General features: G+C 62.6%; 48 protein-coding genes and 1 pseudogene (1 of these 49 running past the window's edge). 30 read left to right on the forward strand and 19 right to left on the reverse strand.

The genetic code is table 11. From position 1 onward, the window contains the following. Positions 1–43 precede the first annotated feature (43 nt). From AB1451_02850 to AB1451_02860, 3 genes are all read left to right on the forward strand, one after another. Positions 44–6,181, forward strand: a complete 6,138-nt coding sequence (locus AB1451_02850; protein ID MEW6681846.1) for an HYR domain-containing protein — start codon at positions 44–46, stop codon at positions 6,179–6,181. Between the two features lie 118 nt (positions 6,182–6,299). Further along, on the forward strand, positions 6,300–13,034 hold the full coding sequence (locus AB1451_02855; protein MEW6681847.1) for an Ig-like domain-containing protein: 6,735 nt from the start codon (positions 6,300–6,302) through the stop codon (positions 13,032–13,034). A 323-nt stretch (positions 13,035–13,357) separates the two neighbouring features. Then, entirely contained in the window at positions 13,358–13,819 is a 462-nt protein-coding gene (locus AB1451_02860; protein ID MEW6681848.1) for a YbhB/YbcL family Raf kinase inhibitor-like protein, read from the forward strand. Positions 13,820–13,843: 24 nt separating this feature from the next. Here the strand turns inward: AB1451_02860 and AB1451_02865 are convergent, their stop codons facing one another. Genes AB1451_02865 through rnhC form a run of 3 tightly spaced genes read right to left on the reverse strand, consistent with a single transcriptional unit; the run spans position 13,844 to position 16,234 of the window. Then, positions 13,844–14,650 (reverse strand): OmpA family protein, encoded by an 807-nt coding sequence (locus AB1451_02865; protein ID MEW6681849.1) that lies wholly within the window; start codon positions 14,648–14,650, stop codon positions 13,844–13,846. Next, positions 14,647–15,555: a class I SAM-dependent methyltransferase gene (locus AB1451_02870; protein MEW6681850.1), complete on the reverse strand. Its 909-nt coding sequence runs from the start codon at positions 15,553–15,555 to the stop codon at positions 14,647–14,649. Before AB1451_02870 ends, AB1451_02865 begins: the two co-directional genes overlap by 4 nt. A 34-nt stretch (positions 15,556–15,589) precedes the next feature. After that, the gene (gene rnhC, locus AB1451_02875) at positions 15,590–16,234 is read right to left on the reverse strand and encodes a ribonuclease HIII (protein ID MEW6681851.1); all 645 of its coding nucleotides are present in this window, start codon (positions 16,232–16,234) and stop codon (positions 15,590–15,592) included. A 192-nt stretch (positions 16,235–16,426) separates the two neighbouring features. On the opposite strand from rnhC, the gene rpsF reads away from it, so the two are divergent. The 17 genes and pseudogenes from rpsF to AB1451_02960 all read left to right on the forward strand — a co-directional run bounded on the left by rpsF (position 16,427) and on the right by AB1451_02960 (position 29,024). Beyond that, positions 16,427–16,816 (forward strand): 30S ribosomal protein S6, encoded by a 390-nt coding sequence (rpsF, locus tag AB1451_02880; protein MEW6681852.1) that lies wholly within the window; start codon positions 16,427–16,429, stop codon positions 16,814–16,816. A gap of 25 nt (positions 16,817–16,841) precedes the next feature. After that, positions 16,842–17,273, forward strand: a complete 432-nt coding sequence (locus AB1451_02885) for a single-stranded DNA-binding protein (GenBank protein ID MEW6681853.1) — start codon at positions 16,842–16,844, stop codon at positions 17,271–17,273. Between the two features lie 157 nt (positions 17,274–17,430). Continuing rightward, positions 17,431–17,637: pseudogene (gene rpsR, locus AB1451_02890) on the forward strand (30S ribosomal protein S18). Positions 17,638–17,887: 250 nt separating this feature from the next. Beyond that, on the forward strand, positions 17,888–18,361 hold the full coding sequence (locus tag AB1451_02895) for a DUF192 domain-containing protein (GenBank protein ID MEW6681854.1): 474 nt from the start codon (positions 17,888–17,890) through the stop codon (positions 18,359–18,361). 58 nt (positions 18,362–18,419) lie between these two features. Further along, positions 18,420–18,953 carry a PilZ domain-containing protein gene (locus tag AB1451_02900; GenBank protein ID MEW6681855.1) on the forward strand — a complete coding sequence of 178 codons (534 nt, stop codon included), beginning with the start codon at positions 18,420–18,422 and terminating at the stop codon, positions 18,951–18,953. A gap of 29 nt (positions 18,954–18,982) precedes the next feature. Further along, positions 18,983–19,399: a prepilin-type N-terminal cleavage/methylation domain-containing protein gene (locus AB1451_02905; GenBank protein MEW6681856.1), complete on the forward strand. Its 417-nt coding sequence runs from the start codon at positions 18,983–18,985 to the stop codon at positions 19,397–19,399. Between the two features lie 62 nt (positions 19,400–19,461). Then, the gene (locus AB1451_02910; protein MEW6681857.1) at positions 19,462–19,932 is read left to right on the forward strand and encodes a type II secretion system protein; all 471 of its coding nucleotides are present in this window, start codon (positions 19,462–19,464) and stop codon (positions 19,930–19,932) included. Positions 19,933–19,935: 3 nt separating this feature from the next. Beyond that, positions 19,936–21,012 (forward strand): thioredoxin family protein, encoded by a 1,077-nt coding sequence (locus AB1451_02915; GenBank protein MEW6681858.1) that lies wholly within the window; start codon positions 19,936–19,938, stop codon positions 21,010–21,012. Positions 21,013–21,104: 92 nt separating this feature from the next. Then, positions 21,105–21,827: a DUF420 domain-containing protein gene (locus AB1451_02920; GenBank protein MEW6681859.1), complete on the forward strand. Its 723-nt coding sequence runs from the start codon at positions 21,105–21,107 to the stop codon at positions 21,825–21,827. Positions 21,828–21,971: 144 nt separating this feature from the next. Further along, positions 21,972–22,259, forward strand: a complete 288-nt coding sequence (locus tag AB1451_02925; protein ID MEW6681860.1) for an HU family DNA-binding protein — start codon at positions 21,972–21,974, stop codon at positions 22,257–22,259. A gap of 87 nt (positions 22,260–22,346) precedes the next feature. Beyond that, entirely contained in the window at positions 22,347–23,267 is a 921-nt protein-coding gene (locus AB1451_02930; protein MEW6681861.1) for an Mrp/NBP35 family ATP-binding protein, read from the forward strand. Positions 23,268–23,302: 35 nt separating this feature from the next. Beyond that, entirely contained in the window at positions 23,303–24,007 is a 705-nt protein-coding gene (locus AB1451_02935; protein ID MEW6681862.1) for a PCP reductase family protein, read from the forward strand. A 204-nt stretch (positions 24,008–24,211) separates the two neighbouring features. After that, positions 24,212–24,982 carry an iron-containing redox enzyme family protein gene (locus AB1451_02940; protein MEW6681863.1) on the forward strand — a complete coding sequence of 257 codons (771 nt, stop codon included), beginning with the start codon at positions 24,212–24,214 and terminating at the stop codon, positions 24,980–24,982. Beyond that, the gene (locus AB1451_02945) at positions 24,979–25,968 is read left to right on the forward strand and encodes a PCP reductase family protein (protein MEW6681864.1); all 990 of its coding nucleotides are present in this window, start codon (positions 24,979–24,981) and stop codon (positions 25,966–25,968) included. Before AB1451_02940 ends, AB1451_02945 begins: the two co-directional genes overlap by 4 nt. A gap of 169 nt (positions 25,969–26,137) precedes the next feature. Next, positions 26,138–26,572, forward strand: coding sequence for a nickel-responsive transcriptional regulator NikR (nikR, locus tag AB1451_02950; protein MEW6681865.1), 435 nt, complete (start codon positions 26,138–26,140; stop codon positions 26,570–26,572). A gap of 207 nt (positions 26,573–26,779) precedes the next feature. Next, positions 26,780–28,027, forward strand: a complete 1,248-nt coding sequence (locus AB1451_02955; GenBank protein MEW6681866.1) for a carbohydrate porin — start codon at positions 26,780–26,782, stop codon at positions 28,025–28,027. A 16-nt stretch (positions 28,028–28,043) separates the two neighbouring features. Continuing rightward, positions 28,044–29,024, forward strand: coding sequence for a metal ABC transporter substrate-binding protein (locus tag AB1451_02960; protein MEW6681867.1), 981 nt, complete (start codon positions 28,044–28,046; stop codon positions 29,022–29,024). Positions 29,025–29,028: 4 nt separating this feature from the next. Here the strand turns inward: AB1451_02960 and AB1451_02965 are convergent, their stop codons facing one another. Next, positions 29,029–30,234, reverse strand: a complete 1,206-nt coding sequence (locus AB1451_02965; protein MEW6681868.1) for a hypothetical protein — start codon at positions 30,232–30,234, stop codon at positions 29,029–29,031. A gap of 158 nt (positions 30,235–30,392) precedes the next feature. Between AB1451_02965 and AB1451_02970 the strand changes: the two genes are divergently transcribed. The 10 genes from AB1451_02970 (at position 30,393) to AB1451_03015 (ending at position 41,489) form a co-directional block, all read left to right on the forward strand. Beyond that, positions 30,393–30,815, forward strand: a complete 423-nt coding sequence (locus tag AB1451_02970; GenBank protein MEW6681869.1) for a hypothetical protein — start codon at positions 30,393–30,395, stop codon at positions 30,813–30,815. 111 nt (positions 30,816–30,926) lie between these two features. Further along, the gene (locus AB1451_02975; GenBank protein MEW6681870.1) at positions 30,927–32,225 is read left to right on the forward strand and encodes a TolC family protein; all 1,299 of its coding nucleotides are present in this window, start codon (positions 30,927–30,929) and stop codon (positions 32,223–32,225) included. A 47-nt stretch (positions 32,226–32,272) separates the two neighbouring features. Beyond that, complete coding sequence (locus AB1451_02980; protein ID MEW6681871.1) at positions 32,273–33,475, forward strand: efflux RND transporter periplasmic adaptor subunit; 1,203 nt, start codon at positions 32,273–32,275, stop codon at positions 33,473–33,475. A 1-nt stretch (position 33,476) separates the two neighbouring features. After that, positions 33,477–36,620, forward strand: a complete 3,144-nt coding sequence (locus AB1451_02985) for an efflux RND transporter permease subunit (GenBank protein ID MEW6681872.1) — start codon at positions 33,477–33,479, stop codon at positions 36,618–36,620. Then, entirely contained in the window at positions 36,617–36,973 is a 357-nt protein-coding gene (locus tag AB1451_02990; protein ID MEW6681873.1) for a P-II family nitrogen regulator, read from the forward strand. Before AB1451_02985 ends, AB1451_02990 begins: the two co-directional genes overlap by 4 nt. Positions 36,974–37,118: 145 nt before the next feature. Continuing rightward, entirely contained in the window at positions 37,119–37,727 is a 609-nt protein-coding gene (locus AB1451_02995) for a DUF4124 domain-containing protein (GenBank protein ID MEW6681874.1), read from the forward strand. A 333-nt stretch (positions 37,728–38,060) separates the two neighbouring features. After that, positions 38,061–38,342, forward strand: coding sequence for a hypothetical protein (locus AB1451_03000; protein MEW6681875.1), 282 nt, complete (start codon positions 38,061–38,063; stop codon positions 38,340–38,342). A gap of 144 nt (positions 38,343–38,486) precedes the next feature. Next, on the forward strand, positions 38,487–39,776 hold the full coding sequence (locus AB1451_03005; protein MEW6681876.1) for a hypothetical protein: 1,290 nt from the start codon (positions 38,487–38,489) through the stop codon (positions 39,774–39,776). A 23-nt stretch (positions 39,777–39,799) separates the two neighbouring features. Further along, complete coding sequence (locus tag AB1451_03010) at positions 39,800–40,723, forward strand: metal ABC transporter substrate-binding protein (protein MEW6681877.1); 924 nt, start codon at positions 39,800–39,802, stop codon at positions 40,721–40,723. A 4-nt stretch (positions 40,724–40,727) separates the two neighbouring features. Then, positions 40,728–41,489 carry a metal ABC transporter permease gene (locus tag AB1451_03015; GenBank protein MEW6681878.1) on the forward strand — a complete coding sequence of 254 codons (762 nt, stop codon included), beginning with the start codon at positions 40,728–40,730 and terminating at the stop codon, positions 41,487–41,489. Positions 41,490–41,521: 32 nt separating this feature from the next. On the opposite strand, the gene chrA is transcribed toward AB1451_03015, so the two are convergent. The 15 genes from chrA to sppA form a co-directional block, all read right to left on the reverse strand. Further along, positions 41,522–42,700, reverse strand: a complete 1,179-nt coding sequence (gene chrA, locus AB1451_03020) for a chromate efflux transporter (protein ID MEW6681879.1) — start codon at positions 42,698–42,700, stop codon at positions 41,522–41,524. Between the two features lie 25 nt (positions 42,701–42,725). Then, positions 42,726–43,196 (reverse strand): Dps family protein, encoded by a 471-nt coding sequence (locus tag AB1451_03025; protein ID MEW6681880.1) that lies wholly within the window; start codon positions 43,194–43,196, stop codon positions 42,726–42,728. 105 nt (positions 43,197–43,301) lie between these two features. Then, positions 43,302–44,267: a lyase gene (locus AB1451_03030; GenBank protein ID MEW6681881.1), complete on the reverse strand. Its 966-nt coding sequence runs from the start codon at positions 44,265–44,267 to the stop codon at positions 43,302–43,304. A gap of 134 nt (positions 44,268–44,401) precedes the next feature. Further along, a complete protein-coding gene (locus AB1451_03035; GenBank protein MEW6681882.1) occupies positions 44,402–44,908 on the reverse strand; it encodes a DNA-3-methyladenine glycosylase I in 507 nt (168 codons plus the stop codon). Positions 44,909–44,920: 12 nt separating this feature from the next. After that, complete coding sequence (locus tag AB1451_03040; GenBank protein MEW6681883.1) at positions 44,921–45,451, reverse strand: DUF6036 family nucleotidyltransferase; 531 nt, start codon at positions 45,449–45,451, stop codon at positions 44,921–44,923. A 402-nt stretch (positions 45,452–45,853) separates the two neighbouring features. Further along, entirely contained in the window at positions 45,854–48,961 is a 3,108-nt protein-coding gene (locus tag AB1451_03045) for an efflux RND transporter permease subunit (protein ID MEW6681884.1), read from the reverse strand. Between the two features lie 50 nt (positions 48,962–49,011). Further along, a complete protein-coding gene (locus tag AB1451_03050; GenBank protein ID MEW6681885.1) occupies positions 49,012–50,181 on the reverse strand; it encodes an efflux RND transporter periplasmic adaptor subunit in 1,170 nt (389 codons plus the stop codon). Between the two features lie 145 nt (positions 50,182–50,326). After that, complete coding sequence (locus AB1451_03055; GenBank protein MEW6681886.1) at positions 50,327–50,770, reverse strand: hypothetical protein; 444 nt, start codon at positions 50,768–50,770, stop codon at positions 50,327–50,329. Between the two features lies 1 nt (position 50,771). After that, a complete protein-coding gene (locus AB1451_03060) occupies positions 50,772–52,100 on the reverse strand; it encodes a radical SAM protein (GenBank protein ID MEW6681887.1) in 1,329 nt (442 codons plus the stop codon). Between the two features lie 151 nt (positions 52,101–52,251). Next, positions 52,252–54,291 (reverse strand): universal stress protein, encoded by a 2,040-nt coding sequence (locus tag AB1451_03065; protein ID MEW6681888.1) that lies wholly within the window; start codon positions 54,289–54,291, stop codon positions 52,252–52,254. A gap of 149 nt (positions 54,292–54,440) precedes the next feature. Then, the gene (locus tag AB1451_03070; GenBank protein MEW6681889.1) at positions 54,441–55,286 is read right to left on the reverse strand and encodes a metal ABC transporter permease; all 846 of its coding nucleotides are present in this window, start codon (positions 55,284–55,286) and stop codon (positions 54,441–54,443) included. Continuing rightward, a complete protein-coding gene (locus tag AB1451_03075) occupies positions 55,279–56,067 on the reverse strand; it encodes an ABC transporter ATP-binding protein (protein ID MEW6681890.1) in 789 nt (262 codons plus the stop codon). Before AB1451_03075 ends, AB1451_03070 begins: the two co-directional genes overlap by 8 nt. Further along, positions 56,064–56,990, reverse strand: a complete 927-nt coding sequence (locus tag AB1451_03080) for a metal ABC transporter substrate-binding protein (GenBank protein MEW6681891.1) — start codon at positions 56,988–56,990, stop codon at positions 56,064–56,066. The genes AB1451_03075 and AB1451_03080 overlap by 4 nt, the downstream gene beginning before the upstream one ends. Beyond that, entirely contained in the window at positions 56,987–57,451 is a 465-nt protein-coding gene (locus tag AB1451_03085) for a DUF5640 domain-containing protein (GenBank protein MEW6681892.1), read from the reverse strand. Before AB1451_03085 ends, AB1451_03080 begins: the two co-directional genes overlap by 4 nt. After that, a protein-coding gene (gene sppA, locus AB1451_03090; protein ID MEW6681893.1) for a signal peptide peptidase SppA crosses the window boundary here: on the reverse strand, positions 57,452–57,671 show its 3' portion. It continues 719 nt past the right edge of the window; only the last 220 of its 939 coding nucleotides appear in the window; its start codon lies beyond the right edge, outside the window — the gene reads right to left on this strand; the stop codon is at positions 57,452–57,454.

Here is a 57,671-nt window from a genome sequence, read left to right on the forward strand (position 1 = left end):
GGTGCTGCTGCCGGTCAACATCCCGGGGGCGGCGTGGACCGCCGTGCAGGGACTCAATGACGCCGGCACCCTAGTCGGCAGCTTTGCCAATCCCGGCGAGAGCGGCGGCCATGGCTTTGTGGTCACGGGAGTCATTCCCCCCTTATCCGACGCGGACGGCGACGGGTTGCCGGATGGGTGGGAGAGCGCCAATGGCTTGAGCCCCACCAGTGCGGCCTGCCCGGACGGAGCGGACTGTGACTTTGACGGGGACACCTACCCCAACGTGGCGGAGTACCTGGCGGGTACGGGGCCGACCGATGGGGGCAGCGTGCCGCAAAGCGCGATCACGGGCTTCAGCTACACGCTCTTTGACTATCCCGGGGCGAGTTACACCGAGGCCCTGGACATCAACAATGCCGGGCAGGTGGTGGGGGCGTACACCGATGCCAGCGGCGGCCATGGCTTTGTGCGGGACGGCACGGGCTACACCGCGCTCGACTGTGCAGGGGCGACTTCGACCTATGTGGCGGGGCTGAACAATGTCGGCCAGATTGTGGGCGGCTATCAGGACGCCGGCGGCGGGCAGCATGGCTTTGTGCGCAGTCTGAGCGGCGGGGGCTGCACGGCGATCGATGTGCCGGGGGCGCTGGGGACCGAGGCGCGGGGGATCACGGATACAGGCCAGATCGTCGGCAACTACTACACGGGGACGCAATCAGGCGGCTTTCTGCTGGCGGGCGGGGCGTTCACGCTCATCAATGTGCCGGGGGCGCAATACACGCAGCTCCAGGGCATCAACGAAGCGGGCCGGATCATCGGGCTGTACTCGGACGGCGTGCAGCAGTACGGGTTTGTATGGACCGGCGGGGTCATCACCCGGCTGCCGGCGATCCCGGGGGCGACCTACACCGGCGCCACCGCGCTCAACGATAGCAATCAGTACGCGGGGTACTACGGGGATGCGAGCGGGCAGCACGGCTATCTGCTCGATGGCGCGGTGCTGCTGCCGGTCAACATCCCGGGGGCGGCGTGGACCGCCGTGCAGGGACTCAATGACGCCGGCACCCTAGTCGGCAGCTTTGCCAATCCCGGCGAGAGCGGCGGCCATGGCTTTGTGGTCACGCCGGACGCGGACGGGGATGGAATGCCGGATAGCTGGGAAGTGCAGTATGGCTTGGACCCAAATGACCCGGCCGATGCCGCACAAGATCCGGACGGCGATCTGTTTTCGAACCTGCAGGAGTATCAGTGCGGGAGTAACCCTCTAGACCCGGCGAGTGTGTGCCCACCAGCCGACACCGACGGTGATGGCTTGCCGGATGGCTGGGAGGTTCAGTATGGGCTGAATCCACTCTCGCCTGACTCAGACGGAGATGGCACTCCGGATGGCCAGGAGGACCCCGATGGGGATGCCTTTACAAATCTAGAGGAGTATCAAGGCGGCAGCGACCCTCTGGATCCGTCGAGCACCCCGGTGGTCCTTCGCGCGGGTGGTCTTGATCCCACGTTTGGTACAGGCGGGAAGGTTGTCACCGACTTTGGCCTAGGGGATGATAGGGTCTATGCCCTTGCCATACAGAGCAACGGCAAAATCGTCGTCGCCGGATGTTCCAATTGCTCAGCAGCGCCTGACTTTGCCGTAGCCCGCTATAACCCAGACGGTAGCTTGGACAGCAGTTTTGGTGTCGGAGGAAAGGTAACAACTGATTTTGGTGCGACCAACGACTACGCCTATGCTATTAGCCCCCAGGCTGATGGCAAGCTGGTGGTTGCGGGATCCTCGGCTGATGTAATTGCCCTAGCCCGCTACAACCCTGATGGCAGCTTGGATACCAGCTTTGGCACCTCCGGAAAGGTGCTAACGAGTATAGGGCCGTACGGGATTGGTTATGCACGCGATCTTGCAATTCAGGCTGATGGAAAGATAGTGGCTGCAGGATCGACGAATATGGGGGGCGGTCCTGGCATGGAGAGTTATGCATTTGCGGCGGTACGTTACAACCCTGATGGAAGTGTGGATGCTGGGTTTGGAGCCTCCGGGAAGGTGATAACCTCCTTTGGTGGATTTGTTGCACAGGCATTTACCGTAGACCTTGAGACGGGCGGCAAGATCGTCCTGATGGGGACGGCCTGTCAAATGATCACTCTTCCAGGAGGTGTAGCCCTAGCCCGATATAACCCGGATGGAAGCCTAGACTCGACGTTCGGATCCAATGGCACAGTTACCGGTGTCGGTCCAGGCATCTGGTGCACCGGCGGCGATGGGACAATCCAGACCGACGGTAAGATTGTGGTAGCGGTTACAAGCTTCAACAATTATGACTTTGATTTTACGCTGGCCCGCTATACGTCTGACGGTAGCCTTGACGCCCCGTTCGGGACTGGCGGGATAGTAACAACTCAATTTAGCGCTAGTGGAGATGTTCCCTACGGAATAGCACTTCAACAAGATGGGAAGATCGTTGCAGCTGGGTACCAGAATAACGGGGCGACCTTTGCCCTTGCTCGGTATAGCTCCAATGGAACGTTAGACAACAGTTTTGGTTCTGGGGGAACGGTGACCACCGAGTTTGCCCTGGAGGCCATCGCCACTGATCTGGCAATTCAAGCCGATGGTAGGCTGGTCGCGGCTGGCTATTCCTGGGATGGGAGTAACTATTCATTCGCTTTGGCCCGGTATTTCGGTGCGGGAAGCAGTGGAGGTGATAGCGATGAAGATGGCCTGAGCGATGCGGATGAAACCAATCTTTATGGCACTGATCCGAACAACCCTGATACCGATAGTGGTGGTGTCTGGGATGGAGACGAGGTTCGGGCCGGAACCAACCCGCTGTATGCCGGCGATGACGATCGCGATCGGGATGGCCTGACCAATGATCAAGAAACAACTGCGGGAACAAATCCGGCTCTCGCCGATACCGACGGCGACGGCGCGGGGGACGGATTTGAGATTGCCCTCGTAACCGATCCGTTGAACCCCTTGAGCCTACCTCCCGGCTGGCGGACCCAGTCGTCCCTCCCCGGACCTAACTTTGACGACGGCTTTGGGTGGGTGGTACGGAGCATCGCGGATCTTGACGGCGACGGTGTGCGGGACATCGCGGTGGGCGCCCCTCAGACCGGGACCGCATTTCCAGGCTTCACCGGACCCGGTGCCGTGTATCTCTACTCCGGCCAGACCCGTGCGCTGATTCGGATGATCCCCAACCCGAATGGGACCGAGTCATCAATCTTTGGGTGGTATCTGGTCGAGGCCGGTGATGTCAACGGAGATGGGATCTCCGACCTGTTGGTTGGGGCCCCATTCACGGGGTCGACCTATGCCTTCGACGCCCCGGGACGGGCGTATCTCATTTCAGGGGCGGATGGTTCGGTGATCCGGTGGTTTGACGGAGAAGGGGCGTCGGACGTCTTCGGCTGGTGCTTGGCGAACGTGGGAGACATCAACGGGGACGGGATTCCCGACCAGTTGGTCGGCGGAAGAGGAACCTATACTCCCGGCGGCTACGCGGGCTACGTCAAGCTCTTCTCTGGAGCGGATGGCGCCTTGCTCGGGCGAGTGGAGGACCCGGACGGCCCCAGCTTTGGCGGCACGTTTGGCAACGGGCACATCTTCGGCAACGCGGTCTCTGAGGCCGGGGATATCAATCTGGACGGAATTCCCGATTTCATGGTTGGGGCTGCCTTTGCCTCGCCAGGAGGCCGGACCAATGCCGGGAGCGTGTTTGTTTTCTCCGGTCGGGCTGATCTCGGGTTCCCGCTGCTGTATCGGTTCGACGGCGAGCAGCCGAACGATGTCCTCGGCGCGTGTTGCGGGGCGGTGGATTCGCTCCCGGATCTGAACGCCGACGGCTATCCCGAGCTGATGGCTGCTGCAGGAGCGGCCAACCCCAATGGGAAACTTGATGCCGGGAGTGTGTACGTTTGGTCCGGCCGAGACGGCGCACTGCTCTATCGCCTTGATGGAGAAAACCCGGAGGACTTCTTCGGGACCAACAACTGCGGGTGTGGGCCGCTGACCAAGGTCCCTGATCTCGACGGGGATGGAGTCCAGGACCTCCTGATCGGCGCACCGCTCCTGACCGTGGGCGGCGTTCGTGACGTTGGGCGCGTCTACCTCTATTCCGGGCGAACCGGGACCTTGATCCAGACGATCCAGAACCCGGACCCGGTGAACCTCCGCATGTTCGGCAACTCGATCGACAATCTCGGAGATCTGGATGGCGATGGGAAGGTGGAGATTCTGATCGGCGCCCCAACCCTGACGTTCGATTTCCAGTTGGCCATGATCGAGACCAATCATGCCGTCGGGATGGAGGGATACGGTGCGGTCTTTGTGATGACGTTGTCGGCGGCCAACCAGCCGCCGATCGCCAACGCAGGGTCCGATCAGACCATCGAACTTTCATCACCCGACGGTGCCGCCGTCACGCTCGATGGAAGCGCCTCCAGCGACCCCGACGGCGATGCCATCACCACCTACACGTGGACCACGCCGTTCGGAACTGTGAGTGGGCCGAGTCCGTTCCTTGATCTGGTGGGTCTCCCGTTGGGGACCTATGACGTTACGTTGACCGTGACCGATGCGCGCGGGGCGACTTCGGCTCCGGATCAAGTCACGGTGATTGTCCAAGACACCACGCCGCCCACGCTCAGCAACGTGTCGCCGAATCTGGTGGTGGAGGCGACCTCGGCGGCGGGGGCCGTGGTGACCTACTCGCTGCCCACGGCCACGGATGCCGTAGATCCCGCGCCGACAGTGTCCTGCATCCCTCCTTCGGGCAGCACCTTCCCCTTGGACGTCACGACCGTCACCTGTACGGCGACCGACTTCTCGATCAACGGAACTCAATCGTCCTTTACTGTGGCCGTGCAGGACACGACTCCGCCAGCGCTCACGTGTTCGAGTGATCTCGTGGCGGAGGCCACGTCGGCTTCAGGGGCGGTGGTCACATTCCCTCCATGTGCCGCCTCCGATACCGTCGACCCAGCCCCGGTAATCGGCTGCTCGCCGCCCTCGGGTAGTACATTCCCCCTGGGGACGACGACGGTGACCTGCACGGCCACCGACTTCTCTGGCAATAGCGGCCAAGCGTCCTTCTCGGTCACGGTGCAAGACACCACGCCGCCCACGATCACCGTCATCCAAAGTCCGCCGCCCAACGGCAATGGCTGGAACAACACCGATGTCACGATCACGTACACGGTGACCGATGCCTCGGTGACGGCCTGTGTCCCGCCCTCGCCGATCATCGTGACCGCCGAAGGCGCCGGCCAGGCCGTCACCATCACCTGCACCGATACGTCAAACAACCAAACGACCGTGAGCCACACGGTCAATATCGACAAGACGTTGCCCACCCTTACGTTCGGACCGGTCACGCCCGCGCCGAACGCGGCGGGATGGAATACCAGCGACGTGACCATTGCCTTTACTACGGCAGATACCTTGTCGGGGGTGGACCCCACCAGTCCGACGAGCCCCCTGCTGTTCACGACCGATGGCGCTGGGTTGACTCAGACCGTGACGGTCACGGACCGCGCCGGCAACGGTGCGACCTTTACCTCCCCGGTGGTGAACCGCGACACGCTTGCGCCGACCGGGTCGATCGCCATCAACGGCGGTGCGGCGTGGACCAACACCAGGAACGTCACCCTGACATTGACCTGCACCGATGCCACGAGCGGCTGCAGTCAGATGCAGTTCAGCAATAACAACGTCACGTTCTCGCCCCTTGAGCCGTTCGCCACCACCCGGGCGTGGCAACTGTCCCCAGGCGAGGGCCAAAAGACCGTGTACGTCCGATACACCGATGTCGCAGGTCAGCTCTCGCCGAGCCTCTCGGACACGATCATGCTGGACACCACCCCCCCGAGCCTTACCGGGATCTCAGATTCGCCGGACCCCTTCCGGCCCGGCAATGGCGAGACCACCACGATTCGATTCACGCTCTCGGACAACTTGTCGGGAACCTGCACGGTCGAAGTGAGCATCCGGAATTCGTCCAACGTGCCGGTGAACACCCTCACGACCACGGCCGCCTGTCCGTCCAGTGGTGCGGCGGGATCCATTGTGTGGGACGGCCGCGACAGTTCAGGAGCGTTAGTGCCCGCGGGGCGGTATTCCTACCGCGTCCAGGGGATCGATCAGGCGCAGAACCGCTCTGGCGCACGAGGCGGCGACGTGCGGGTCCGGTAGGCGGAATGAGTAATGCGATGTGCTCCTTTTCATCCAGGGACTCTTGACCCAACCGGGGAGGGCTGAAATGTCAGGAAAAAGATCTGGAATCGCAGCTACGATTCAAGGACTTTGCCGGATGACGAAGCTCTCCCGGCCGAAGACCTTTCTGCCCGACCAGGTGAAGAACAAGAAGGCTGGTGGCGCCATGCCAATATTTCGGTGGTTTGCTTTTGGGATCGGAGTCCTCCTTCCGTCATTAGTACTTTTCCACGGCGAATCCCGCGCCCAAGTCGTTGAAGATTGGGTCGCCCGCTACAACGGGCCGGCAAACGGCGAGGATTATGTGGCCCGGAAAATCGTGGTTGATTCGTTGGGCAACAGCTACGTCACGGGCACGAGTTGGAGTGGGACCACGAATCAAATTGCCACCATCAAGTATGGCCCATCTGGGACCCAACTCTGGGTCGCGACATACAGCGGGGTGGGCGGTGCGAATGCGGCCTCTCTCGCGGTCGATAGCTCAGGCAATGTCTTTGTGACCGGTACGAGCAACGGGGACTATGTCACGCTGATGTATGACACCAACGGAAACCTGCAGTGGGCCACAACCTATGACGGCGGGGGTGTGGACCAAGTGAGCACCGTGGTGCCGGACGGATTCGGGAATGTCATTGTCACGGGCACGAGTTCCAACGGGACGAACAACGACTATCTGACGGTCAAGTACGATTCATTCGGCAATCAGCAGTGGGCGGTGCCGTATGATGGTGGCGGTGAGGATCAGGTCGGCACGCTTTTCGGCCTTCCGTATGGGCTTGCCGTGGACGGTCTCGGCAACGTCGTAGTTCACGGGACCAGTTTCAATGGGATTGATGATGACTTTGTGACGGTCAAATATGACCCCTCCGGCAATCAATTGTGGGCCCGACCGTATCACGATGGTGGGACGGAGCAGGGCACGGCGGTCGCTGTCGATGCATTGGGAAACGTCTATGTGACGGGCGCGGGTACTGGCGGCGTGGGGAGCGAGGATTACGTGACGGTCAAGTACGACGCCAGTGGCACGCTGCAGTGGGCCAACCGGTATGACAACGGAAGCTGGGACTACGGCCTCAACGTGGTCGTCGACAACACGGGCAATGTCTATGCCCATGGGGTGAGCTCGACTGGAACGGGTGGAGACTACGCCACGGTGAAATACGATGCCTCCGGAGTTCAGCAATGGGTCGCTCGATACGACAACGGGTTCGACGACGGCTCGTCGGCGATCGCCCTTGATAGCCTCGGCAACGTGTATGTCTCGTGCTCGAGTAGCAACGGATTTGACTATGACTATGCCACGGTGAAGTTTGACGGCTCAGGCGTTCAGCAGTGGGTCATACGGTATGACACCGGGCTTGAGGATGACGGGGTGGCCGTCGCGCTCTTTGAGGATGGGTTCGGCAATGTCAGCGTGTTCGCCACCGGGAGCAGCTCCAACGGAGCGAACTACGACTATGCCACCGTCAAGTACAGTCAGACGTCATTGGGCGTGTCGTATACGACGTCGCAGTTAACCGATGATACAGACAATCAAACGAGTCCCCAGATCAACGCCCAGGGGAAGGTGGTGTGGGTGAACGGCGTGGGGGATGTGGTGCTCTATGACGCGGGCACGGCGACAATTCTCGGTGCGAGCGCGGGGTTGCCACCACAGCTCAACGCCCAGGGGAAGGTCGTGTGGGTCAACAGCGCGGGACAGATCGTGCTCTATGACGGAGGTGCGACAACTATCCTGTGGACAGGCGCCGGCATATATGAACCACCCCAGATCAACGCGATAGGCCAGGTAGTTTGGTCGGATTGGGACGGGACTTCTGACTATGAGATCTATTTCTACGACGGAACGGCGACAACCCAATTGACGAATAACGCGCTGGACGATCATGCGCCGAAACTGAACGCTTCCGGGCAGCTTGTTTGGGTGTCGTTTGATGGAACAGACGAGGAAATTATGTTGTTCAACGGCAGTGGCACAGTCCCACTGACGGACAACGCACTGAACGATTCGACGCCTGAAATTAATGACGCCGGTAAGGTCGTCTGGGTGCAGGATGACGGAGCTGGCGGGGAAATTCTCCTGTATGACGGAGCCGGGACGCTGCAACTGACGAACAATGATTTCCCGGATTTCTATCCTCAAATCAATGCAGCAGGACAGGTTGTGTGGATCGGATTAAATGCGACTGGCCGGACGCTCGTGTACCTGTATGATGGAAGCACGACAATACATCTGACCGGCCCTGGGGGGCTCGACTATGAGCCGAAGATCAATTCCTCTGGCCAGGTCGTCTGGTCTTCCCAGACGTTCAGCAATTTTCACGTCGTCGTCTACGATGGCAATACCACCATCCAGCTGACGGACAACGCACTGGCGGCGCTTGCCGGGAACCCTCAGGTGGCGATCAACGACGCCGGAACCGTAGTGTGGGCGGGATTCGCCGGCACCGACTCCGAGATCTTTATGGCCACGCCAACCGTGAGCGGCCCGGTTGGTCCAGGTGATCTTGATGCTAGTTTTGGGATAAGTGGAATTGTAACTACGGACTTCGGTGGGTCCGACCATGCCACAGAGGTGCTCCTGCAGCCTGACGGAAAGGTGGTGGCAGTAGGCCACATTACGGGATTTGACTTCGCTCTCGCCCGCTACAACCCAAAGGGCAGCTTAGATACGACCTTTGGCTCGGCGGGCAAGGCGGTATTGGGGAATGTATTTCAGGCGAGTGCCGCCGTACTGCAGACAGACGGTAAAATTGTGGCAGCAGGATGGGGCTCAGGTTCTATTGGTGGCGGCCCCGATCTTGCCCTAGTGCGCTTTAACTCGAACGGAAGCCTAGATACGACATTTGGCGTACAAGGCATAGTAGTAACAGACATTGGATCAACAGGCAGTACAGCTCGGGCTCTAGTGGTGCAACCGGATGGTAAGCTCGTAGTGGCTGGCGATGCCAACGGTAACGTTGCATTGGTGCGGTATAACCAAGATGGCAGCCTTGATACCACGTTTGGAGCCCAGGGCATAGTGATTGCTGACGCGGGTATAGCGTTCTCCATAGTCCTACAGCCAGACGCGAAGCTGGTCGTGGCTGGATATAGATATACAAGTCCACTTAGTGGATCCGACGTTCTGCTCATTCGATTCCAATCCGATGGTAGCCTTGATACCACCTTCGGGCTGCAAGGTATGGTGATTACTGATATTGGAGGCGTTCACAATATAGCCACTGCACTGGCGTTGCAGCCAGACGGAAGACTTGTAGCGGCTGGAGGAATCTGGAATCCATCTAGCGCAGAATATGGTGGGCTGCTACTGAGGTATAACCAGGATGGGAGCCAAGATGCTACATTCGGTTCAGGTGGTGTGGTAATAGCTGGCGGAGTTGTTGGGCTGGCTTACGCCGTAGTTGTGCAGCCGAACGGTAGAATTGTGGGTGCCGGAACTACGACTGGTGGCACCGGCGACTTTGCAATAGTCCGGTATGACCAGGATGGTAGCCTGGATTCCACTTTCGGCTCGCAAGGTAAAGTGATTACTGACATAGGAGGTTCAGGGGATGCAGCGCAAGCCTTAGTATTACAGCCAGACGGCAAGATAATCGCGGCAGGATCTGGTTTAGGTCCGAGTCCTGATTTTGCCTTGGCGCGCTATCTTGGCGACTCGGTGACAATCAACAGCCCGCCGGTGGCCAACCCGCAATCAGTCTCAACCCCGGAAGACACCGCGCTCGCGATCACGCTGACCGGCAGCGACCCCGACGGCGACCCCCTCACGTTTGCCGTCTCGGGCGGTCCCTTAAATGGAGTGCTCTCGGGTATCGCGCCGAACCTCACCTACACGCCGACCGCCAACTACAACGGCCCCGATAGCTTCATGTTCGAGGTGAACGACGGCACGCTCACTTCGGCCCCGGCCACAGTCTCGATCACTGTCACGCCCATGAACGATCCACCGGTTCTGGCGGCGATCGGGAACAGCAGTGTGAACGAGGGGCAGCTCGTGCAGTTCACTGTATCGGCCACCGATGTCGATGGTAATCCTCTGACCTTCACGGCCACGGGTCTGCCCCCAGGAGCGACGTTTAATCCAGCCACGCAAAGCTTCAGCTATACGCCGGGCTTTGGAGTGTCTACATCGACCGCCAACAGCTTCTTCGATGTGTTCTTTGAAGTGAGCGATGGACAAGGCGGCACGGCTAGTGAGACCGTCCGGATCACGGTCGTCGACGTTCCACAACTGGTCTCGATTGAGGTGACTCCGGCCAACTCCGTCATCAACGTAGGCCAGACCCAGCAGTTCACGGCGACGGGGACCTTTGACGATGGCTCCACGCGGGTGTTGACCTCCGGGGGGACGGCCGGAACGTGGCAGCCCACGGGGTCGATGGGGACGGTGCGAACTACTCACACAGCGACCCTCCTACCTAATGGGAAAGTTTTGATCGCCGGGGGAGCCGGCCCTCTGGCCTCAGCGGAGTTGTATGATCCGGCCACAGGGATCTTTACTCCCACGGGTTCGATGGGGACGGGGCGATATGCGCACAAGGCGACCCTGTTGCCTAACGGGAAGGTCTTGATCACGGGGGGGAGACTGGATAATTCCGCCGGGAGTGAGCTGGCCTCAGCGGAGTTGTATGATCCGGCCACGGGCCTGTTTACTGCCACGGGGTCCATGGGATCGATCCGATCTGATCACACAGCGACCCTTCTGCCCAATGGGAAGGTCTTAATTACGGGGGGATCGTATTACATCTATTTCCATGCCACGGCGGAGGTGTATGATCCGGCCACAGGGGTGTTTACCCCAACGGGGTCGATGGTGGCGACCCGAGCTCATCACACGGCAACCCTCTTGCCCAATGGGACGGTCTTGATCACGGGGTGTTGTGGCTCTGCCACGGCGGAGGTGTATGATCCGGCCACGGGTATCTTTACCGCCACGGGGTCGATGGTGGCGGCCAGAGCTTATTGGCACACGGCGACCCTTCTGCCAAACGGGAACGTCCTGGTTGCCGGGGGGATGTATCCGCAGGACGATGGTACTGCCACGGCAGAGGTGTATGATCAGGCCATGGGGGTCTTTACACTCACGGGATCCATGGGGACGGGGCGAATGTATCACACAGCGACCCTCCTGCCCGACGGGGAAGTCTTGATTGCCGGTGGTCATAATATCGCTGTCACTCATGGTACGGCGGAGCTCTATCATTCAGTCACGGGAAACTTTAGCGCCACAGGGTCGATGGGGACAGGGCGAACGGCTCATACAGCAACCCTCCTCCCCAACGGGAAAGTTTTGGTGACAGGAGGGGGCACTGCCACGGCGGAGCTCTATGAGCTGCCTGCCTCTTCGGTTGTCTGGAACAGCAGCAACACCACTGTAGCCACACTTGACGCAAATGGTCTGGCCACCGGCCTCACGCCTGGCACCACGACGATCACGGCCACCTCGGGCAGCATCAGCGGGAGCACGACCCTCCGTGTGAATGCCCCGCCAGTGGCGAACGCGGGGTCGGATCAGGTGGTCGAGGCGTCTTCGGCATCCGGAGCCTCGGTGAACCTGGATGGCTCAGCCTCCAGCGATCCCGATGGCGATGCCCTCACGTGTACGTGGGAGCTGGGCGGGGCCGGCCCTGCTGCTTTGGGTTGTCAGGTCACGGTGACGATCCCCTTGGATAGCTTCACCGTGACGCTGACCGTGACCGATGCTTTTGGCGCCACGGCCACCGACACCGCTCAGATCACGGTGCAAGACACCACGCCGCCTACGATCACGGTCACTCAGAACCCTCCGCCCAACGGCAACGGCTGGAACAACACCGATGTCACTGTGAGCTTCACGGCCGCTGACGCGGTATCAGCCGCCACGTGTACTCCGGCGTCCGTCGCACTCACCACCGAGGGGGCCGGTCAGACAGTGAGTACCACCTGCACCGATGCCGCTGGTAATAGCGCAACCGCGAACCACACTGTGAATATCGACAAGACTGTCCCCACCGTCGCGTTCAGCGCCCTGACCCCCGCGCCCAATGCCGCGGGATGGAACAGCACCGACGTGACGATCGCGTTCACGGCGTCTGACGGCCTCTCGGGCCTCGACACGGTCAATCCGACCAGTCCGCTGTCGTTCACCGTAGACGGCTCAGGCCTCACCCAGAACGTCACGGTGACCGACCGCGCCGGCAACATTGCGACGGTGACGTCACCAGTCGTGAATCGCGATACGCTGGAGCCCTCCGGCTCGATCGTCATCGAGGGCGATCAAGCGTGGGTAGGCCGGAGGAACGTCACGTTGACGTTGACCTGCACGGATGGTACGAGCGGCTGCAGCCAGATGCAGTTCAGCAACGACAACGTGACCTTCACGGCCCTGGAAGCGTTCGCCACGAGCAAGGCCTGGACCCTTACCTCAAGCAATGGGCTCAAGACCGTGTACGTCCGCTATACGGATACGGCCGGCAATGTGTCGCCTAGTCTGTCGGACACGATCATGGTGGACGGCACGAATCCGGTGCTGAGCGGGGTGGCGGATTCTCCGGATCCGTTCCGGCCTAGCAGGGGGGAGACCACGACCATCGAGTTTACGCTCTCGGACAACTTGTCGGAAACCTGTTCCATTGAAATGAGGATCTTTTCGTCCTCCAACGTGCTCGTCAGAATCCTCACCAGTCCGGCATCCTGTCCCGCGGGTGGGGCCGTGGGGTCCCTGGTGTGGGATGGGCGCAACGGTGGAGGGGTGATCGTGCCGGACGACACCTACACGTACCGGATGCGAGGGACCGACAATGCCCAAAACGGGTCGAGCCTGGTGAGCGGGACGGTGAAGGTCAGGTAGCTGAGGTGATCTTGAAAGCAGTGTCCCGGCCCGCCTCACTGAGGCGGGCCGGGACATGTGGTTTATTTATTGTCCTCATCGGTGTAACTTCCTTCGCTCCCCCCTGCACTTCGTAGTCAGCAGGTCGTCGGTTGCTGCCACACCTGGCCGGGGGGACGTTTTATATGGGAGAGCGTCTGATTAGGAGTTGGGTCTGAAACACAGAGCCGAGGGGCGTCCAACCGGACGCCCCTCGCGTTTTCTCATCGACTCGACGTACAATCCCGCCACGCCGCCTTTCCTGTTAGCGTGTGCCGATTCCTGTCTTGAGATCGAGGAACCCGATGGCGTTCGAGCTCTCGAGTCCCGTGATCGGGCCCAACGTACCGATCCCCAAGAAATACACGTGCGACGGGGCCGACCTGTCGATTCCGCTCGAGTGGCGGAACCCCCCAGAAGGCGCGCAGAGCTTTGCGCTGATCGCCGACGACCCGGATGCGCCGGGGCGCACGTGGGTGCACTGGGTGATCCACAACCTTCCTCCCGACGCGCGCAGGCTTCCGGAAGGCGTTCCGACCACGAAAATGCTGCCCGACGGGAGCAGCCAGGGGATGAACGATTTCGGACGACCGGGATACGGCGGACCGTGCCCGCCACCGGGCCGCCCGCACCGCTACGTCTTCACGCTCTACGCGTTGGACGCGATGCTTGCCGCGGACGCGGGGGCATCCAAGGCGTCTCTGCTCAAGGCGATGACGGGACACGTCTTGGGACAAGCTCAGTGGATCCGCCGGTACGGACGCTGACCCCGCCCACGCCCGGGCAGCCGCCTACTCCAGCTCCTTGAGCACTTCCTGCACGTCCGCGGGCACGAGTACGATCTCGATCCGTCGGTTTTCGGCCCGTCCTTCGGGCGTGTCGTTGCTCGCAATCGGTCGGTAAGGACCATAGCCCACGGCCGCCAACTGCGCGCCAGCGACGCCGGCTTCCTCCAGGAAGCGCAGCACGTTGGTTGCGCGCTGGGTGGAGAGCTCCCAGTTGGTGGGGAACCGCTCGCGCAACTTCTCCCCGATCGGGACGTTGTCGGTGGACCCCTCGATTCGAATCTGTTTGTCGGTGACGGTCTTGAGGATATCCCCGACCTTCTTGAGCACACCTTTCCCCGCGGGTTTGATTTCGGCCCGACCAGAGTCGAACAGGACTTTCTCGACCAGGTTGACCGAGAGTCGGTCCCGGATCTGCGTGACTTTGATCTCGCCTTTCTTGATCTCGCCTTCGAGGTCTTTTACGAGGCTGTCGTACGTGCCCTTGAGGCGCTTGATCTCCTCGTCTTTCTGGGCGCTCGTAATCTGGGCTTGTCGCTCCACTACGGCCAGCCGCTCATTGAGCGTCGCCAGCTCCTGCTCGACTCGTTGTTTCTCGGCCCGTTGCACGGCCAGTTCCTCTTCCAAGGTGCTCTTTTGGCTCTCGAGCTCTTTTCGTTGACCGTCGAGCGCGGCCACTTGTTGCTGCAACGTGGCCCGCTCCGCGGCTCCCTGGGATTCGAGCGCGCGATACCTCCCTTTGGAGACGCAGCCGGAAACCAGCACAGCGGTCAATACGAGAACCATCGGCGTGTGTTTGCAACGTGTGTTCATGGTTCCTCCTTGGGTTGAGCTGGGAGGGGACTCCGTGCTAAACGTGCCGGCGTGGACAGCTTTCTCGCGAATCCGATCTGGGTATAGGCCCACCGGTTGACCGGCCACCAGCGGCGCCACGCAATGTCCAAACGGTTCAGGGCCATCACGGCGCGCTCGGCCCGCCCGATGCGGTCCGAGAACTGAAGCCGTTCCGGCCGCGGGATCAAAAAGGAGAAGAAATCGAATCCGTACGTCCGCTCCAGCCTGAAACCGTGGCTCGCGAGCAGGTCGCGCATCTCCTGCCGGCCGAAGGTGTTGAACTCCAGTTGGCGGCCGCGGAATGACCAGGCGTGCGTGTGGCCTCGCTCGGGATCGACCCGCGCGCGACGGCGTTCCTCCGCGTCCCACAGCAGTCCGGGGTGGTACTTGTTGTCGTAGTCCAGCACCAGCAGCGCGCCGGGTCGGCACAGACGGGAGAGTTGCGCGAGCGCCGTGTCGTAGTCCGGGATGTGGCCGATCACGTCACCGTACGCGATCACGCAGTCGAACGAGGCGTCCGGCAACGGCGGCTTAGTGAGGTCCGAACACACGAACCGCACGTTGTGCACGCGTTCGCGCACGGCGCGCTGCTCGGCCAATGCCAGCGCGTCGGGAGACACGTCCAGACCCGTGACGTGTTTGGCGAAGCGGGCGGCGTAGAACGTGTGGTAGCCTTCGCCGCATCCCACATCCAACACCGACTCGTACGGCCCGCCGTGGCGTTGTTGCTCGAAAATTTCGCGTTGGCAGGTGTCGAAGAGTTGGTAGATCCGGATGAAGTACGGGAACTGCGCGAGGTCGAGGCCCGCGATGTTGGCGTAGAACGCCTTGACCTGTTGGACGTGCCGGGCGGGATCCGGCAGCTTGCGATGAGGCGTCAACATCCGCGCGGCATTATACGCAAGACCCGTGTCGAAGTCATTTCGCCAGCACTTTGGCCGTGGTCTTGAAGTGCACTTTGGCGAAGGTCGAGAGCGCCGCTTCCCCCTTGGCGCGCACCAGGCGTTTGGCGGCGGCGTCTACCAGGTCGGAGGCGCCTTTGGGCAGGACCAGGCCCGCTTCCTCGGAGAGCCGGTCGAGTCGCCGCACGAACTCCGCGCGCGCCACGACCGACGCCGCGGCCACTGCCACGTCTTCCTCGGCCCGCGGGCGTTGCTGGAGCTCGATGGCCCGGCCCTTGCGCATCAGCGCGTCTTGAATGAAGCGCTCGTCGCCGAATTGATCGCTGATGGCTCGCGTCGCCGGGCAGCCGGCCTCGAGGAGGTTCTCGATTGCGCGGGCGTGGCCCCAGCCGAGGAGTCGATTGAGGTTCTTCAGCTTGCCGTAGAGTTCGTTGTACTTGGCGGGTCCGATCGCGACCACGCTGGTACGGCAGAGCCCCGGAATGTCCCCGGCCAGGTCCGCGATCGTGCGGTCGGAGAGCCGCTTGCTGTCTCGCACGCCCGAGGCGCGCAACATGGCCGCCGTCTCTTCGTCCACGCAGACCGCGGCGATGACCAGGGGGCCGAAATAGTCGCCCTTGCCCGACTCGTCCACCCCGATCCAGGCGGAGGTCGAGTTCATGGGCATCCCGGGAAACGATGGCCGGCTGGGTGGGGCCGCATGCCGGGCGACTCTAGCAGAAGGGGTTCGGCCGATCAAGGCAAACCGCCTTGCTTTCTCGTCTGGCCCTGTGCTATAAACCGCAGTCCTTGCTCTCGCCACGGTGCGAGGGCTTTAGAGCCAAAAGGAATCCCATCGAAGGAGTTCCATCGCATGGCGGTCTACGAAACCATTTTTATCGTCAAGACCTCGGTCTCCGAGGAAGAGTTGGCGGCGCTCGTCGCCAAGGTTCGCGGGGTCATCGAAAAGCACGGCGGCGAGGTCCTTAAGGTCGAGAACTGGGGCAAAAAGAAGCTCGCGTACGAAGTCCGCAAGGAAAAGAAGGGCACCTACGTGTTCTATCGGTTTCGCGGGCCCGGCGCGGTGGTGTCGGAGTTGGAGCGGCAGTATCGCGTCGAAGACGCGATCATCAAGTTCATCACCGTGAAATGTGATCCCAAGTTGCTCGCGGAAGAGATGGCGCGCGAAAGCGCGGCGAGCCATGCCTCCCCGGGAGGGCACGGAGGCGGGGCGGCCGCGGCGGAGCCCATGACGCCCGCGTGAGCGGCCGCGGCCCGGGAGATCGGACATGGCGAGTTTCAACAAAGTGATCTTGATGGGGAACCTGACCAAGGACCCCGAGATCCGGTACACCCCGAGCGGTACGCCGGTGGCCACGTTCGGGCTCGCCGTGAATCGACGCTACAAACAGGGCGAGGAACTGAAAGACGAGGTGTGTTACATCGACATCGTGGTGTTCGGCAAACAAGCCGAGCACTGCGGACAATACTTGGGCAAGGGACACGGGGTGATCGTGGACGGCCGCCTGCAGCAGCGACGGTGGGAAACCGACGACGGGCAGAAGCGGAGCAAACACGAGGTCGTGGCCCAAACCATCAACTTCCTCCCCAAGCGCACGGATCAAGGCTCTGCGGGCGGTCCGACCGGTGCCGGGAAAACGGCTGCCGCGCCCGAGGCCCAACCGCAGGAGGAGTTCGTGGATCAGGACGTGCCGTTTTGAGCGAGTGTCGCCAACACATCCTTCACCGTTTGCCAGGAGTTGACTACCGATGAGATCCGCATCCCCCGCATCGTCAACCGCTTCCGCCGCGTCGGGCAAGGACTCGCGCGCCGGTGCCGCAGGCGCAGGCGCCGCGTCAGACCGAAAATTTTTCGGGCGGCGGAAGGCGTGCCGGTTCTGCACCGACAAGGTCGTGGGGATCAGTTACAAAGACGTGTCGATGCTCCGAAACTATCTGACCGAACGCGGCAAGATCATGCCGCGGCGCCTCTCCGGGACGTGCGCGCGCCATCAACGCGAATTGACGCTTGCGATCAAGCGCGCCCGCAATATCGCGCTGGTCGCGTTCACCGAAGAGCGCTAGGAGTCCGTCCATGAAAGGCCATCTGCTGCGTTGGCGCTGCGCTTCCGGTCCTCACGTACCTACTGCGTACGCTCCGGTGCGGTGCTCGCGGCGCCTTGCATCTGGCGCTTTCCTGAACGGACTCAAAGCGCCGATTGCTCGGGCAGGCTCCTAGCAAGTCCGCTGCTCGGTTGCGCCGAGCGGCTTCGTGTCAACAATCTCTATCTAAATGGTGTTCAGAAGCCAGATTTCCCGGCGTCCGTGACCGGACATGGCGCGTATCGACAAGAAGACGCTCTGGCTGGTCACCGCCGCCGCGGCGGCCCTCGTGCTCTTGCTCCAGTTCTGCCCCGCCACGCGAGCCCCGACCACGCTCACGCTCAAGACGTCGTCGGGCGTCTTGACCATCGATGTGGTGGACTCGCCGGAACGGCGGTTGTTCGCGTTGGGAATGCTCACGCGGTTTCCGCCGGATCGCGGACTATGGCTCGTGTTCGAAGACACGGAGCGTCCGAGCCTGTGGTCCAAGACCCTCCAGGTTGAAGCGGATCTGTTGTGGCTGGACGACACCCGGCAGATCGTGGATCGAGACCTCAGGGTCCAACCGTGCCCGCAGGCGCCCTGCCCGGACTACACCCCGGACCGCGGGGCGGTCTCGGTGTTGCTGCTTCCGCCGGGTACGGCGGAGGACGCGGCCCTGGCGATGGGACAGACCGCGTTTCTCCGGCCCGGGACCGGCTCGTGACCGTGGGCGGCCGCGCGGCTTGCACGCGTGAGCACGACTTGTTATAGTTGCCGGCGTTGTGAGTCGGCCGATCAAAACCAAGCCCGTTGCACGGAAACGGCCCTCGACCGCGCGCCAACGCCCGGTGCGGGCCGCGAAAGGGGCCGCGAAGGCGGGGGCCGACAAGCGGCCGTCGGTCAACGGCGCGTCGGCGCGCACGTCCAGGGGACCCGAACGGCGGATCGCGGACCGCGCGCCGGTCATGGTCCTGGAAGTCCGGGGCAAATCCTACGACAAGATTTTCGTCGGCTACGCGGAGAACATCAGCCGCAGCGGCTTGTTTCTTTCGGCCGCCAACCCGCCCGCGGTGGGTTCGACATTCCCGGTCGAGTTTGTTCTGCCGGACAATCGGACGTTGGTCCAGTGCACGTGTCGCGTCGTGTGGCAACACCGGTACACGACAAGCGGACGGCCATCCGTGGGCGTGGGAGTCGAATTCCTCGACCTAGACACGCTCAAACGCGCATTGATCGACCAATGGGTGAAGCGAAAACTCGGCGCTGGTCGCCCCTCTGTCGCGCGATCCAACGGCGCATCCAAAGTCCGCCGATAAGAGGGCGTTGCTCCGCAACGGAGCGACCGATGAATCTGATCCGCATCGATCCCGTAAAGAAATGGAGGGGGCAATCCGGCTTTACTCTCATCGAGATCATGATCGTGATGACGATCGTGGGCATCTTGATGACGTTGGCGGAGCCTTCGTATCATGCCCAGATCGTCAAGGCGCGCGAGGCGTCGTTGAAGAAGAGTCTGTTCGTCATGCGCGACGTGATCGACCAGTTCGCGGCGGATCAGGGGCGATATCCGGAGAGCCTGCAGACGTTGGTGGACGAAGGCTATCTGCGCGGGCTGCCGGTGGACCCCTTCACCAAGGCGAGCGATACGTGGATCGAGGTGCGTGAAGACACGGCCGACGCGGAGGATTCGCCCGGGATCTTCGACGTGCACAGCGGCAGCAACCTGGTGGCGTCGAACGGCACGCCGTACAACGAATGGTGAAGGGGCAGAGCGGTTTTTCTTTCCTGTTTGTTCTTTTCGCGCTCGTCTTGGTGGGGCTCAGCATGATGGGGGCCAATAAGCAGTGGGTGACGATGATGAAGCGCGAACGAGAGGCGGAATTGTTGTTTCGGGGGCACCAGTACCGGCGTGCCATCGCGAGCTACGTGGAGTCCGTGCCGGGGGCCCGGCAGTATCCGCTGCGCGTTGAGGATCTCCTGAAAGACCCTCGAAATTCGAAACGCCATTTGCGCGCGGCCTATACCGACCCGATCACCGGAGGGCCGTTTTTCGCGGTTCCGTGTCGCGACCGGATCAAGGGCGTGTATAGTCCGAGCGACGCGATGACGCTCAAACACGACAATTTCCCTCCGGAGTACGAACAGTTCCGCGCCACCGTGTTGCATCGGGAGTGGGTCTTTCTCTACGAGCCCGGCGCGCCTGGATCGCAGCCGGCGCAGCCTGCCCCGCCGGTCGTGCCCGGCCCCAAGGGGCCCGTGGCGGCTCCTCCTGCGCTCGCTCCCATTCCCTGCTGAGGTATGCCCCTCGCCGCGTGGCGCACTCATCCAGCGAGGCGATACCTCCCGGCCACGCTGGCGATTCTGGGGATCGCGGCGGCGCCCTTCGCCCTGATCGCGCTGCTGGGAGAGTCGACATCCTCGAGCGTGGCCCCGGAGATCGTGGGCATCCAGTCGTGGATCAATTCCGAGCCCTTGACCTTGGCCGGTCTGCGCGGCAAGGTGGTGTTGGTGGACTTTTGGACGTACACGTGTATCAACTGCCTGCGGACGATCCCGCATTTGAACGGATGGTACCGGCGCTACCGTGACGACGGTTTGGTGGTAGTCGGCATACACAGCCCTGAATTTGCGTTTGAGCGCGACCCCGAGCGGGTCAAGCGCGAAACCGCCCGCCTGGGAATCACCTATCCGGTGGCGGTGGATAGCGAGAAAAAAACGTGGGGCGCGTACCGCAATCAGTACTGGCCCCACAAATATCTGATCGACCGGGGGGGCAACATCCGGTTCACGCAGATCGGCGAAGGCGGCTACGTGGAAACCGAGTCCCACATCCGCACCCTGTTGGCCGAGGACGGCCGAACCATCGATCCGCTGATGGCGGTGGTGAATCCCGAACCCGTGGAACCCAAGGCCATCGCCACGCCCGAGATTTACTTCGGCTCCTATTTCGGGCAATTCTTGGGTAACCCGCTGGGGCTGCGCAGCCTCGGAGAGGCCGTGTATTCGGAGCCTGCGCGGATCGAGCCCAACCTGTTCTATCTGGTGGGCGCGTGGTCCATCGGCGAGGAGTCCGTGACCGCGGTGAGCTCGGGTGAACACCGCATCCATCTGAAGTATGCGGCCAAGGCCGTGAACTTCGTCGCGGCCGCGCCGGGGCGGGAAATCGGCGTCGAGGTCCTGCTCGACGGTCGGCCGCTCGATCCCGACGAGCAGGGTGCGGACGTGGTGCGCGACGGCCGCGGCCGCACCGTGGTGCGCGTGAGCGAGGGCCGGATGTACCGCTTGATCGATCGCCGCGCGGGCTACGGCACCCATACCGTCACGCTCGTGTTCGACCGGCCCGGGTTGCAGGCCTACACCTTCACGTTCGGATAGGGTGAAAGAACCCGAGGGTCAAAAGCATCTCGCTGCTCGGCCCGTCACCACAGGGCCTGCGCGGCGCCACGCGAGCGAGGATAGGAGGGAGCATGAAAGAGTGGCTGGAACAGCCGGGCTTTTTGAGCCCGTACGGCACGATGGGCGCGGACCTGAGTTTCGCCCTGGCGGTGGGCTTCACCGTCTTGTTCCTGGTGGGGTGGCGCCAGGCAAAACAACGCAAGGGGCAGACGCACCACGTGGTGACGCTCTGGGCGATGTTGGCCATGATCGCCTATTTCGTGGCCTATTACGTGAACCGGGGGCTCGGCGCCCTCGCGTTCGAGGGCGAGGAGGGCTTCGGCGGTCCCCCCGAGCTGTATGACACCCTGTTCAGCCCGCTGCTCACGTTCCATATCCTGGTGGTGACCATCGGGTTGGTCATGGCCGTGTATATGATCGTCCTGGGGTTTCGCACCTCGGTGCGGCAGGGTCAGACCAGGACGTTGACCGCGGGCACTCCCAAGGGCTCCGGGCTCGCGTTTTCCGGATGGATCCTGTTGGCCGCGATCGTGGCGCCGTTGCTGCTGTTCGGGATCCGCATCATGTTCACGGCTCCCACGATCGGCAAGTTCATCGGTTGGGTGTCCACCGGCCTCTTGGTGGGGCTCGGGGTCCTGGCGGCCGAGGGCGTGGGCCGGTTCCTGTATCCGGACGGAGAGCGCCGCCACCGCGCCATCGGCACGTTCACCATGATCCTCTATGTGATCGCCCTGTTGACCAGCACCGTGACCTGGGTGATGTTGTACGTGATCTGGAAGCCGACCATCGGCTGACGGCGGGATGACGGCGCGGACCCGCACGGCGCGCCCCGCGGACATCGGCCCGCCACGCCAAGGCTCTTCCCATTCCCCGTGAATTCGGGTATGATGGCCGCGCTTTTCAGCCTACACATCACCCTATTCCAAGGAGGCACTGGTATGGCTAAGGCAATGACGAAGTCGCAGATTATCGATCATCTGGCAACACGACTTGATCTTCCCAAGAAGACCGTAGTGAGCGGGCTCGAAACCCTGGTGACCCTCGCGTACAAGGAAGCCAAGAACGGATTCACGCTGCCGGGTCTCGGCAAGCTGGTATTGGTCAATCGCAAGGCGCGCATGGGGCGTAATCCCCAGACCGGGGAGGCGATCAAGATCCCCGCAAAGCGCGTGGTGAAATTCCGTGTGGCCAAGGCTGCTAAAGACGCGATCCTGGGGGGGCGGTAACCCGTATTCACGCCTTCAGGCATTGCAGGATCGGCTTGAAATCTCAAGCCGGATTGACGAGAATAGCCACGTGTTGCGAAGCGTGAGATGACGGCTCCCAACGACTTAAAGACCATTCTGGGAAAACTCCAGTTTCCCGACGATGCGCAGGTCATGCGTCAGATCGTGGATCAGACGCTGCAGGTCAAGCTGCGCATGGGGCGGATCAAGCGCAAGATCGTGGTCATGAGCGGCAAGGGCGGCGTGGGCAAAAGCATGTCCACCGTCAACCTCGCGCTCGGGTTCGCACGCAAGGCCGACCGGGTCGGCGTGTTGGACGTGGACCTCAATGGCCCGTGTGTGCCCAAGATGCTGGGCATCGGGGGGAAGCGGTTCGAGCTGACGCCCGAGGGAGCCCTCCCGCCCCTCGGCCCGCTGGGCATTAAAGTCGCCTCCATGGATTTCTTCCTCCGCGAACACGCGCCCGTGCGGTGGAAGGGGTCGATCGAATTGAGTCCGGTCTGGTTGGGCATGTTGGAAATGAACGTTATTCGGGAATTGTTGGCGGACATTGCGTGGGGGGAACTCGATATCTTGCTCGCCGATCTCCCTCCAGGGGCCGCCGCGGACAAGCCGCCGGCCCTGGCCAATTTTCTTCCGGATCTTGACGGCGCCGTGATCATCACCACCCCGTCCGAGGTGACCACCGACGTGGTGCGAAAATCCGTCCTCTACGCGCGCGACGTGGGGATTCCGGTGATCGGCCTCATCGAGAATATGAGCGGGTATCACTGTCCTCAGTGTGGACACGAAAGCGATCTGTTTGCCGGCAGCGTGGAAGCGCTGGCCGCGGAGTTGGACGTGCCGCTGTTGGGCAAGATCCCGTTCGATCGGGACCTGAGCCAGCGATGCGACAGCGGTAACCCCTTGACCGATTCCAGTCATCCCATGGCCCGCCGATTTGACGAGATCGTCCAGCGGATCGTCGACTGTCTGAATTTCAGGGAGATCGTGGCGCAACGGTTGTAGCCCGCGCGTTGTGCGGGCGTGGTTTGGAGGACGCGATGAAGTTCGTGTGCATGAACTGCGAGACCTTCATGCTGTTTCAGAAGGTCGAGAAACCCGGCGAAGGGTCGCTCGGCGTGGAGTTTCTCTGTCCGTCGTGCAAGGCAAGGTTTTCGATGGTCACCAACCCCGGCGAGACCCAGATGGTCCAAGCCTTGGGCGTGAAAATCGGCGGACGCACCACGGCTCCCGAAGCGTTTGAATTGACCCGCGGCACGCTCAAAGAAGGCGCGGAGTGTCCGGTTCCCGGCGCAGCCGCAATGGCGGCTCCTGCGATGACCAGCGGAGCAGTCACGAGCGAGAGCGGGGCCGGGAGTTGTCCCTTTTCATCCATGGTGGCATCCATGGGCGCGGGTGGCGCCGAACAATCAACCGCGCTGGAATGGTCAGCCGAAGCTCTCGAGCGATTGGCCAAGATCCCGGACTTCGTGCGTCCGACCGTCAAGATGGAGGTCGAAGCCTATGCCCGCCAAGCAGGCGAGACGTTCGTGACGCAGGCCATGCTCGATAAATATAAAACCGCGCCCGGAAGCCTCACCTGGTCTTCCGAAGCCTCCAAGCGCCTGGAGAACATTCCCTTCTTCATCCGCCCGATGGCCAAAAAGGAGATCGAGCGCCTGGCGCGGGAAGAGGGCCGAACGGAGGTGACCGTCGAGGTCATGGACCACGCCAAGACGGCATTCGCGAAATTTATGGGCGGCTAAGGGCCGGTTCTTGAGAGATTTGCTTGCTCAGAAATCCCCTTCCCCCCTTGCGGGGGAAGGATGGGATGGAGGCTACCAGGCCCGATGATGGCATGCCCCCGGTCGATGCGGACACCGTCTCCGTAGGCGCCCCCACCCTGCCCCTCCCCCGCATGGGGGGAGGGAAATCTCAAGCTGAGGTGAGCCAACGGCTCATGGTCACTAATGGAATTGGCTCCACTTACACGGTCCTCTGACGCTATTTCCTTTATCAAGTCGCTGGAACAGGAAATCTTGGCGCACGAGGCCGTGCGGCATCCGTTTCTCGCGCGGTTCGCTTCGGAGCCACTGACCGTGGCGCAGGTTCGCGCGTTCGGGCTCCAGCACTATCAGCTCGTCAAAGTCTTTACCACCTATATGACGAATCTGCTGCCGAAGATTCCGGATCGCGACGCGGCGGAGTTGTTTCGCCACGTGTTCGACGATGAGTTCGGAGCGGTCAGCGGGCGATCCGCTGCGGTGGGCCAAGCCACGATCTTTCGCAGCCACGTGCACCTGTATCGCGATTTCTTGTCCGCGCTCGGGGTGCAAGAAGAGGAGTGGGGTCGGGTCAAGCCTTTGGCCGAGACCGAGGCGTACATCAGGGGCCACCTCGCGCTGACGCGGGACGCGGATTTCCGAGTCGGCCTCGGCGCCGTGGGGCCGGGCCATGAATTTTCCATTCCCACCATGTTTCAGTCATTGGTCGCGGGGATCCGGCGCAATACCGACTTGAGCGACAAGCAGATCGAGTACTTCACGTTACACATCGAAGAAGACGTGGAGCACGCCGAGGTCTTCAATTCGCTGATCGCGCGCCACGCCGGGACCGAGGAAGGGCGGTCGCTCATTCGCGAGGGCGCCATGCGTTCCCTGAAACGGCGCACGCTGTTCTGGGACGGGCTGTCTCGACACGTGTTTGGCCCCGTGCCCAGCGGAGAAGGAGGACGAGCATGAGCCAATCGTCCGACACCCAGATCGTGTGGAGCGAAGCCGCGATGGAGCGGCTGAAACTCGCCCCGATTTTTTTGCGCGGCATGGTCAAGAAGCTGGCCGAGAAAAAGGCCCGCGAGCTGGGGATTGCGGTGATCACGGCGGAACATCTGGCCGAGTGGAAGAACACCTCGATGGGCGGCATGGGCGGGGAGGCGGGTCTGAAGGAAGCCGCGGACCAGATCGCCAAGGGACAGCTCCCGTGGACCCAGGCGGCCAAGCAGCGCCTGGCAACCGCGCCCGGGTTCATGCAGGACATGGTCCGGCGGATCGCGGAAGACGTCGCGCGCGAACGCGGACACATGGAGGTCAACGTCGAGTTGCTGGAGAAGGTCGAAGAGCTCGGCGCGCTCGACGACGCGAAACCGCGTGAAGAAATGCCGTGGACCGAGGGCGCCACGGCCAAGCTGATGAAAAAGGTGGAAGGCACACCGCCCATGGCCACCGAATTCGTGGTCCAGATGCTCAAAGCCGACGCGGAGGACCTGGCGCGCAGCCTGGGGGTGTCCGAGATGACGGAAGACGCGCTGACCAAGGTTTGGGAAACGCCGCAGAGCGACGTGCGCTGGAGCGAAGAGGCGTGGGCGCGGCTACAGACCTCGCCGGATTTCGTGCGCAGCGGCATCAAGAAGGCCGCGGAACGGCGGGCGCGCAAGGCGGGCGCCACGGTCATCACCTCGGAACTGCTGACCAAGTTTCGCAACGAGGCCATGATGAAGGCCGTGATGCGGATCCGCAAACTGGGCTACACCGAGCTCACGTTCGACGCGTTCGACAAGGCCAAACAAGAGGTCAAACGCCTCCAGGGCAATGAACAGGCGGAGAGCCGATTGGAAGAGATCCGCGCGTACATGAAGAAAAAGCCCCATGTCGGCGTGCTCGGCGAGGAACTAATGACGCGTTTCCGGAAATACCTCAGAGGCGAAGGAGATCTCAAGATTGGTTCTTAAGTGCCTGTCCGAGTCATCGATCAGCTGAGCCCGTTCAGGCTGCTCAAAAAGTTCCGGCTGCAAGGCCGCAGGGAGGAGGAAACCGGAGCGTACTGGGTCGTACGTGAGGATTTCCGACGACCGAGAACGCCGCAGACGGACTTTTTCAGCAGCCTGCTGGAGCGCTCCCGTGCATGAGAGCGCCGACCACGGCGGCCCACTCCAGCGCTTCGGCGTGTCGATCGAATCCCACCTGCTGGAGCGCTTTGATCGCGTCATCGAGCAAAAAGGCTACACCAACCGCTCCGAGGCAATCCGCGACCTGATCCGCGATTCCCTCGTCGAACAGCAGTGGGACGAAAACCGCGACATTATCGGGACCATCACCATTGTCTACGATCACGAGGTCCGCGAGCTCTCGGACACGCTGACGGACCTCCAGCACCAGCACCAGAAACTCTTCCGCTCCACCCTCCACATCCACCTGGACGAGCACAACTGCCTGGAAGTGCTGGTAGTCCAGGGCAAAAGTAAAGACGTGAAGTACGTGGCCGATCGCCTGATCGGCACCAAGGGCGTCAAGCACGGCAAGTTCACGATGACGACGACCGGGAAAGATCTCTAGTCTAGTCAAAGGCCTGCTCCGGGCCCCAGATTCCCTAGCTGCTTATAAGTCTAAAATCCCCTATTTTCTGAGCGATTCGCTCTTCTAGTAGCACGAAAATAAAATTGTTGACACGGAAGGTGCAGTGGTGCTATTTATTTTACATACGTAGCACCAAGAGAGGCGATGATGCAGGTGCGATGCTGCTTGTGGGGAATGGCGGTGACGATGGTGGCAATGCTTGGTGTGGGCTCACCGAGCATCGCCGCGGACGACGACGTGTGGAAAGAGATCGAGGGGCTGAAAACGCGCCTAAGGGCGCTAGAGGAGGGGAGCGGCGCTGCAGAACCCTTCCAGGGCGAGGCCGCAGGTCACAGGCCCCACCCGCTGCACTCGCTGGCGAAAACAACCCTCGACGGAGACATCACCATGATCGGCCAAACGACCCCGTCAGTTGCCCCGGGCCCGCAATCGGAGGGCACCATGTCGGTAGACTTGTTCTTTGAACATCAGGTTAGTGACGCCGGGCTGGTGCTGCTGCACCTCGATGTAGCTCAGGGACAGGGGTTTCAGTTTTTCCCGGTATTTGTCGCGCCGAACGGGAATCCGACTGGTTCAAACAACGACATCGAAACGTTCGATGGTCAGACGGCGATCCACCTGGCTCAAGCGTACTATCACCACCATTGGTTCACGAAGCGGGTCGAATTGACCATCGGCCAGTACGACCCTACGGCCTTCTTCGACACCAATGCCTACGCGAACAGCGAGCGCACGCAGTTTGTCGCTCCGGCGTTTGGGACGAATCCGGCGCTCGAATTCGGAGGAACCGGCAACTTCTACGGATTCGGAGGCGTGTTGGAGATTCGACCGGTCGAGCCCCTCACAATGATTCTCGGCGTGATGGAGGGTGACGGTGATTACCGCGAGATGTTTACCCGGCCGTGGTCAATTGCAGAGGTGGATCTTGACCTGGACGCGTTCGGCCGCGAAGGCACGTACCGGTTTTTCGTGTGGGCAAACCATCGCCATCACGAGCCGGCGTTTTCACTCGATCCGGATTTTCGGAACCGCGGCTGGGGTTTCAATTTCGACCAGGCGGTTTCCGCGCACGTCGGGATCTGGGCACGCTTCGGCGTCCAGGACGACCGGGTGGCGTTTTTCGATCGGTCGGCGTCCGTCGGGGTGCAGCTGGGAGGCGGAGGTATCGGGCGTCCGCACGACGCGTTCGGCGTGGGATACGGCCTCACGATGATCGGTGACGAGTACCAGGCGTCGCAGGCCGCGGCCGGGGCCCCGCAGTTCGACGCAAACGAAGGGTATCTTGAGGCCTATTACCGGTATGTGCTATCAGGGGATGGCGAGCGGATCGGCGTGGCCGTGTCTCCCGACGTGCAGTATGCCACGAACGCGGGCGGCGATCGGTCGATCGACCCGATCATGGTGTACGGGGTGAGGTTTCAGGCGTTCTTTTAGATAGGGGAGGCAGCGCATGTTCTCGATCAGGTCGTGTCAAAGGGTTCTCAGCCTCACGGTACTCGCCGCGGTGATCGTCGCAGCGCCGACGCTTGCGGCGGACACGGGGAAGAAGATCAAAGTGCTCACCACCGTGGCGCCGGTCACGAATATCGTACGCAACGTGGCCGGTTCGAACGTGGAACTGCATGGGTTGATACCGGAAGGATCCGACTCGCACACGTTCGAGCCGGTGCCCAGCGACGTGAAGTACATCGCCCAGGCCGACCTGATCATCGTCAACGGTTTGCACCTCGAAACACCGACCATGCACCTGACCGAGGCGAACAAGAAGAAGTCGGCCATGGTGGTCCGGTTGGCCGACCAGACGATCTCGCGCAAAGAGTGGGTCTTTGATTTCTCGTTCCCGGAAGATAAGGGCGATCCCAACCCCCACCTGTGGCTCAATGTGGCGCACGCCATGAAGTACGCGGAGCTGGTGCGTGAAGCTCTCGTGAAGGTTGATTCCGCCAACACGGCGGCCTACGATGCGAACACCGCGGCATACCTGGCCAAGCTCAAGCAGCTTGACGAGGCGATCCTGGCCACAATGAAGACGATCCCCGAAAGAAATCGGAAACTCGTGACGTACCACGACTCGTGGGCGTATTTTTGTCCGCGTTACGGGTGCAAGGTGATCGGCGCGGTCCAGCCCTCGGACTTCGCCCAGCCCACGCCCCAGGACATGGTGGCGTTGATCAAACAACTGAAAGCAGAAGCCGTACCCGCGATTTTCGGTTCCGAAGTTTTCCCCAGCAAGGTGTTGGATCAGATCGGCCGAGAGGCGGGGGTAAGGTTCATCGACACGTTGCGCGACGATGATTTGCCAGGAGAACTCGACTCCCCGGAACATACCTACGTTGGCATGATGAAGGAGAACGTCGAAACCATGGCGCGGGTGCTGGGGGGCGACTCGTCCTTGATGAAGAACATCGATCCTGCCAACGTGGGACGCTGAACTCTCAGTAAGCCAGGACTACACCCACCACGCCGGTGTAGGTCTTTTCAGGATGGTTCGCGTCGACGGGCAGCAAGTCGTGCGTGTACTCGGCGAGAAACTTCACGTTTCGGAGGTGGTAGTACGTGACGTTTGCCGTCAGGGTACGACGGTCGAGCGCGGGCAGATCATTCGATGAGACCTGGTTGTACAACAGCACACCCGTCCACCGGTCGCTGAAATGGGTGTCGGCTTCGATGAATCCGCCGCTGTGATCGACGGCGGGTTCGCCAGGCGTGAAGGTGGGGTGGTCGTCGTGTCCGAAGATCCAGTTGGCCCGTAGGTCGGCCCGCCGGCCGAGCGGCACGGACAGGTCAGGACCGTACCGGTAAAAGCGGTTTGATTGGCTAGTGAGCAGGTCCTGATCCTTGCCGTGATAGCCGAACACACCCAGCGTCATCCAGGGTAGGTCTGCGGCAATCCGTGCCATCTGGTTCTTGTAGGCATTCGTATCGAAATTCCCGTTGTCCAATTGTCCCAGCCCATTGCCGTTGGTTACGCCCGCCATCAGAAACGCCGGGCCGGCCGACCACGTGGTCAGCGCGCCACGGTCGTAGGTCAGTTGGAATCCCGGCGCGGCGTCTCCGGTCGCAGTGTTCACTACGTTGGTTGTGTAGATCGAGATGTCTTGAAACGTCAGGCGTTGCTCCCGCGGGTAGAACGTGTCCATGACCTGGAACTGGCCCACCACCGCGTCCCAGTCCTGGTTGCCGAGGTTGTTGAAATAGAGAAACGCGTCTTCGACCCCCACGACTTCACCGCCCTCGGAAGCCAGAAAGTAGAAATAGTACGTGAGGTCCTTGGCCAGATAACCGGTGCTGAACAATTTGACAACAAGGGGAGATTCGAAGTCCGTGGTCACCGCGGTGTCGTTACGCGCGCGAAAGTACCCGTCCGCACGGATCCCGAACATCGGGCTGGTCGGCAGATTGAGCAGGGGATCTCCGGTCTCGACCGCCTTCCCTTTGGGATCCTCGCCGGGAAACTGGTACCCGTTGCCCGCGTAGTCCTGCCCGAAGTCGTTGAGCTTGGGGAACGCCACGTGGCACATGACGCAACTGACGTTGTACCGCCTTGCGAAGCCGGGGTTGGCTTCGGCCAGTTCCGCACACGCTCCAAGAGATGCGATCCCAATCAGGACACATTGGGCGAACCGCCGAAATCCATTCATCATTTCATCATTACATCAGGTAGGGATGATTCACGTGCGTAGCATCTTAGGTTCGTGTTGCGATCCATGTCAAGGCGAACCCGCACCTCGCAATCCGTCGTCTCGCCTTAACTCGCGTGCGTTGACGACGGCAGCCCACCCGTAGTATGGTGGGCGCCATGATTCGTCGTTTCCGTACAGGGATGCGCCTCGTGACCGTCTGGACCGCGGTGCTCGCGCTCTCGGTCTTGCCGTTCGTACACGCGCACGCCGGGGTCCCGTGGTCCCATACGGGCGATCACGCCCATCCCCCGATTGTTCACTCCGTTTTTGCCTCCGACGAGGCTGCGCATCCCCTGACGGAGCCGCAGCGTCCCGCTCCCGGTGAGGCGCTGGCAACTGCCCCGCATGACCTCGGATATCAGATCGAGGTCGTCTCGGGCATGGCCATTCCCCCGATGCTCTTTGAAGCGGGCAAGGCGGGCGTGCTCCCGACCGTGTCCGCGACCCATCAACCGGTTCCCGCCGAGGCGTTGCCACCGCTTGGCCTCATCGAGACCTCGGCTGCTCCCCGCGCTCCACCGTCTCCGTCCCTCTCCTAAGTTTTTCCATTTCAACGGTGTGATCTCGACAGACGCGTAGTGAGCGCGTCATGACGCGTCTGTGCCGTCTGTTCGGATCGAGCGTGCGCGGACTCGCGCAGGAGCGTGTGGATGAAGCGCGTTGGGACAGCCCTGTGGTTGGTGATTGTTCTCGCGGCAAGTGGAACCGAGCCATCGTTCGGAGCCCGCGATGAGCCCGCGACGGTGTTAACTGTGGACCGCGCGGTCGAATTGGCTCTGGAGCGCAACATGGATGTACTGGTGAGCCGGTTCGGTCTGGATCGGGCAGAGGCGAATCGACTCCTCGCCGCGGCGTACCCGAACCCCGAGTATTGGTTCAACCAGGAAGGCCTGTCCGCCGGATTTGAGCGCGAGGCCAACAATGTTCGCTACCACCGGATCGAACAGGTCATCGAGGGATTCGGGAAGCGGCGACACCGGGCGGCCGCCGGCGAGGCCGGCGTCGAAGAGGCGCGTGCGGAGTTTCAGGACACGGTACGCCTTCTGATTTTTGAGCTCAGGAAAACGTTTTACGAGGTCCTGCTGACGCAAGCGAACGCGGAAACAGCCGCCGCCAACCTCCAGCGGTTTCGTGAGGTCGTGGCGATCACCGAGTCCCGCTTCGAGCAGGGCGAGATTCCGGAGGCGGATGTGATTCGCACCAGGGTCGAGGCGCTTCGCTTCGAAGACGACGCGAGGTCGGCCGGGGTGGTATTGGCCACGGCCAAGAGTCGGTTGGCCCTCCTGATCGGTCTGGACGGGCCGGTGGAGGTCCAAGGCTCATTGGAACGCGACCTGGATCAGCTGCTTGCGGAGCCCGTGTCCTCGGCCGATCGCCTGGTCGAGCGGGCATTGGCCGCAAGACCGGATCTGGCAGCTGTCCAGGCGAGCCAGCGTCGGGCCGAAAGCGAAATGAGGCGGAATCGCGCGTTGCGCTACCCCGACCTGACGGTGGGGTTGGAGTCCGAGTACAGCGCGGGGGTGCAGGGCGCGGATGATCTCTCGACGTTCGGGTTCGGTCTGGGTGTCACGCTCCCGATCTGGAATCGGAATCGAGGCGGGATTGCCCTGGCTCAGGCCGATCTTAGGCAGGCTGAAACGCGGGTGCAGCAGCAGGAGCGCGTGATCCGGGCCGAGATCGAGACCGGGCTGGAGCAACTCCGGGTGAGCGCCGAGCGGGTCCGGGCGGTGCGCTCGCAACTACTGCCGCAAAGTCAGGAGTCCCTAACGATCGCCAAGGCGCTGTACGAGGAAGGGGCCACCGGCCTGCTGCAACTGCTCGACGCGCAACGCGCCTTCAACGAGACCCAGCTTCGCGCCCACCAGATCCTTTTCGAATACCACGTCAACCGGTGGCTGCTCGAACGCGCCGTGGGAGCCGAGTTGGTGACGCTGGGAGCGGCACCATGACTGGGCCGATGACGATATCAATTGAAACCGCAACCAAGGAGCAGTCTATGTGGAACAGAAACCGCCTGAGCGTCGGGCGGGGGATGACGTTGGCGGCCGTTGCCGGCGTGTTTGCGCTGGTCGTGCTGGGGTGTTCGGAATCCGGCGACACGCACGCCGCGGAGTCCGATCCGGGCAGATCCGATGTCGGAGGCGCCAGGGTGCTTCGGATAACGCCAGAGGCCATTGCCGTGATCGGGCTCAGGACCGAGACAGCCGCACGCGGCCGCCTTCGACTGCCCTTGCAGGTCAGCGGGCGCGTGACCTACGACGAGAACCGGTTCGCCCAAGTCAGCGCCCCCATCGCCGGCCGGGTCCAAAGCTTTCGCGCCACGATCGGCGATCGGGTGAAGCAGGGCGAGCCGCTGGCTTTCATCGAAAGCCCGGACATCGGTCGGGCGCAATCGGATTACCTCCGCGCCATGGCCGATCGTGACGTGGCGGAGCGCGCGTTCGAGCGGGCCAAGGTCTTGTTCGAGAAGAAGGGCGTAAGTCGCGGGGAGGTCCAGCGCCTGGAGGGTGACGCGCTGCGCGCCCGAGCTGCAGTCCAGGAAGCCAAACACCATCTCAGCATCCTGGGCTTTTCAGACGAGGCCGTGGCGAAGTTGGGCGAGACCGGTACGGCCCAGACCACAATGCCCTTGGTGTCGCCCCTGTCTGGCGTGGTCGTCCGCCACGAGGCGTTTACGGGGGCGGGAGTCGAGCCAACGCAGATGCTGTATCTGGTCGCTGATCTTTCTGAGGTGTGGGTCGAAGCGGACGTCTACGAACGAGACATCGCGCGTGTGAAACCTGGACAGGACGCCGACATTCGCGTCCAGGCGTATCCGGACCGCGTGTTTTCAGGCCGCGTGGAGACGCTCGGCCGTGCGCTCGACGAGAAGACGCGTACGCTGATGGTGCGGGTCGTGGTGCCGAACCGCGATGAGGCGCTCAAACCCGGCATGCTGGCGCAGGTCGGTCTCCTCACGGACGCGGGTGAAGAGGCGCTGACAGTGTCGGCCGACGCGGTGCAGCGCGACGGCGAGCGGTCCCTCGTGTTCGTGGAGCAGGCGCCGGGCGTCTTTGCGATCCGTGAAGTCACGGTCGGACGGACCGCCGGGGGTCGCGTCGAGATCCGGACAGGCGTCGACGCCGGAGAAAAGGTGGTGACCACCGGGAGCTTTCGGCTCAAATCCGAGATGAAGAAGACCGAGATGGAGGCGGGCTGACATGATCGACCGTCTCATCACGTTTGCGCTCAAGCAGCGCCTCCTCATCTTGCTGGCGGTGGCGATTCTGATCGGCGGCGGGATCCTGGCCTTTGCGCGCCTTCCGATCGACGCCTTCCCGGACGTCACCAATATCCAGGTTCAGGTCATCACCAAAGCGCCGGGAATGTCGCCGGTGGAAGTCGAGCAGTTGGTGACCTTCCCCTTGGAAGTGGATCTGATGGGGCTTCCCAAGAAGACCGAGTTGCGGTCGATCTCCAAATTCGGCATTTCGGTCATCACCGTGGTCTTCGAGGACGGTACGGACATCTATTGGGCGCGGCAGACCGTGCTCGAGCGGTTTCTCCAGGCCAAGGAAAAGCTCTCGCCAGGCGTGGAATCCATGCTGGGGCCGATCAGCACCGGATTGGGAGAGGTGTATCAGTACCGGTTGCACGGGCCTGACTACGATCTGACCGAGCTGCGCACGCTCCAGGATTGGGTGGTCAGACCATTGCTGCGGACTGTGCCCGGCGTGGCGGACGTGAACAATCTCGGCGGGTTTCCCAAGGAGTACCAGGTCTTGGTGGATCCCGACCGCCTGAAGAACTTCGGACTCACGCTGCGGCAGGTCTTTGAAGCCGTGGAACGTAACAACGCCAATGTCGGCGGTGGGTTCATTCGCCACCAGGAAGAGCAGTACGTGGTTCGGGGCCTGGGGATGATCCATACCATCGAGGACATTAAGAATATCGTGGTCGCGTCGGAGCGCGGTACGCCCATCTTTCTCCGGGACGTGGCCGAGATCCGGCTTGGGTCGCGGACTCGGTACGGCGGGGTGACATCCGAAGGCAAAGGCGAAGCGGTCGAAGGGTTGGTGCTCATGCTGATGGGGGGCAACAGCCGCGAGATCGTCACCAACGTCAAGGCCAAGGTCGAGGAGATCAACCGCGTGTTGCCCCAAGGCGTCTCGATCGTCCCGTTCTACGATCGAACCGAATTGGTCAATCGCGCGCTCTGGACCGTGGAAAAGGCCCTGCTGGAAGGGGCGGTGCTGGTGGTGGCGGTGTTGATCCTGTTTTTGGGCAATCTCCGCAGCGCAGTGATCGTGTCGCTGATGCTGCCGCTTTCGGTCCTGTTCACGTTCGTCCTGATGAAGGGCCTGGGGCTCTCGGCCAACCTCATGTCACTGGGCGGGCTCGCCATCGGAATCGGGATGCTGGTGGACGGCGCCGTGGTCATGGTCGAGAACATCTACCGGCATCTGGCCGACAAACAGGCCCGGGGCGGCTCGACCCTTCACCACATCCTGGAGGCCGCGCGCGAGGTGGGTCGCCCGGTGCTGTTCGGCATCCTCATCATCATCGTGGTGTTTCTGCCCCTGTTCAGCCTCACCGGTGTCGAGGGTAAATTGTTCAAGCCGCTGGCCTTCACGGTCGCGTTCGCGATGTTGGGCTCGCTGATCCTCTCCCTGACGCTGGTGCCGGTGCTCTGCTCGTTGCTGCTGGCCGCGGGGGTCAAAGAGCGGGAACCGTGGCCGGTGCGCAAGGTGCGGGAGCGGTACCGACGGGTGCTCGATGCCGCGCTCGCCCGTCCGAAGGCCCTGGTGGGCGGCGCCGTGGCCTTGCTGGCGGGCGCGCTCGCGCTGTTTCCGTTCATCGGCAAGGAATTCGTGCCTACCCTGGACGAGGGCGACGTCGTGATCAACGTCACGCGGCTGCCCAGCATTTCGCTGGACGATTCGCTTCGGATCAACGGCGAGGTCGAACGGGCCTTGATGCAGTTCCCGGAGGTCAAGACCATTGTGACCCGAACCGGCACCGACGAGATCGGCGTGGACCCCATGGGACCGGAGTTGTCGGACATTTTCATCATCCTCAAGCCTGAACGCGAATGGACGGTGGGAACTAAGGATGAGTTGAAGGAGAAGATGCGGGAAGCGATGGACCGGATCCCGGGCATTGCCTACGTATTCTCCCAACCCATCCAGATGCGCGTGGACGAAATGCTAGCCGGCGTGCGCGCACAGATCGCGGTGAAGGTCTTTGGCGAGGATATGGACGTGCTGGCGGACCAGGCCGGCCGCATCGAACGAGTACTCCGAGGCATCCCCGGTGCGGTGGACGTGCGGACCGAACAAGTGTCGGGCCAGTATTTTCTGGAAGTCGAGGCCGACCGGCAGGCGCTCGCCCGCTATGGGATCAACGTGGCGGACCTCAACGAGGTGGTGGAGACCGCGATCGGGGGGAAGGTGGCCACCGACGTGGTGGAAGGCCAGCGGCGGTTCGGGGTGCTGGTGCGGTTTCCAGAGGCGGTGCGTGGAGATGTGCAGTCCGTGGAAAACCTGGCGGTGAGCGCTCCGGACGGCGCTAGAATCCCGCTCAAACAACTGGCGACGATCCGCGTGGCAGAGGGACCGGTGCAGATCAACCGCGAAGAGGGCAGCCGGCGGATTGTGATCGAAGCCAACGTGGAAGGTCGCGACATCGCGTCGTTCGTGGCCGAGGGACAGCAGCGCATCGCAGAATCCGTGGCGCTTCCGCCGGGATACTACGTGACGTGGGGCGGCCAGTTCGAAAATCAGCAGCGCGCCATGCGTCGCCTGGGAATTGTGGTGCCGGTGGCCCTGTTCTTGATTTTCCTGCTGCTGTTTACCGCATTCAATAAATTGCGGCACGCGCTGCTGATTCTGGCCAACATCCCGTTCGCGTTGATCGGCGGTATCGTGTCGCTCTTTCTCTTCGGCCTGTATCTGTCAGTGCCCGCGTCGGTGGGGTTCATCGCGCTGTTCGGGGTGGCGATCCTCAACGGCGTGGTCCTGGTCTCCACCTTCAATCAGTTGCGGCAAGAGGGGATGGCGCTGGAGGAGGCGGTCCGTATCGGGTCCGAACGGCGGCTGCGGCCGGTGCTCATGACCGCACTGGTCGCGAGCCTCGGGCTCGTGCCGTTGCTCTTGGCCACCGGCCCGGGCTCCGAGGTGCAGAAGCCCTTGGCGGTGGTGGTCGTCGGCGGTCTGATCACATCGACCGCTCTGACTCTGCTGGTCTTGCCCGCCTTGTACCGGTGGGTCGAGGGGCGGCGCGAGCGAGAGTACGGGCCCGACGGCACGGTGCCCGGCGCGTCCGAGGCCGATCTCCCCGTTGAGAGCGAGGGGGTTGCGCGATGAAAGCGGTCAACGCGTATATCCGGCATGCATTGGTGGGGAAAGTGATCGAAGCACTACGGCGGGCTGGATTTTCCAACATGACGCTTCTCGATGCGAAAGGGGTGACCACCGGCTTGCCGGCGGAGGAGTATGACTACTCGTTGGAACTTGCCGAGCAGTACATCAACGTGGTCAGGCTGGAAATCGTCTGTAGCGACCAGGATGCCGATGGGATCGTGCGCATCATCGGAGTAAACGCGCACACGGGCAAGCCGGGCGATGGTCTGGTTTTTGTCACGCCGGTCGACCACACCGTGCGGATCGCGACGTGGGGAGAGGACTCCGAAGGCGCCCTCGGGTCGGGGAGTGCATAGGAAGCGGCGCGTCCGACGGCCATTGGACGACGCCAGGGGCCGACCAGCAAGGCGGGCCCGCCCCTGAGCACGAGTGATCAAAACGGACTGGTGGAATCGCCTGTAAGTGTTGTAGGATGAAAACCTCAACCGCCGGGACGAAGGTATGAACATATACCGCCAACGGTCTCCCAGAGCGGCGAAAATCCTTGGGCTCGCGTTGGCCGTCGTCATAACCTTTTCGCTGGCGCCAGCCGCACTCGCCGGCGCGGTGTATCAGTGGACGGACGCCGACGGAGCCATCCACTTCACCGATGATCCCGGCAAGATTCCCAAGAAGTTCCGGGATACGGTGAAAGAGATTCGTCCTCCCGATGAGCCGGACGAGCCGGAAGGCGGTCCCTCGTCGGAGCCGGAGGCTCAGCCTCGAACGCAGAAGCAGCCGGAACCGGCTTCCGAGCCAGAGCCTGCCCAGGTAGCGCCTTCCGAACCGGTTGACGCTCGCGGCCACAACGAGAAATGGTGGAGGCAGCGGGTGCAAGAATGGCAAGACCAGAAGGCCGATGCCCAGGCGAAGCTGGCGGACGCGCAGGAACGGTTGGGGCGTGAGCGGTTTCTCAACGCGACCACGGGCAACATGCTACGGATCCAGGAGATCTCCGCCGAGGTGGAGATGTATGAGAAACAGATCCGCGAAGCGGAGAACATGCTCACTGAGATTCTGCCCGACGAAGCCCGCAAGGCACAAGCCCCTCCCGGATGGCTGCGGGAGTAACTGCACTAGCCGTCAGCCGAGCGACGTTCCTGCCAACTGTCGTCTCCAGCCCGGGTTATTCATGAAGCATCTGCTGCACCCGCGGATACGCCGCTGCAACAGGCGGTCTCGCCGCTCAGTCGGTCAACGTACTACAGGGAGTACGCCTCCCTCCTTGCTGCGCCATGTGCAAGGTACTCCCAAGGCCCATTGCCAGCGCCTGCAGCGCGAAGCACATTCGCGGCTCCGAGCGCCTGTTTCGCGGGCGTCTGCGCGGGTTCGCAACGAACCTTCATGAATAACCCGGGCTAACGATTGCCTAATCCACTGCCTGGTGCTAGAGTGTGCCCTCGTATGAAACGAGGGATTCTCGTCCCGGCGATCTGGGGCCTGGTTCTCTACCTGGGCCTGTTCTCGGGCTTTGCTCTGCTCCACGCATACGGCCAGGACGAGCTCGCCGACGCCCACGGATGCGTGATCGGCGCCTGGGTGCAACACGCGAACGCCACCGATCCGTCAACGGCGCCGCCGGTTCCTCTGCCGTGTTTTCTCGGACTCCTTGAAACTGCTTCGAACACCGCGTTGCTCAAGGCGCTGCCCAGCGCCACCTCTCGCGGTCCTCCTTCCCGCGCGTAACCCCATCCACTCCTGACACTCGGATTCCTCCGACCGCGGCATGTGTCGCCGGCGGTCACGCGAGTGTCCTCACAGTTTCGCGTGTCGTCGCCTGAGTCCGGGCCGCTCTCCGTCCCGGGCCGGCAGACGAATGAAGGAGGAACGATGCAGCGAGCAATTGTAAGCGGTTTCGTCACGGCGTGTGTGGTGATACCGGTATGGATTGGAGGAACGGAGGTCGGCGCCGAAGAACCGGCCCTCGAACGCGTAGAGCGAGAATTGGCCGAGACCCAAGCGGCCGTACGCGCGCTGGAAGCCAAGCAACCGACCGCCGCACGGTTCAACCCTGATATATCGCTCGACGGCCTGTTTGCGGCCGGCGCGTCCACGGCACCGGATCTGGAGACGCTCGAAACCGGCGCGCACGATCCCAACCAACGGGGGTTCACGGTCCAGAACATCGAGTTGACCCTCTCGGGAACGGTGGATCCGTACTTCACCGCCATCGGGCATTTGATCTTCGGGATCGACCGCGAAGGAGAAAGCTTCATTGAAGTCGAGGAAGCCTACATGACGTCCACCGCGCTGCCCGCGAATTTGCAACTCCGAGCCGGGCAGTTTTTCACCCAGTTCGGCCGACTGAATCCCCAGCATCCCCACGCGTGGGCGTTCGTGGATCAACCATTGATCAACGGCCGGATGTTCGGGGGGGACGGGATGCGCGGACCGGGCATGCAGTTGGCCTATCTGGTGCCGCTCCCGGTCTATGCCGAAGCCATGGTCGCGCTGCAGGACAGTCAGGGCGAAACCATGTTCAGTTTTCGCAATGTCCCAGGGGACGAGCTCTTTGGTCGGACCTTGGTCGAGCGCCAAGTCGAAGGGATCGGCGATCTCGTAGTCACGCCGCGTTTGGCCACATCGTTTAATCCCAGCGACACCCAGACCGTGTTGGTCGGCGCGTCAGGCGCATTCGGACCCAACGGCAGTGGCGAGTCGGCGCGAACCCAGATCTACGGGATCGACCTCTACTACAAGTGGAAGCCACTTCGGACCGTGAAGGGTTGGCCGTTCGTGGCGTGGCAGACCGAGGTGATGAATCGCAACTATGACAACGCCGCGGTGGAGGATGATCCGGCTACGGTCGCCGACGAGGCATTGCCGGAGGAACATCTCCGGGACTGGGGCGGATACACGCAGGTGATGTGGGGTTTCACGCCGCGGTGGGTGGCTGGCCTGCGGGGCGAGTACGTGGCGGGAAAAAACGGAGACCTCACTGATCCGCTGCGCGAGCGGCGGGTCCGTGTCGCCCCGAATATGACCTTTTACCCCAGCGAGTTCTCAAAGTGGCGGATTCAATACAACTGGGACGATGTGGACAGCCGGGAGGACATCGAGCATTCGGTGTTCCTGCAGTGGGAGTTCTTGATTGGGGCGCACGGTGCACACACCTTCTAACGAAACCGCCAAGGAGATATGAGATGAGATGGCTGCTTGCGTTCGTCTATCTTGCGGTGCTGGCGAGCCCCGTTGCGGCCGCTCCGTTGACCGTTGTCACCACCACGCCCGATTTGGCGGCCATTGCCAAAGAAGTCGGGAAAGATCGGATCGAGGTGACCAGTATGGCTTCGGGTCTTCAGGATCCCCATTTCCTCGATCCGCGACCGAGTTTTCTCGTCAAACTCAATCGGGCCGATCTGCTGATCGAGGGCGGACTCGAACTGGAAGTCGGCTGGTTGCCGCCGCTGCTCGCCAGCGCGCGGAACCCTCGCCTGCGGGTCGGCGAACCGGGCCGACTCGATGCGTCACAGGGTATCCAGGTGATCGGTGTACCTACCGGGCCGGTTGATCGCTCCCAAGGCGACGTTCACGGAAAAGGTAACCCACACTTCCTGATGGATCCGCTGAACGGCGCTATCGTGGCCGACACCATCGCGCGGCGCCTGTGCAGCCTCGATGCCGGAGGCTGTGCGTCATTCAAGTCCAACGCACAGGCGTTCCGTGGTCGGATCGAAGCTGCATTGGCCAAGTGGACAACCATTCTGGCGGCGTACCAGGGCGCGAAGGTCGTCGGCTATCATGACAGTTGGCCGTATTTCACGAAACGGTTCGGGCTCACCACCGTCGGATTCGTTGAACCCAAGCCCGGAGTTCCTCCGCCGCCCAGTCACGTGTCGGAGTTGGCGGACCTCATCAAACGGGAGCAGGTACCGGTGATCCTCATGGAACCGTATCACGAACGGAGTATCCCGGATCTGTTGGCCCGTCAGACGGGAATCAAGGTCTTGGTATTGGCTCCGACGGTCGGGGGAACTCCGGGAACGGAGAGCTACGTCGCGCTGTTCGACACGGATGTGGCGCGCGTGGCGGAGGCGCTGGGCGCGGCGAGGCCCGTGGCTCGATAGCGGCATGTTTGGACTCCCATTCATGCAGCAGGCGGCTTTGGCCTGCGTATTGTTGGCGTTTGTGCTCGCGCCGCTGGGGACCGAGGTCATCCGCCGACGAATCGTGTTCGTGGATCTCGCGCTGGCCCAAATTGCGGCGCTCGGCGCGGCCATCGGCACCGCAGTGGACTGGGACCCGATCGCGACGTCGGTGGTTTTTACGTTGATCGGGGCCGCGCTCCTCTCTGTTCCGGCGGCAAGTACTCGTCTGCCCCAGGAAGCGGTGATGGGCATGGTCTATGCGGTGGCGTCCGCGGCCGCCGTGTTGGTGGTCGCGAAGACCCCGCACGGCGATGCCGACTTCCTGCACCTGATGTTCGGCAACATCCTGGCCGTGACCGACCGTCAAATCGCGGTGTTGGCGGGCCTGGCGATCGGTGTCGGGGGTTGGCGTGCGCTGACTCGACGCGCGGACCCGACCACGATCAGCCGCAGCGCCACGTTCGTCTTCTATCTGTTGCTCGGGGGGTCGATTGCGGCCGCGATCCGCAGCGCTGGCGTGTTGCTGGTCTTTACCTACCTGGTCGCGCCCGCGCTGGCGGTCAGGCTGCTGGCCATCGAGCGTGGGGCCGCGGCCCTGGCGGTCATCAGCGCGGCTACGTGCGGAGTCCTGGGGCTGTGGGCATCGTACCGCTGGGACCTGCCGTCAGGCTCCTCCGTCGTCGCCACGTTTGGAGTTTGGTTGGCGGTGACAGCTCTCGGAGCCACGGTATGGCGGCGCGCTTAAGATACGAGGCCGGCTGCTCAAATGGCATGCGATCACGATCCCAAGATCAGCCCTGTCAGCCCGCCTCCGGCCACGAGCCAGACTGAATTGAGGCGGAACCCGACGAGGAGAATCAGGGCCGCCACGGCGAGAATCACGGTCCCCGCATCGACCAGCGCGGCTCGGCCTAGCTGCCACGTCACCACGGCCATGAGGGCGAGCGAGGCGACGATGACTCCGTCGAGCGCGGCTCCCGCGGCCGGAGATTTTCGGATCCGCGGAACGAGCGGTCCGCTGAGGGCCACGAACACGAACGCCGGCAGAAAGATGCCGACCGTGGCCACGACTGCACCCGGCCAACCGGCGACGACGTATCCGACGAATGTGGCCGTGGTGAAGACCGGCCCCGGTGTGACCTGGCCGACCGCCACCGCGTCGAGCAGTTGCGTTTCGGTCAGCCAGCCCAGACGCTCCACGAAGTCCGCGCGGAGAAAGGCGAGCAACACGTAGCCGCTGCCAAAGAGCACGGCGCCGATTTTCGCGAACGTGGCGAAGAGCGCGCCGAGGCTCGCCGCCGCGCCGCCGGCGACTGCGCCCGCGGCGATCGCGGGTGTGGAAACGGGGAGCGCACCGGCCGTGGCCGCGAGCGCGGAAGATCGCCACATTCCCCTTCCGGCAACAGGACGACGGACGACCAGCGCACCCGCGGCTCCCGCGGCCGCGAGCACGGCGAGCTCGTGCACACCCAGAGCGGCCGCGGTCATGGCCACGAGGCCCAGCGCGGCCAGACCATACGATTTCACTGCTGAGCGGCCGAGGCTCCACAGCGCCTGGATCACCACCGCGATGACCACGGGCTTGATCCCGTAGAGAATCGCGGAGACCTCGGGCAACGCGCCGAAGCGAACATAGGACCACGCGAGCGCGCCGACCATGAGCGCGGCCGGAAGGATGAACGCGGCGCCCGCCACCAACAGTCCCGGCCAACCGGCCCTGGCGTGCCCGATGTGGATCGCCATCTCTGTGGAGTTGGGACCGGGGATCAGGTTCGTGGCGCCGAGGTAGTCGAGGAATTGCTCGCGCGTCAGCCACTGCCGGCGGCGGACGACTTCGTCCTCCATCATGGCAATGTGCGCAGCGGGACCGCCGAACGCGATCGTCCCGAGTCGGAGGAAGAGGGCGGCTAGCTCAGCGAGCGAGGTGCGCGATCCCTCGCTTGGGCGGGCGCTCACGCGTCAGTGTGTCGGTGCGGAGGGCTTACGTTTCCAGCAGGCTGCGCAACATCCAGGCGGTCTTTTCGTGCAGTTGGATACGCTGGGTCAGCAGATCGGCCGTGGCCTCGTCGCCGGCCTTTTCCGCGATCGGGAAAATCGACCGGGCGGTGCGGACCGCGGCTTCCTGGCCTTCCACCAGGACACGAATCATCTCTTCGGCCTTGGGCACGCCGGGAGTTTCCTTGATCGAACTCAGCCGTCCGAACTCCGCGTATGTGCCGGGAGCCGGAGAGCCCAACGCACGAATCCGCTCCGCGATCAGGTCCACGGCGGTGGCGAGTTCCGTGTACTGTGTTTCGAACATCAGGTGGAGCGTCTGGAACATGGGGCCGGTCACGTTCCAATGGAAGTTGTGCGTCTTCAGATACAGCGTGTAGGTGTCGGCGAGGAGCTTGGACAGTCCGTTCGCGATCTCCGCGCGGTCCTGTTCTTTGATTCCGATGTCGATTTTCATGGCGTGATCCCTTCCAGGTGTGAGTGATCCGACTATACGCCTTGAACCAACCGAAGACAATGCCCCAACCGGAGCGGCGCTCGACGTTCGTTCGGACACGATATCCTAACTCGAAGTGTGGATCACCGCGACCTGATCCGTCCCGGACTCGGGCAACCACACCTCGCCCGGTCGGCCGAGGATCTGACGTACTCGCGCGTCGCGGGTCGGGAGATGGAACGTGCTGAACTGTTCCGTGGTTGGATCAAAGCGTATGATCACGTCGTTGCCGAAGTCCGACAGCCAGACCATGTCCTTGTCGTCCACGAACACGGCATAAGTCTGCGGGCCTTTGCCCGGCAGTTTCCACTCGCGCCACTGATTTGTCTTGGGATCGTAGACCGCCACTTGCCCTGCATTCCATTCGCTGACCCAGACGCGGTTTTTGGAATCCGCCCACACGCGCCGCGCTCCCCGCCCACGCGTGGGCGGGTCGATGACAGTGGCCTCACCGGTTGTCGTATCGATCTTCGCGATATGCGAACCGGCCAGCGACGCGTACCACACGCTGCCGTCCGGCGCAGTACAGATCCCATACGGTCCGCGCCCACGCGGTGCTTCGAACGCTTCAACCTTGCCGGTCTTGGGGGCCACGCGGCCGTAATACCCGCTCTGCCCCGTGAACCACAGCGTGCCGGCGCGATCGAACGTGGCGGTGTTGAGATTGACGTTTTGTTTGATCGGCAGGGGGTAGGTGGTGACCTTGTCGGTCTTCGGATCTACGCGCACGATCGCGTTCATGCCCGAATCTGTGATCCACGGCGCCCCATCAGGACCCACGATCACGCCGTGCGGCGCCGAATCCTCGCCAAGCGGAATGTGCCGGGTCTTGCCGGTCTTGGGATCGAGATATCCCAACGCCCCCTGATGCTGGGCCGTGTACCACACGCCCCCGTCTGCTGCGGGCGCGACGTCGTGCGGGTGTGAGCCCTTGGGAACAGGGTATTCCCGGATCGGTTGATCGTCTGCGCGTGACCCCGTAGTCGCGAGGACAAGCACCGCAGCGGCAACGATGCTCGTTCTGGTCTTCATAGGCGACTTCCTCGGGAGGGGACGAGCTATTGTCTCGGAGCGCGAGGCGGTTTGTCCAGTGAAGGCAGCAGTCGAGGGCTACTTCGCCGCGCGATAGGGCAGGAGGGCTTATGATCGTTCACCAAGCCGACACCTTACATGAACGCATACACGATGGTGGAGCCGACAAAGCTGAATCCGCGGGTTTGGAGATCTTTCGACAGCGCGTCCGATTCGGGAGAACGATCCGGGCTCCGGCCGCCAGGGTGGCGCCGCCGAATCGGCCGCCCGCCGACAAAGTCCCACAAGTAGTTCGAAAACGTCTCGAATTCCCCTCGGACCGTGAGCACGGCCTTGGCATTGTTGATGGCGGCGTCGATCTTCTGGCGGTTGCGGATGATGCCTGCGTCCGCGAGCAGTCGATGTCGTTCCCGCGCGCCGTAGCGCGCCACCTGATCCGCCTGAAAGTTATGAAACGCCCGCCGAAAGTTCTCGCGCTTGTAAAGAATCGTCCGCCACGACAGCCCGGCCTGAAACCCGCTCAGCACCAACTGTTCGAACAACAGCCGATCATCCCGCACCGGCACGCCCCACTCATCGCGGCAGACGATGAACAACGGATCATCGGTCTCCCAGCATTGGCAGCGGCCCGTCCGTTCCATGCCCGCCTCGTGTTACCGGAACCGCCCCTTCAGGAAACCCTCCACGAAGCGCTGGAAGAAGAACAGATCGGTCGAAGGAACGGAGGCACGGATCATGCGATTCATTGCGCGCCGGATCTGAAGCTTCGTGATTTTGAAGCGGCGGATCAGAAACCGCGCGTCTTGGATATCGGAATCGCGCATCACGCGGAGTTTGGACATGACCAGATCGAGCGGCGAGAGAATACGCACCGTGACCCGGCCGCGTCGCCTGATCGTTTTCGCGCGATTGCGGTAGCCCGGAGGGAGATCGATCATCCCCCAGTGGGACACATCCGCGCTCAGGTCGGCCGGGAACCCGAGCAATTTCCACAGGCGCGTGAGTTGAGGCCTGGTCAGCGACGAGACTTCGGCGTCGAGGTCGCGCGTCTGTCGTGATGACCCGTACCAGGCCATCGCAAGGCCGCCGAGGAGGATGACGCTGACCGGCCGCCGGCTGATCGACTCGACCGAGCGGATGAGGGCGTCAATTGCATCTTCCGCAGCCAGATACTCTCGCGCCATCGCTGCTCCTCTGATCGAGTGACCGTGATCGCCGTGTCGTTGGCTCGCCCGGCGTACCACACGCGCAGGGGACGCCCGAGCCAGTAGCGTGTCGCCGTACGCCAGACGGAGGAAAGCCGCGAGGCCTTCTCGCCCTGTTGGTGCAGCGCGGCGGCGAGTCGGGCGGGGACGGCGAGTCGTTTCCAGGGGATTTCGTTCACAGCCAGGTACAGCCACACCAGGTTGCGGGTTCGCGGCCGTGTCAATGCCTGCGCAACGATCTCGGACCGGGAGCCATGAAAGACTCGTCCGGTATACACTGCAAAGATGTCAAGGTCGAGGGAAGCCTTCATACCGCGCAGTATATGACACTTCTTAGATACCCGACAAGCCGGGCGATCGCCCTTACTCAGCCCCGATCGCCTAGGCGCGCGCTTCTTCGGAATGGGAGAGCGTTGAGACGGGTCTGGTGGAAGGCTGTGCGGCGTAGTCGCGGCCCAAGTACAGGTAGACGGCGGGCACGACGAACAGCGTGAATGCGGTCCCGATGGTCATGCCGGTCGCGATGACCAGGCCGATGGAAAAACGAGCGGCGGCGCCCGGGCCGGTCGCGATCAGCAGCGGGACCACCGCGAGGACCAGGGCCGCGGTGGTCATGAGCACCGGGCGCAAGCGGATGGCGGCGGCTTCTTCGATCGCTTCCCGTTTGGTTCGGCCTTGTTCCTGCAGTCGGTTGGCGAATTCCACGATCAAGATGCCGTGTTTGCTGATCACGCCGATGAGCGTGACGAGGCCGACTTGGGTGTAGATGTTGATGGTGGTCAGTCCCAGGCTCACGAAGATCAATGCCCCGCAGATGGACATGGGCACCGTGACCAGCATAACCACGGGGTCTCGGAAGCTCTCGAACTGCGCCGCGAGTACGAGGTAGATGATAATCAGCGCGAAGAAGAACGTCAGCACCAAGGCCGCGCCCTCGGTCTTGAACTGACGCGACTGGCCCGCGTAGTCCACGGTGTAGCCCGGCGGCAGAACCTCCTTGGCCGCCTGTTCGAGCACGCCCAGCGCCTGGCCCAACGTCACGCCCGGTCGCGGTACGCCGGAGATCACCACGGCGTTGAGCTGCTGGAAGCGTTTGAGCTGTTGCGGTTCCACGGATTCGCGCAAAGTCACCAGCGTGGAGAGCGGCACCAGCTTGCCGGACCCGGTCCGCGTGTAGTACTCCGTGAGCTGGTCGGCGTTCAAACGATCCGTGCGCTGGACCTGCGGAATGACCTTGTAGCTCCGGCTCTCCATCGAGAACCGATTGACGTACCCGCCCGACATCATGGCGGCCAGATCGCTCCCCAGTTGGCGCATATCGATCCCGAGCAGCGCGGCCTTGTCGCGATCCACCTCGATGTTGATGCGCGGTTTGTCGATCTTGAGGTCCGTGTCCAAGAAGATGAACTTGCGGCTCTCGAACCCTCGTTGGAGAATGCCCCCGGCCACTTCGTTGAGCACCTGGACCGGCTGCGTGCTGGCGACCACGAACTCGACCGGAAACCCCGCGCCGCCCGTGGGCAGGGGCGGCGGGGCGAACACGGCATTCTGTAGCCCTGCGATCTGTCCCGCTTTCTGCTGCACGTCCTGGATGACGGGCTGGGTCTTCCGTTCGCGTTCGTCCCATGGTTTCATGACGATACCGGAGATCGCGGTGTTGGTCCCCACCGCTGATCCGCTCCCGCCCACGCCGTTCATCAAAAAGTAGTTCTCTTTCTCCGGAATGTTGTTCGCGATCGCGGTCAACTCGTTGGTGAACCGCGTGAGGTAATCGAGCGAGGAGTACGGATCGCTCTGCGAAAAGATCAACATGAAGCCCTGATCCTCTTCCGGTGCCAGCTCCCGCGGCGAGGTCAGGTACAGGAAGTACGTGCTCGTCAGCACGATCACGCCGAACGCGGCGATGACCTGTTTGTCGTTGAGCGCGCCGTGCAGGCGGCGCTGATACCCGTGTCGCAGTCGATCGAATTGCCGATCCAACCACTTCTCCAGGCGGCGCCCGCTGCTTTGGTCGCGCGAACGCAAGAGTCTGCTGCACATCATGGGCGAAAGCGTGAGCGCGATGACCCCGGAGAGCAGCACGGCGCCCGCCAGCGCAAACGCGAACTCCACGAACAACGTCCCGGTCATGCCGCCGATGAAGCCGATCGGCAGGTACACCGCGACCAGCGTGATGGTCATGGCGATCACGGGCAGGCCCAACTCGCGCGCGCCCTTGATGGCGGCGTCGAACGGCCTCATGCCGGCCTCGATGTGGCGATGGATGTTCTCCAGCACGATGATGGCGTCGTCCACCACCATGCCGATGGCCAGCACCATCGCCAACAACGTGAGCAGGTTGATGGAAAAGCCCATCACCCACATCAGGAACAATGCGCCGATGATGGACAACGGCACCGTGACCGCGGGAATGATCACGGATCGCAGCGAGCCCAGGAATAGAAAGATCACCACGATCACGATAATGACCGCTTCGGCGAGCGTGATGACGACCTCGTTGATGGCGTTGCGGATGTAGCGCGTGCTGTCGTACGGGATGTTGGCTTGCAGGCCCTGCGGCAACTGCGCCAAGATGTCCGGCCACTCTTGGCGAACCCGAGCGACCACGTCCAGGGAGTTGGCGTCGGGAGCCACTTCGACCCCGATAAACGTTGCGCTTTGCCCGTTGAACGACACCTCGGTGCTGTATGTCTCGGCGCCCAATACCACATCGGCCACGTCGCCGAGGCGCACGATCGCGTCACCCTCGGAGCGGATCACTAGATGACGAAATTCTTCCGCGGTCTGAAGGTCGGTGTCCGCTTTGAGGTCGACCGAGACCAACGCGCCCTTGGTGGCGCCCACCGCGGCCTGGACGTTGTTGGCTTGAAGCGCGGCCTGGACGTCGCTTGCGGTGAGGTTGAGCGCCGCCAGACGTTCCGGCTTGAGCCAGACGCGCATGGCAAAGGTCCGATCGCCGATGATGAGCGCGCGCTGCACGCCCGGCAACGTCGACAACCGGGGCTGGATCACGCGCACCAGGTAATCCGTGATCTGATTGTTGTCGAGGATGTCGCTGTAGAAGCTCATGTACATCGCGGCGATCGTCTCACCCACCGACAGCTCGACCACCGGGTCCTCGCTGCCCTCGGGCAGGTCGCGGCGGACCTTGTTGACTTTGGCGGCGATTTGGGTCAGCGCTTCGTTCGGATCGTAGTCCAGGCGAAGATAGGCCTGGATCGAGCTCACGCCCGGGAGACTCGTGGACTGGATGTAGTCGATGCCTTGTGCACTCGCGATTTCCCGCTCGAGCGGCGTGGTGATGAACCCCTGGATCAACTCCGCGTCCGCCCCGACAAAGGTCGTTGCGACCGTGACCACCGCGTTTTTCATTTCGGGGTACTGGCGGACGTTCAACTCGGTCCAGGCGCGCAGGCCGAGCAATAGGATCATGAGGCTCACCACCGCGGCCAGTACGGGTCGCCGAATGAAGATGTCCGTGAAGTTCATCGTATGTCTTGAAGGCCTTTGAGCTGGGAGAGCCTGTTCAAGGACAGGCTCTAGCTTTCAGGGGGGGAGGGATTCAATTTCGCGCCGGGTTCGACCGCATTGTTGATCACCACGGCCGCACCGTTTCGCAGCTTGAGCAGCCCCGAGGTCGCGACGCGTTCGCCGGGTTGAATCCCCTCGAGCACCGCTACAAAGTCGCCTCGGGTGGGGCCGGTCTTGATCAACCGTCGGTTCACCACCAACTGGGGCCCCTCGCTGTCGCCCGCTGCCTGCACGTCCCCTTGGGGGGCCTCTCCTGCGGTAGGCGGCGCTGCTTGCACGATGTACACCGAGTTGCCGTAGGGGTTATAGCTGACCGCGGTTTGCGGGATCACCACGTAGCTCTCCGCGTTGGGCAGCGCGATGTGAATGCGCGCAAAGAGCCCGGGCTGGAGGCGGGTGCTCGCGTTGCGGAATGTGGCCTGGGCGTTGAAGTTGCGCGTATTTTCATCCACCCGCGGTTCAATCGCGGTGAGGCGTCCCTCAAAGCTGGCGTCGGGAAACGCATCGACGCTGGCGGCGACGGGCATCCCGACGGCCAGTATCCCCAGGCGTTGTTCGGGCAGGGCGAAGTTCACATAAATCGGATCCAGCGACTGGAGGGTCACCAGCGGCGTGCCCGGGCTCACGTACTGTCCGAGGTTGGCCTGCCTGATCCCGAGCACCCCCGCAAACGGGGCGCGGATCGTCTTCTTGGCGATGAGGGCGCGCTGCGCCTCGACCCGGGCCGCAGCCTGGGCTGCTTCGCTTTCCAGTTTGTCGAACTGTGACTTGGCCATGACCTCAGACCCGAACAGCTCTCGTCCGCGAGCCAACTCCGTCTCGGCCAGGTCTCTCTGCGCTTCCAGGGTTCGCAGCTCAGCCTGGTCCATCACGGAGTCGAGGGTAACCAAGATGGTGCCCTCGGTGGTGCGTTCTCCGGATTGAAACCGAATGGACTGAACCACACCGGCGACCTCGGCGCTGACCGCGATGCCGTTGACCGCGGTGACCGTGCCGACCGCGTCGATGGTGGCGGGCCATGTTTGCTCGAGAGCCTCGGTGACCGTGATCGCCACCGGCGGGATCGGCATGTTGTCGAAGAACTGGTTCATCATCTTGTTGCCGAACCACTTGAACCCGAAGATGGCGCCGAAGACCACGCCCGTCGACACCAACATGATGACCATTCGCTTGTTCACGATCGCGCCTCACCGCGAGTGGATTTGAATTGCGTCTCGTTCACGGCCTTTATACAACGTCTGGGCGGCTTGTTCCAGCGAGACAAATTCCCATCCAAACGCATCGGAGAGCATTGGTCGGCGCGGGTTGACGCAGGGTGCGGGTTTAACTGTGCTTGAGGACCGCCGCCATCAGGATGGTGAGCACGCCGAGGACCAACGTGGCTTCCTGATAGGGGAAGTGCTGAAGGGGCTTTTTGTCGCCGAGTTCCTTGAGGTGGAGGAGGTAGAACGTCAACAGGATCGTAAAAAAGAAAATCTTGAGCATCAGGGCGTTGAAGTAGAGGCTGTTGAACGTCCCCCGGTATTGTTTGGCGAAGTGAATGTTGATCCCGCCGGTCACCAGCAACAACGTCACGAACGCGCCGGAGAGTTTCTGAAAGCGGCCGTGGATTTGGCGAAGGAACGCGCCGCGGACGTCTTTGTCCAGATGCTTTTCGGCCGCGGGCAACAGGACGAGACTGGAAAAAATAACGCCGCCGATCCAAATGAACGCCGAAACCAGATGCACCCAGAAGTTGACGATCCGAAAGATTTGATCCGCTTCCATGCTAGCCTTTGGGAATCAGCCCTTGAAATCGTCCTGCGTCGAACACCGGGGTTTCGTTGCCGAACGTGCGTTTTCGCAAAGCTTCCATGAGCTCCGGCGTGATCATGGCGACGCCTTGCTCCCGGCCAAACTTCTCCACGCGTTGCTTGACCATCTTTTGGAGGAAGAAGGGCAGCCGATGGAGGCGTTCCATCGCGGCCTCGCTCCACGGGGGCGGCGGACCGTCAAAGCTGTCGGTTAAGGGCTGGATCTTGGGTCCGCCCTTCGGGGTGTAATGGCACCACAGGTCCTCATCCAGGTAGTCCCCGTGTGAGGCGAATGGGCGCGCGCGGCAGCCGCCGCACAACTCGCCGTACTCGCAATCTCCGCACTTCCCCTTGAGCTTCGGCGCGCGCAGGTCGGCGAAGACCGGCGAGTTGTGCCACAGCGCTTCGAATCCCGATTGCCGCAGGTTGCCGACCGACAGCGGCATGAACGGGCAAGGCGTAAGGTCGCCCTCCGGCGTAATCCGTGCGTAATGCGTACCGGCCAAACATCCGCCGCCCTCGTAACCCTGGGCCTTGGTGATGGGTGACTCGGGATTCTTTTCGTAGGCGATGCGCTTGAAGTGCGGGGCGCAGCGCGAGCGCACCAGCATGCCGGGAAATTTGGTTTGAACGTCGAGCAGGTACCCGAGCACCTGCTCGTATTGCTCGGGGGTGATGTCGGACATTTCTTCGCCGCGCCCGGTGCACACGAGGAAGAACAGGTTGTAGACGCGAGCCCCCGCGCGATGGGCGAATTCCATGATCCTGGGGATTTCGTCGTAGTTCATGGAACTCGCCGTGGTATGAACCTGGAACTGCAGGCCGTTGCGGCGGCAGGCTTCGATCCCCGCGAGCGAGCCCTTGAGCGCGCCGGGCAGGCGGCGGAAGGCGTCGTGGTTGTGTTCGTCGAGCGAATCCACGGAAATCGAGACGCCCATGACCCCGGCGTCCAGCAGCTCCCGGATTTTGGCGTCGGTAAGCAGGGTGCCGTTGGTTCCCACCACGACCATCATGCCTTTGGTCGTGGCGTAGCGCGCGATCTGCGGAATATCGCGCCGCAGCAGCGGCTCGCCGCCCGTGAGGACGAGGATCGACGCCGGGTTGACGGCCGCCATCTCGTCGACCACGCGGTAGCATTCCTCGGTCGTCAGTTCGTCGATCGAGCCCGCGTCGCGCTCACCGGCCGAGAGATAGCAATGCGCGCAACGCAGATTACAGCGTTTGGTCAGGTTCCAGGCGATCAGGAAGGGTTTGAAGTCTTCCTGTCGGGGAGTCAGGAGTGGGAGGTCTAAGTCGGTCGTCACGACGATCGGTAACTTGACGGGCCGTAGAGCCCGTTCAGGGACGCGTCAGACGCAAGGCGCCGCGAGCACCGGACCTGTAGGGGCGTATTGCAATACACCCCTACAGAAACGTGAGCACCGGATGCGCAGCGGCAACGCAGCAGATGACCGTTCATGGACGGGCAACGGGTTCGGCCTTCTTGGGCATGAACTTCGCCAGGATCTCTTCCATCTTGGCGGGATTCTTCATCGCCTCTTCCATCGCGGCCTTCGCTTTTTCGATGCCCTCGTTGCAGATCTCCAGCGTGATGGCGCGCACGCCATGTTCACGAGCGTGGGTCTCGACCATGCCCTTGGTGCAATCGCGCATGTAGCCGGCCGGAACCCGCTCGATTCGTTGGACCGCGTCCCGGGTCCACTCGAACTCGGGAGGCGGCGCGGCCAGCTTTTCTTCCGCGTCGCCGGCCAGCAACTCGTCTTTCCAGCTCACCTCGGAGGCGTATTCCATGATGACCTTGCTGGCAAACTCGGTGGTGATCGTCTTGAGCCCCATCTTGCGGGCGGACTTGTCGATGATCGCCTTGGCGCGTCGCCGCATGTATCCGGACGGCACCGCTTTGAGCCGCTCCTTGGCTTCGGCGGTCCACTGGATCACCACGTCGTCGTACGCGATTTCCACTTCGACGTTGCCTTCGGCCTTGGCCGCGGCCACGATGATGGATTTGTCGATGAGTTTGAACTTGGAGCCGTCGGCCGGACAGATCGGGCATTTGACCGGCTGGCCGCCTTTCGCCAGATACCCGCAATCGCTGCACACCCAGTAGTCCAACTCGCGGCGCTCTTCGTAGCTCAAGATTTTCTGGCCCGCACTTGCCGCGGCCGTGTCGCCCATCAGCCCCATGATCTGCGCGCCCTGGGCGCCCATCAGGTCCTTCACCACCTCGTCGCTGGCTTCCATCTTGTTGCGGTCGACGCCCGCAGCGTCCAGCGTTTTCCCAAGCCCCTTCATCGCGGCCACGGCATCCGGCGGCAGGAGGTGCCCCATCGCCGCGTCCACGACTTCGTTGGAAATGATGGTATGGCCCTTCTCGATCGCGTAGCGGTAAATCGCGGTCCGGGCCACGCCGCGCGCGAAGACCGGGACCTTTTCCATGCGCTTGGCGGCTTCCTCGGTCCACGCGATCGTATACTGGGCCATGGTGTCGATCGGCGGTACGTAGGTGCGGTTGGAAATCAGGATGTTGCAGCCCGCCAGGCGCATGAGGTTCTCGGAGTTGCTTCCGATGTCCATGGTGTCGTCGGAGTGCACGCCGATGCGGCCCATCACCAGCAGCCACGGCTTGTTCTTCTTCACGTACTGCAGGCAGCGCTCGAACGCCTTGCCGTCGAGCAGCGTGGTCTTGAGCTCCATGCCTTCGGCCTGCGCGACTTGTTTCCCGATGTCCAGGTGCGCCTGGTAGATCTTGGCCAGGCCGGAGTCGATGATCTCTTCGTGCAGCTTCTCCTGCTCCTTGAACCGGAACACCTTACCGGCTTCTTCGGAGAGCACGTCCGCGATGCTGTTGAACATCGCGTAATGGAAGTAGGGGTCGAACGCCGAGATGGCCTCGACCGGCACGTTGAGGGCTTTGCCCAACGCCAGGGCGGTCATCAAACCGCCGTAGGAATGGCCGCTGCCGTCGAGCGCGCACACGATCGGACCGTCGGGCTCGATGGCCTTGGGGTTCTTCACGATGAAGAAGTCCGAGTCGTGGACCCGGCGGACCGTGCGCTCCACCACGCTCCCGATCACGCTGTCGCGGACCGCGCCCACGCCCAGGGCGCCCATGATTACCAAGTCGTATTTGTGGGTCTTGATGTCTTCGACCAGCACTTGGAAATTTTTCCCCTCCAGGAAGCGGCGCTCGAACCCCACGTTCGCGCTCTTGCACTGCTGATCCACCACGTCCAAATAACAATCGGTGATGATCTCCAGACCGCGGGTGATCAGCGAGTCGTGAATGCGGCGTTGCCGCTCCAGCTCCTTTTCGTCGTGGTACTCCTCGGGCAGGCCGGCCTCCATCTGCTTGAACCGTTTGTCGTGCATCTTCGCCGCGTAGGCGTGACTGCCGACCACGGTGGCGCCGAACTGTTGGGCGAGTTTGACCGCGAGTTCAATGGCGCGGTTGGAATGATCCGAATTGTCGACGGGAACGTAAATCGTCTTGTACATCAGGACTCTCCTCTATGACGCATCCAGCGACCGCACGTAGTGTCCGGGTAGGTGACGCCTGGGACCACCCAGGATGGTGTGCGAAAACGGCCCATTATAGTCCGAGGGGGCGGCGTTTGCAACGATTTGGACACCACGGCACCCATTCCTTACGCGGACGACGGGGTCGTGCGGGGGCGGGCAGCCCGCAGCCGGCGGCGTTTTGGCGAGAACGCGGCGGCGACGAAAAACAGCGCGGTGGCCAGGAGCACGATCGTGGCGCCGGACGGGACGTCGAACTGATACGAGATGAGCACGCCGCCCACTGAAGACCCCACCCCGAGCGCCACCGCGAACGCCATCATACCCAGCATGGTGCGTCCCATCTGATACGCAGCGGCCGCTGGGATGACGATCATCGCGAACACCAGCAGGGCGCCCACGGTTTTGAGCGACACGACCACGGTCAGCGCGATCAGGTTCAGCAAGAGGAAAAACAGTCGCTTGGACGCGATCCCGGTGGCTTCGGCCATCTCGGGGTCGAAGGTGATGAAGTGAAACTCCTTGTAGAACAGCGCGACCAGCGTCAGCACGCCGCCCGCCAACCACAACATCGCCGTCAAGTCTCCCCGCGTGACGGAGAGCACGCTTCCGAACAGGAAACCGTAGACTTCGGCGTTGTACGTGCCCATGAGGCCGAGAAACAGCACGGCGAGCGCCATGGTGAAGGTGTAGAAGATCCCGATGGAGACGTCGAGTTTCATGATTCCGCGCTGATACAGCGCGTGGACGATCCAGACGGTTCCCAATCCGAAGATGATCGCCATTGCGAACGGCGACACTCCGATCAGGTATCCGAACGTCACGCCTGCGAACGCCGCGTGGGACGTCCCGGCGCCGATAAACGACAGTCCTCTTAGGACCACGAAGACTCCGATCACTGCGCAGAGCGCACCGATGATCACCGAGGCGGCCAGGGCTCGCTGCATGAAGCCAAGGGAGAGCAGTTCATGCATGGTGGTCCCCCACGATCACATAAGGCGCGGCGCCGTGGTTGGTGACCACGATTTCCTTCCCGTACACTTGGGCGAGGGTCTCGCGCCGCAGGACGTCGGCGGGCGCGCCGGCGGCGAGCAGTCGTGTCTTAAGCAGCAGCAACCGATCAGCCGCTCCGCTGATGAGGTTGATGTCGTGGGTGACGAACAGGATGGTGAGCCGCAGGTCGCGGTGCAGCTTGGAGATCAACTCCATGATGGCGTGCTGGGTCGGCGCATCGATTCCGGTGGTGGGTTCGTCGAGGAGCAGAATCTCGGGGCGTTGCGCGAGTGCCCGCGCGATCATGACGCGCTGCTGCTGGCCGCCCGACAACTCCCCCACGGCCGCGCGCGCCAGCGGAACCAGGTCCACGGCGGCCAGCGCTTGGTTCACGATCTGTCGGTCGGCCCGCCCCGGGTAGCGGAACAATCCGATGGTGCTGTACCGCCCCATCATCACGGCCTCGGCCACGGTGAGGGGAAAGTGGGGATCGAGATGCTCCGTCTGTGGAAGATATCCGATGCGAGCACGGTGTTCGCACCGAAGGCGGTCGCAGGCGCAGTCGAAGACGCGCACCGACCCGGAAGCGGGCGAGACTAAGCCCAGGATCGCCTTGAGGAACGTGGTCTTGCCGGACCCGTTGGGCCCGATCACGCCGATAAACTCTCCGGCGCGGACCCCGAGGGTCACGTCTTCAAGCGCGAGCCGGTCGCGATAATAGATCGTGGCGTGGTCGAAGGTGATGACGTCCGCGGCGGTCACCGCAGGGCCTCCAGCAGCGTGGCCGCATTGTACCGCATCATGGACAGATAGTCGTCCGTGCCGGGAAGGGCCCCGGGCAGGGGCGTGAGCACGACCACCTTGGCTCCGGTCTCCTGCGCGAGGGCTTCCGGAATTTTGGGCGAGAGTTGCGGTTCGGAAACGATCACCCGGATCTGCTCTTTCTTGATGACGCGGACCAGCCCTGCAAGGCGCTTGGCCGAGGGCTCCGACCCGATCTGCGTGAAAATTTCGGCGCGGATGCGCAGGTCCAACCGTCTGGCGAAATACGGCCAGGCCGCGTGGTGCGTGACGATCTTGCGGTTGGGGATGGACGCGAATTGAGCGACCAGGCTTCGCTCCAAGTCGTCGAGCTGCTTGAGGTAGGCGGCCTGGTTCGCGAGGTAGGCCTTGCGGTGGGCGGGGTCTGCTTTGATCAAGCCGTCCGTGACGTGGCGGACCATGATCTGGGCGTTCTCAGGGTCCAGCCACACATGAGGGTTTCCGCCGCTCCGGCGTTCTTCGGCGCGCGACAGCCCCTGCTTCTCGTCGCCGTGACCGTGTGGCTCCTCCCCCCGCATCAGGGCGATGCCCTTGGACGTGTCCACCACGATGAGCCGGGGATTCTCGGCGTTATTGATCAGCCCATTGACCCAGACCTCGAGACCGAGGCCCACTTTGACTAGGACCGCGGCCTGGCGCACGGCTTCGACGTCGCTCGGTTTCGGCGTGTAGGTGTGTTCGCTCTCGAGCCCGGTGATGAGGCTTCGGACGCTGACATGCTCCCCTCCGACCGCCCGCACGAAATCCGCGAGGACCGGGAGCGTCGCGACCACCGGCAGCGACTCCGCAAACGCGCTGGGTCCGGCGATGATGGCGGCGACGGGGATCGCGAGGACCAGGCGCCGCAACGCGGCCCGGTTCACGTGGGGGGCTCGACGCGCGTGAGGAGGATGGTGTTCTCGATATCGTTGTCCACGAACTCGGTGGGCCGCACGCCCAGGGCGGCGGTATGCGGCATGCGGATCTTGAGTTTGTCTCTTCGCGCGAACTCCGCGATCGCCCGGATGGTGACGGTCTTTCCCTCGGTGACGGCGTCGAGGTCGAGCCACACCGGATCGTGCGAGCGGTCGAAGCGATAGCGGTACGGCAGGTTCGCCGCGCCGATCGTCATGGTCCCGGAGCCGTCGTCGTTGAAGGTAAACGTGACTTGGTTGTCAGTTGCGCGATTCGACCACGTGCCGACCAGGGTCGGCGCGAACACCCGGGGGTAGACCCACAAGGCAACCGCGGCCGCCACAACCACGCCGACCCACACCCACGGTCGCCGGCTCCGAGGAGGTGCAGGCAGGCCCGCGCCTTCGCTGGTTTGCGCGACGTCTTCCATCTATGGCTGCCACAAGTACAGAAAGCCGGGCTGCCCTGCGGGCCAGAGGTCGAGGTCGATGTTCACGACCGGCGCGGCGTAGAGACTGCCCTTGTATTCACCCGGCCTGGTGTAGGTCACCACCACGGCCGAATCGAGGCCCGCGGCTTCGCGCAGCCCGGCGACGGCGTCGTCCAGGTATCCGATTTCGTCCACGAGCCCGGCGGTTTTTGCTTGCTCA

The sequence above is a fragment of the Nitrospirota bacterium genome, from assembly GCA_040757335.1.
GTDB lineage: Bacteria > Nitrospirota > Nitrospiria > 2-01-FULL-66-17 > 2-01-FULL-66-17 > JBFLXB01.

Coding starts and splice junctions, on each gene's coding strand:
- AB1451_03000 (MEW6681875.1), top strand. CDS start 38,061: ATGAAACGAGGGATTCTCGTCCCGGCGATCTGGGGCCTGGTTCTCTAC.
- AB1451_02955 (MEW6681866.1), top strand. CDS start 26,780: ATGGTGGCAATGCTTGGTGTGGGCTCACCGAGCATCGCCGCGGACGAC.
- AB1451_03070 (MEW6681889.1), bottom strand. CDS start 55,286: ATGCATGAACTGCTCTCCCTTGGCTTCATGCAGCGAGCCCTGGCCGCC.
- AB1451_02940 (MEW6681863.1), top strand. CDS start 24,212: ATGGAATTGGCTCCACTTACACGGTCCTCTGACGCTATTTCCTTTATC.
- AB1451_03085 (MEW6681892.1), bottom strand. CDS start 57,451: ATGGAAGACGTCGCGCAAACCAGCGAAGGCGCGGGCCTGCCTGCACCT.
- AB1451_02935 (MEW6681862.1), top strand. CDS start 23,303: ATGAAGTTCGTGTGCATGAACTGCGAGACCTTCATGCTGTTTCAGAAG.
- AB1451_02970 (MEW6681869.1), top strand. CDS start 30,393: ATGATTCGTCGTTTCCGTACAGGGATGCGCCTCGTGACCGTCTGGACC.
- AB1451_02885 (MEW6681853.1), top strand. CDS start 16,842: ATGGCGAGTTTCAACAAAGTGATCTTGATGGGGAACCTGACCAAGGAC.
- AB1451_02915 (MEW6681858.1), top strand. CDS start 19,936: ATGCCCCTCGCCGCGTGGCGCACTCATCCAGCGAGGCGATACCTCCCG.
- rpsF (MEW6681852.1), top strand. CDS start 16,427: ATGGCGGTCTACGAAACCATTTTTATCGTCAAGACCTCGGTCTCCGAG.
- AB1451_02860 (MEW6681848.1), top strand. CDS start 13,358: ATGGCGTTCGAGCTCTCGAGTCCCGTGATCGGGCCCAACGTACCGATC.
- AB1451_02980 (MEW6681871.1), top strand. CDS start 32,273: ATGTGGAACAGAAACCGCCTGAGCGTCGGGCGGGGGATGACGTTGGCG.
- AB1451_02920 (MEW6681859.1), top strand. CDS start 21,105: ATGAAAGAGTGGCTGGAACAGCCGGGCTTTTTGAGCCCGTACGGCACG.
- AB1451_03030 (MEW6681881.1), bottom strand. CDS start 44,267: ATGAAGACCAGAACGAGCATCGTTGCCGCTGCGGTGCTTGTCCTCGCG.
- AB1451_02925 (MEW6681860.1), top strand. CDS start 21,972: ATGGCTAAGGCAATGACGAAGTCGCAGATTATCGATCATCTGGCAACA.
- AB1451_02855 (MEW6681847.1), top strand. CDS start 6,300: ATGACGAAGCTCTCCCGGCCGAAGACCTTTCTGCCCGACCAGGTGAAG.
- AB1451_02870 (MEW6681850.1), bottom strand. CDS start 15,555: ATGTTGACGCCTCATCGCAAGCTGCCGGATCCCGCCCGGCACGTCCAA.
- AB1451_03005 (MEW6681876.1), top strand. CDS start 38,487: ATGCAGCGAGCAATTGTAAGCGGTTTCGTCACGGCGTGTGTGGTGATA.
- AB1451_03045 (MEW6681884.1), bottom strand. CDS start 48,961: ATGAACTTCACGGACATCTTCATTCGGCGACCCGTACTGGCCGCGGTG.
- AB1451_03035 (MEW6681882.1), bottom strand. CDS start 44,908: ATGGAACGGACGGGCCGCTGCCAATGCTGGGAGACCGATGATCCGTTG.
- AB1451_03010 (MEW6681877.1), top strand. CDS start 39,800: ATGAGATGGCTGCTTGCGTTCGTCTATCTTGCGGTGCTGGCGAGCCCC.
- AB1451_02990 (MEW6681873.1), top strand. CDS start 36,617: ATGAAAGCGGTCAACGCGTATATCCGGCATGCATTGGTGGGGAAAGTG.
- AB1451_02985 (MEW6681872.1), top strand. CDS start 33,477: ATGATCGACCGTCTCATCACGTTTGCGCTCAAGCAGCGCCTCCTCATC.
- AB1451_02905 (MEW6681856.1), top strand. CDS start 18,983: ATGAATCTGATCCGCATCGATCCCGTAAAGAAATGGAGGGGGCAATCC.
- AB1451_03055 (MEW6681886.1), bottom strand. CDS start 50,770: ATGGAAGCGGATCAAATCTTTCGGATCGTCAACTTCTGGGTGCATCTG.
- AB1451_03040 (MEW6681883.1), bottom strand. CDS start 45,451: ATGGCGCGAGAGTATCTGGCTGCGGAAGATGCAATTGACGCCCTCATC.
- AB1451_02895 (MEW6681854.1), top strand. CDS start 17,888: ATGGCGCGTATCGACAAGAAGACGCTCTGGCTGGTCACCGCCGCCGCG.
- AB1451_02975 (MEW6681870.1), top strand. CDS start 30,927: ATGAAGCGCGTTGGGACAGCCCTGTGGTTGGTGATTGTTCTCGCGGCA.
- AB1451_02995 (MEW6681874.1), top strand. CDS start 37,119: ATGAACATATACCGCCAACGGTCTCCCAGAGCGGCGAAAATCCTTGGG.
- AB1451_02930 (MEW6681861.1), top strand. CDS start 22,347: ATGACGGCTCCCAACGACTTAAAGACCATTCTGGGAAAACTCCAGTTT.
- AB1451_02910 (MEW6681857.1), top strand. CDS start 19,462: ATGATGGGGGCCAATAAGCAGTGGGTGACGATGATGAAGCGCGAACGA.
- AB1451_02945 (MEW6681864.1), top strand. CDS start 24,979: ATGAGCCAATCGTCCGACACCCAGATCGTGTGGAGCGAAGCCGCGATG.
- rnhC (MEW6681851.1), bottom strand. CDS start 16,234: ATGAACTCGACCTCCGCCTGGATCGGGGTGGACGAGTCGGGCAAGGGC.
- AB1451_02965 (MEW6681868.1), bottom strand. CDS start 30,234: ATGAATGGATTTCGGCGGTTCGCCCAATGTGTCCTGATTGGGATCGCA.
- AB1451_03065 (MEW6681888.1), bottom strand. CDS start 54,291: ATGTACAAGACGATTTACGTTCCCGTCGACAATTCGGATCATTCCAAC.
- AB1451_02960 (MEW6681867.1), top strand. CDS start 28,044: ATGTTCTCGATCAGGTCGTGTCAAAGGGTTCTCAGCCTCACGGTACTC.
- AB1451_03025 (MEW6681880.1), bottom strand. CDS start 43,196: ATGAAAATCGACATCGGAATCAAAGAACAGGACCGCGCGGAGATCGCG.
- AB1451_02865 (MEW6681849.1), bottom strand. CDS start 14,650: ATGAACACACGTTGCAAACACACGCCGATGGTTCTCGTATTGACCGCT.
- AB1451_03015 (MEW6681878.1), top strand. CDS start 40,728: ATGTTTGGACTCCCATTCATGCAGCAGGCGGCTTTGGCCTGCGTATTG.